We start from the raw sequence: 56881 nt of genomic DNA, 5'->3' as shown, positions 1-56881 counted from the left end.
CCTGCGAGATTGGGCATACGATGGCATTGCGAAGAATCGCTATCGGTTATTCGGCAAACATGACCGATGCGTGCTACCCACGCCCGACCATGAACGTCGGTTTTTGAAATGTTCGCCCTAAGCCCTGTGCTGCGCATTCACTGGGTCGCCCGGGCAAGCCTGGCCTTCATGTTCGGCTTCCACGGGCTGGTGCCCAAGCTGCTATGGCTAAGCCAGGGTGAGCAGGCCATGCTTCGGGCCCATGGCATAGAGCAAATCGCACTGTTCGCCCACCTGGCAGGGGCTGCGGAGATTGCGTTCGCCCTGTGGCTGCTGCTCGCGCGGCGCAGTGGGTTGCCGTTGATCATTGCCGCCACGGCGCTGCTGGGCTTGCTGGTGGATGTAGCGTTCTTCAGCCCATCGATGCTCAAAGAGGCATTCAACCCGGTTACCTTGAACGTAGCGGGTATGGCCCTGTGTGCGGTGGCTTGGTATAGCCGGCCAGAGGCAAACCCATTATCGAAAGCCTCAACCTAACCCAATAACGGAACAGCAAAGATCAACGATGGGCCGAGAAACCGCCCGATGTGACGGGTAGCTTCTCCGCGGGTGGTCGTGCGCCATCGACCTATAGGTGGGCGCCAAGGCCGCCAGCCGCCCAGGGCCATGTTGCTGCGAAGCTGGCTTTACTCATGGGCCATCGCTTGAGAGCCCGGATAGCGCGGCTACTCACCCAGCGCAAATATCAATAAACTGGGCTCTAGACTCTAAAGGCACTCAAAGCAGGCTATGTTCGCCATGCGCCGCCATCCAAACAGGTAATGAGAATGCACACGCCATGCTGAACCGCTTTGTTACTGGCCTATTAGCCCTGCTGTTGCTGTGCACCTTGCCAGCCTTCGCTCAACCCAGCCCTTCTCAAACCGGCGATTCCATCACACTACCGCTGCCAGCGGACGGTGCAACGCTGGAGCAGCTCAACGATCAACTCGATCTGATCCGGCAGAAAGTATCAGTGAGTGCCAATGCTGACCTGCTCTCGGACTTGCGCCAGGCGGCATTGCTGGTACAGAAACAAGCCGACACGCTCATCTCCCAACAAGCCGTCGACATCGAGCACCTGGACGGCCAACTTAACATTCTTGGCCCTGAACAGCCTGGCGAACCGCAGAGCATCGGCAGCCAACGTAAGGCGCTGACGGCTCAGAAGAATGCGCTGGTCGATGACCAGCGCCAGACCAACACCCTGAGCCAATCGGCCCGCGACTTGGCGACGCAAATCTTCAGCTTGCGCCGCAGCCTTTTCGACTCACAAATCACCACCCGCTCGGCGAGCCCGCTCAGCGTTGTGTTCTGGTCCACGATGATCCGCCCGACCGACGACGACCTAGGGCGTTTACGTGGCCTGTTCGATGATATACATAGCGCCGCCAACACCGCGCTGGCACCGGGTAAGCGGACTTTTTTCATCTCCATACTGGTCAGCGCGCTGTTGATCTGGGTGGTTGGCCGCCGCTTGATGGAACACCTGTTGGTTTGGCTGATGATCCGCTGGCTGCCCGAGGGCCGCCTGCGGCGAAGCGCGCTAGCGTTGGCCGTTGGCCTTTCGACCGTTCTGACCATCGGCGCAGCCACGTCCTTGCTGCGCTGGGGTATCGATCGCAATGCAGCGCTGAGCGCCGACGTGCTCAGCTTGCTCAACCAGATGCAGACGCTCATCATTTTCTGCGCTTTCATTGTCGGCCTCGGCCGCGCACTGTTGATGCGGTCTCATCCCTCTTGGCGTTTACCGCAGATACCTGACCAGATCGCCACCGCCATCGGCCATTTCCCAGTGTTATTGGCACTGGCGCTGGTGATCATTGGCACCCAGGAACGGATCAACAGCGTGATAGCCAGCAGCCTGGCGCTGACGGTGGCCGTTAACGGTTTGACGGCACTGGCCGTTTCACTTGTGTTTTTCTTTACGTTGTTGCGCTACCGCCGAACCCGTCGCCGGTATGGGCTGGAGCGTTTGCCCAGTTTCGCCGGCCTTATTCCCTTTGTCGTTGCGGTCTGGGTTGGGTTGAGCCTGCTGGCGTTGTTGATCGGTTATCTCACGCTGGCTTATTTCCTAACGGTGAAGCTGCTTTGGATGAGCGTGGTGGCTGCCACGGCCTACCTGTTGATTGCCTGCTTTGGAGATATCTGCGAAACCCTGCTATCGCCCAAGCAACCAGGCGGAATGGCGCTGGGGGCGGCGCTGGGCTTGTCCGCCCGCCACCAAGCACAGGCAAGTACCCTGTTGGCGGGCATTGGCCGTACGTTGCTGTTGTTTACCGCGATACTGCTTGCCTTCATGCCGTCGGGTTCTAGCCCAGGCGAGCTGCTCGAGGGCTTCACCCAACTGGATTTTGGCAACCAACCACTCGGTGGTTTGAATATCGTACCCAGCGACATTTTGCTGGCCCTCGCCGTGCTCATCGTTGGCATGATGGGCATTCGAATAATGAAAGAGTGGCTGGGCGAACGGCTGCTGCCAGAAACGACGATGGATGCCGGCATGCGTGCGTCGCTGGTAACCCTGGTTGGCTACATCGGGGTTGTGCTGCTCGGCATCGTGGTGATGTCTACGCTGCATGTGAGCCTCACCAACCTGACTTGGGTGGTCAGTGCGCTGTCGGTCGGGATTGGTTTCGGCCTGCAAGCGATCGTGCAGAACTTCATCTCCGGCTTGATTCTGCTCACCGAAAGGCCGGTTAAAGTGGGCGACTGGGTCAGCTTGGCCGGCGTAGAAGGCGATATTCGACGAATCAATGTACGCGCCACTGAAATCCAGATGTCCGACCGCTCCACGGTGATCGTGCCAAACTCCCAATTCATCACCCAGAACGTACGCAACGTGACCATGGGCAATGCGCTGGGGGTGGTCGGTATTACCCTGACCTTGCCGCTGGATACCGATGTGCTGCAAATACGGGAGCTGCTGCTGCAAGCCTTCAGAGAGCACCAAGCCATACTCGACGCGCCGGCACCCTCGGTGTCGTTCAAGGACCTGACAACCAGCGGGCTGATCATCAGCGCCAGCGGCTATGTCAACAGCCCACGTTCGGTGGGCGGCGCGCGCAGCGACCTGTTGTTCACCGTCCTCGGGCGCCTGCGCGAGTTGGGCATCGCCCTGTCGTCACCGCAAAGCATGGTGTTGGTCAGTGAAGGCACGGAAAAAGCCCGGGCTGAGGAGTGACGGGCGCTATGGGGGCGGTATACCCGCGCAAACGCTCGTTCACGGCGCTATATGCAGTTGGTGGCTTCGAATCAGTCGGCGAAAATCCGCAGGCCAAGCTGTCGGCCGTGATCGACTAAACGGCAAACTCGGTGGCCAGAGCCGTGATGAATTACATCACTTTCGGGGCCACCATCCTGGCTCCACGTGGGCTGCTTGATTACCAGAAACCGCTGGGCGTAGGGCGTGTTTGGGACGGGTTCTGATTCAGGCCAGCGGTCGCGCCTTAATGTGTTGCCCGTGCAAACACGTTCCCTAAAAGGCTGGCTCATTGGTATATACATTAGCCCTAATGTATATTGGATTGCACGAGGTGCTAGCTATGGTCCAAAAAATAATGCCCGGCCTAGGTGAGTTGCTCCGCTTTATTTCCGAGAAGGTCGAACGAGGCGCTGAGGTTCACTATGGGCACATGGGCCTGCGTTATCGAGCGCGCTACACCCCTGTGCTGCGAGCGATTCAATCTGGCGCCGATACCGTGACCGCGATCACCGCGAGCGCCCATCTAACCCAGGGTGCCATCAGCCAGACTGTCAGTGCCATGGAGGCAGACGGCCTGATTCGTCGCGTCCGGCTTGTGGACGGCCGAAAAAGCCGTATTGAACTCACGCCTCACGGCCTCCAACTGGTCGAGACACTGACAAGCCATTGGGCCGCGACTTTTGCCGTAATCGAGGAGCTGGAGGCGGAAATAGGCCATCCGCTGCGAAGTGTTTTGGTTGAAACCGCCAGCGCATTGGAACGACTTGATTTTTCGGAGCGGCTTCACCAAGTGAAGGCTCGCCGAGATTAAAGCTGCGGTGCCTACCTAATTGCATCACCGGTTCAATAGCTGATTGTACGGAGCTCCCCATGTCTACTGACAAAGCGTATTCCTTGGCCGACCCTGGGCTCACTATTCGGCGCCATTCAGGTGTTCTGGAAATTCCCGTGCATTACATGCGTGGCGGAACCTCCACGGGTGTGGTGCTGTGGGAGCCGCTTATGCCCCAAGGCGAGTCCCTGCGCGCTGAATTGTTGCGACATTTGATGGGCGTTCCACAAACAGGTCACCAATCGGGCAACCGGCAGATTACAGGGCTCGGTCGCGGGCCTGCGACCAGTAACAAGGTATTCCTGATGCGCGGCGAAATGACAGCTAACGGCCTTCGCCTGATCAGCACTCTCGCCCAGTTGGCCAGTGACCACGCGGATATAGACTGGAGCGTCAACTGCGGAAACATGTCCAGCGCCCTGCCGCTGTGGGCGGTAGATACCGGTTTGTTCCAGTTGCCGGCCAGTCAGAATTGCGAAATCGAGATAAAGAACACCAACACCGGGGTGCTGACAATTGCGCGCATGAAGCGCGATGAGCATGGCCAATTTGCCAATGCGGAGATTCCCGGGGTGAAGGGTGCCTTTCCCAGCGTCGATCTGTTCTTGCAGTCGCCAGTCGGCAACAAGACCGGGGCGCTGCTACCCACCGGTAAGGTGATCGATGTGGTCGCCGGGCATGAGGTCTCCTGCGTCGATGTGGCGGTGCCGATGGTCATTGCGCAAGCTAGCAGCTTCGGCAAAACGGGCCACGAACCCATCGCGGAACTTGAGGCCGATCAGCCCTTCATGCAAGCGCTGCGAGAGGTATGGATAGATGCCGGCTTGAAAATGCGCCTTCGTCGCAGGGACGGCGAATTGATGAGTCGCGCAGAGATCGAACGCAGCGAAACCATTCCGAAAGTATGCATCGTGGGTGCCCCGCGCAATGGCGGAAATATCGCCGTTCGTTACTTCACTCCCCAGACCGGCCACGCTTCAATGGCTGTTTCGGGCGGTTGCTGCCTAGCGGCTGCCTGTTTGATACCGGGCACAACCGCGCACCGAGTAGCCACAGGGATCGCGCCCTTGAGCGAGGAGTTTGCAGATGTAGAGGTCAGTATCGAGAACCCCGCTGGGCGATTGGATACCACAGTGGTTGCGGCGCTACGAGGCCGCGAAATCGATATCAAGAGCGCGGCCTACCGTCGTAGTGCGCAGATACTAATGCGAGGGCATGTACCACTTTACGGCGCCTCTTCCGAATTGGCTAATGCACTGGCTGAGTCCATCAGCACCTTGGATTGATGTACGTACGTTAAACTGGGGCCCACCTTAGCCGCTGGGTGCATGGTCCAGGGCACGCTCAATTGCCTTGGCGACAACGTGAAAATTCGGCAGGGACGATGCATCGACCGGTTGAATCCACAGGGCCATCCAGTCATTCTGGAACTCGATCAATATCAGTGCGCTTTTGTGAGTGTCGTTGACCAACGTCTGAGCCTGCACGGTGAGAGACGCCGCGACCAGGACGGCTGCCAGCAGGCTGCCAATAAGCTTTTTCATTTTGGATTTCCGGTTCAAAAGAGTGAAAGTCAGCCGTTCAGCGTGCGACCGCCGTCCACGATGATCTCGGTGCCCACAGTCCACTTGGACTCGTCCGACGCCAGGTACACCACGGCTTTGGAAACCTCCTCTGGCGTGCCGAAGCGGCCGAATGGCACAGTGGAAATGATTTGCTGGTTGACTTGCTCCCGGTACGCATCAGGGATGCCGAGTTTGTCGTACAGCGGCGTATCCACCGGCCCGGGACTGACCGCATTGATGCGAATACCCGCAGACAGAAGCTCACCAGAAAGCGTTTTGGACATGTTGAGCAGGGCTGCCTTTGTAGCGGCGTACACGGAGGAACTGGCCGCACCCACATGCGCGTTGATCGAGGTGTTCAGCACCACGGAAGCTGGATTAGCGAACACCGGCAATAGCGCCTGAATCAGGAAATAAGGGCCTTTGACATTGATCGCAAAAGACCGGTCGAACTGCTCTTCGGTCCACTGCTCAATCGGTACCCACACCGACACTCCGGCATTGAGAAATGCAACGTCCAGCTCGCCGTATTGATCCTGGGCATAGCGAGCCAACTTGCGTTGCGCCTCAACGTTGCCCGAATCTGCGCTGAATACTGCGACATCGCTACCCAGCTCAGCTTTGGCTCTGGCCATGGACTCGGGATTGACTCCCGTGACAATGACGCGGGCCCCCTCTGCGAGAAACTGCTTGGCCGTCTCAAGGCCGATACCGCTGGTACCGCCGGTAATAAGCGTACGTTTGCCATTCAGACGAGACATAAATGCTCCTGTCGGTGTGTGATGCGTTTCAGGTGTGAAGTCAGCGACAGAGTGCATTCATACGATCTCACTGATAAGACGCCCAATCTGTATATACTTCATGCAGTGACTGCATGAATGTGAGGTGGGAGTGGATCGGTTTCTGTTGATGTCGTGCTTTGCAAGAGCGGTGGAAACAGGGAGCTTTTCCGCAGCGGGCCGCCAGCTCGGGCTAGGGCAGCCCAATGTAAGCAGGTACGTCGCGGCGCTTGAAGAACACCTGCAAACGAGATTGCTGCACAGATCCACGCGCAAACTTGCGCTAACGCCAGAAGGACAACGGTATTACGCCGAGGTACGTCGCATTCTTGATGCTGTTGCAGAATCAGAATCGACCCTGCGCGGCAAGGTCGCTCCATCAGGGCTGTTGCGTGTTGCCTGCCCAACGGCCTTGGCTCATGCTTTTCTGTTACCTCACCTTCCCGCCTTTCTAAACCAATACCCCGACCTTTCCTTGGATTTGCAGATCAGTGATCGCTACGTCAACCTGATGGACGAAGGTGCCGAGCTGGCCATCCGCATTGGTCATCTTGAAGACAGTGCCCTCCGAGTGCGGCGCATCGGGGTGTTCGAGCGGGTATGTGTGGCTAGCAAAACTTACATCTCACGCCACGGTATTCCCAAGGTGCCGTCTGACCTCAAAAATCATGAATGTGTGATCTATACCCTTTTGTCTTCAGGTACGGCATGGCGTTTCAGAGACGAAGTTGTCGCGGTGAACGGACGCTTCAGGGTGAATTCGCCTGAAGCAGTCCAAGTAGTGGTAGAAGCTGGTTTAGGGGTTGGTCATGGACCACGGTGGTTGTTTGAAAAGGGGCTGGCCAGCGGTGATCTTCAAGTCATCCTGGGCCCATACAGCGCGCCGCCTGTCCCGGTTCAGATCCTCTTTGTGGCTAATCGACTGCTCCCGACACGGGCAAGCGTCTTTATGGACTTCATTGCTGAAACCTTCGCACAAATTCCTGCGCTGAATGCTCCACACATGCCTCTTGAAAGTGAGTAGCCCCCCGACGTTCTTGGTTAGAACAGTCGTCTATGGCTCCCAAATCGAACTCGCATGGCTAGCCAGGTATTGTGCTCCGGCCTTGAAATTCAGACGGAGTCATTCCCATCACCTTTATGAAAGCTGCGCTGAATGCCGCAACGCTTGCATACCCTGCGCGATGAGCGATCTGTTTGATCATCATCTTGTCCGCATTAAGCATCTCAAGTGCTGCCAGTATCCGCGCACGCTGCCGCCATTTCTTGAAGGTAATGTCTGTCTCTGCTACGAACAGCCTGGCAATCGTTCTAGCCGAGGAACCTGCTGCGGTAGCCAGCTCGTCGATATCCCTGATGCCCTGAATGTCTTCAAGCGCAAGCTCAGCAACACGGCGCGCGCGTGGATCGGTCGGCATTGGAATGAACGTCGTTGCATCGCCCGCCTCCGGCAATTCCAACAAGGCGATATGTGAGAGCAAGTCGAGTCGCTGAGCCGTGAGATTGGGCTGGAACATTGCCAGGATTGACTCGCGCAAAAGCGGGTTGACCTCGATCACAAACTCATTCTGCAAGGCTGTTTCACCACACTGTTTCACGATTCGGGAGGGCTCAACGAAGAAGGTTCTCATCTCGATGTCAGCCAGGACATCGATCGCATGCTCCCGAAACGCCGGCAACCATACAGCGCGCTGCGGCGGAACCAGCCATCGCCCGGAAAGAGTCGTGACCTGCATCAAGCCCCGGTAGGCATAAAGCAGCTGACCTTGCCGATGCACGTGATAGCCCAGCTGAGTGCCACGTCGATAACTGCGCGAGAGAAGCGATACCTCCATCTCGACCGAAAGAGGAGAATCAAGGTGAAGCGCACTTGGCATTTCCGCGATATTCCTTGGCTGCACATCGATAACAGGTCAGATTACGCTAGCAGCTAACTGTCCCCGATGAAAGCCTTCTGCCATGAACTCTCACGCGTCTGTAGATCCACTGAAACCCTCAAACACTCAGCCCATGCAACTCGCATTCAAGCTTTTTGCAATCGCCTTGTGCGGCTTTTGCCCTTTTCTGGCGGTGTATGTCACGCAACCACTTTTACCTTTATTGGCACAGGCCTTTTCGGCATCCGTTGGTGCGGTCAGTATTACAGTGACAGCCACCACCTTGGCTGTAGCGTTGACGGCGCCAATCATTGGGCTCATTGCCGACGCCCTTGGTCGCAAACGGGTCATTGTCGTGGCCATCTTCGGACTGGCCATCCCCATGGCGCTCGCAGCAACATCCAGCACCTTGAATCAGTTGATTGTGTGGCGATTTCTCCAGGGCTTGTTCATCCCTGGGATTTTCTCCGTGGCACTTGCCTACCTTGGAGAGGAGTGGAAGGGACCAAACTCGGGGCTAGCTACATCCGCCTACATTGCAGGGAACGTTCTTGGAAGCGTGTCCGGACGGGTAGTTGCAGGTTTCGTGGCGACGTGGACTGATTGGCACTACGCCTTTGTAGCCCAGTCAGTGCTTCTGGTTTTGGGTGGAGTTGCGGTATGGGCACTCCTGCCCGCGTCGCAGAATTTTGTCGCGCAACGTCATTTTGGCCAAGGCATCAGGGCGATGCTGGGCCATTTTAAAAATCTCCCGCTCATCGCTGTTTGGGCCATCGGCTTCAACACGCTGTTCGTCTTCGTTGCCGTGTTTACCTTCATCACGTTCCATTTGGCCAGTGCGCCGTTCAATCTCACGACTGTCCAGCTAGGATCGATGTTCTTGCTGAACCTGTTTGGTGCGGTTGCGACGCCTTTTGCTGGCCGTTGGATCGACAAGATCGGCTCCAGGACAGTACTGATCATTGCTCTGACCACTAGCGCCGTAGGTCTGCTGCTGACACTGATGCCCTACCTGCTGTTGACCTTTGTGGGTTTGGCGCTCATCTCGATGGGCGTGTTCGTAGGCAACTCCGCTGCGAGTACTCACCTGGGCAAAGTCGCCGCGAAGGCCAAGTCCTCAGCGGCAGGGCTTTACGTGTGCGCCTACTACTCGGGTGGCAGCGTGGGTGCTTATGTTCCGGGTTTCGCTTATGCCATGGGCGGCTGGCCCGCGTGCGTCATTCTCATTCTCTTCGTAATGGCCATCAGTGCCGTGATCGCCCTGCGCTTCTGGGCGCGTCAGGAGGCCTGAGATGAATAACGCAAAGGTCGAACATCCGGGCCCCCTGACATTTGTGCTTGTTCACGGCGCGTGGCACGGTGGATGGTGTTGGGACAGCGTGGTTCATCAACTGCGCGCACTGGGTCATAAGGCTTATGCACCGACGTTGACCGGATTGGGCGAGCGCTCGCATCTGCTGGACGTGAAGGTGGGGCTGGAAACCCATATTCAGGACGTGATGAACGTCATCGAATACGAGGGCCTGACGGACGTCGTGCTGGTCGGGCACAGCTATGGCGGAGTGCCTGCTATGGGTGCCGCAAGTCGATGCTGCAAAGCCCTTCGATGTCTCGTCATGCTCGATGCGTTGGTATTGGACCATGGAGAGAATGTTTTTTGCCATCTGCCGCCCTCGCGAGTGAGCGCCCATCTGACCAATGCCCTCAGATTCGGACAGGGTCATTCGATACCGGTACCAGCTGCTAAATCATTCGGCGTGGTATCGCAAGATCACAAGGAGTTGATCGAAGCCCGGTGCACACCGCATCCGCTGAAAACCTATGAGGACTTGCTGGTAGCGCCAAACGCTTCTGGGATGAACGTACCCAAGATATACGTGTATTGCGCCACTCCCTCGTATGAACCGCTTGCACGCAGTCGGGCTCGTGTACAAGCGCGTCCAGACTGGGCATGGACCGAGATCGCAACCGGCCACAATGCAATGATGAGTGCCCCAGATCTGCTGGTTCAAAAGCTGCTGGACCTTGCGACTGGGCGTAGAAGAAACCAGCCTGATTTGGAACCACACAGCTGGCTTTAGGCTACTTTCAACTACACACTGCCATGACTGTATTTAGCGGAGAAAGCTGGTCAATGGCCTCGCACACCATCCTATGAGCCGTCATTCGGCCGATTGGCTGATCAAGGGCGACCTTCTACTAGAAGTCATGGCAGTTGTCGGTGCACACACATCGCCTCACGAATCCGCCTTCCTCAGGACTTCAATCACAGGTCTAGCATTCAGATGTTGGTTGACGTGTAAGCGCTCCGGCACTGACCACCAAAAGTTGTGGATTCAACCGGTCGATGCAACGGTCTAAAGGTAACCCCGCAAGAGGAGTGTTTCGGGCCAGCACAGGCGGCTGATTTTACATTCCAGCGAGTGGCTGGGATATCTTGTCGAGCAATCGACCCACTTAGCACATCCAGGACGCCAATGCTCAGATCGCTCGTGTCACAGGGTCAGCCACCCACACCTGAACCATCTGGAACGATGATTCCCTGGTGGAGCTTCACAAAGACAGTCCTTGCTACGACAGCCCTCTCATTGGTGCGTGATGGCCAGGTCGGATTGGACACCGAAGTGCTCGATCAGCCTTTTACGTTACGCCAGCTACTGCGGCATGAGGCTGGCCTGGCCGATTACGGCGAACTTGCGGGGTATCACGCTGCCGTCGCGAATAGTGAGCCAGCGTGGTCGGCAGATGAAATGATGCAACGTCTTGACGGTCTTCGCCTGCGATACAATCCTGGTACGGGCTGGCGCTACTCAAATGTTGGTTACTTGCTTATTGGCAGGCTTATCGAACAGCTTACTGACCTGGCGCTGGAGGAAGCAGTAGATCAGCGAGCAATAATACCCCTAGGCCTTTCTGGTGTTCGGTTCGCGAAAACACGGGCAGATCTACAAACGACTGTGCTTGGAGTCACCTGTAATTATGATCCCGCTTGGGTCTACCACGGTTTGCTGATCGGCCCCGTTTCGCAGGCAGCGCTGTTCCTGTATCGACTCTTTGCCGGGAAACTTCTCTCTCAGGACCTGCTCCAGGAAATGCAGACAGTACGAACGTTGGGCGGCCCGATTCCGGACCGCCCTTGGATCATCCCAGGCTATGGACTTGGAGTGATGAAGGGTTCAATTAACGGCGGATTCTCTCTATGTGGACACACAGGATGCGGCCCCGGTAGTACCATCGCCGTGTACCGTATCTCCGACGGTGATGTATCGGCTTGCTGTGCCGTTTTTGATACAGGTGCCACTGAAGGTTATATCGAGGATCTCGTTGCGGGAACGCTTGTAAAAGCGCTGCGGCGTAATAGCTGAAGAAATCCAGTCATTGTGGTGACAACTTTACAGTCTGCACAACGACCGCCTCGGGTCAATAGCACCCGCTCACCCACTCACTTCAAATGGGCACAGCACCCACTAGCATCCTTTGTAAAAAACCAAGCAAAGAACCGCCTATATCCGGTGATGCTCCACCAAAAAGTCCACGAACACCCGTACCCGTGCCGGCATTGCCGCGCCGCCGACGAACACCGCGTGAATCGGTTCCCTGTCGCCGGGGTTCCAGTCTTCCAGCAGTGGCACCAGATCACCACGCCGGAGATCCTCGGTCACGGTGAACTGGCCGATGCGCGCGATACCGGCACCTAACCGGGCCAGTTGCGCTAGTGCCTCGCCACTGCTGCATTCGATGTTGCCGCTGATCTTCAGGGAAAACTCCTGGCCGGCACGGATGAACGGCCAGTTGGGTTCGGCACGGCGGAAGTTGAAGCGCAGGCAGTTATGCCGCCGCAGGTCTTCCGGTTCTTGAGGCGTGCCGTGGCGCTGCAGGTACTCAGGTGAGGCCACCACGACCTGGCCAGTGTCGCCGATTCGACGTGCGGTCAGGGGGCTGTCGGGCAGGTGGCCAAAGCGCACCGCCACATCGGCCTGGCCGCCGAGGATGTCGACCACTTCGTCGCCCAGGGTGAGGTCGACAACGATGTTCGGGTAGCGGGCGCTGAACGCCGCCACCAAGGGCACGATGGCCAAGCGACCGTGACCGAGAGCAGCGCTAACCCGCAGCCGGCCCTTGGGTACGCCCTGGTCGGCGATCGCGTCTTCGACCTCGGCCATGTCGGCCAGGATGCGCCGGGCGCCCCGCAGGTACGCCTCGCCCTCGGCGGTGAAGGTGATCGCGCGGGTGGTGCGCAGCAGCAGGCGGGTGCCGAGGCGCTGTTCGGTGCGCGCGATGATCCGGCTGACCGCCGAGGGTGTGAGCCCCAATGCCCGCGCGGCGGCCGACAGGCTTCCCTCCTGCGCCACCTTGGCGAATACCGCCATCTCACCCGACCTACCGTTGACATCCATTTGTGCCTCGTACGCAAAGGTGCTTGCCAAAAATACGGCCTACCGCCTGTAAAGGGCAGATCGTAGCATTCGCGGCATAGATGAGGAGTTTTCCATGCGTATCAATCCACCACTTGTCGCGCTCGCCGTCGGCGCCTTTGGCATTGGCGTCACCGAGTTCGCCCCCATGGGAATGTTGCCGGGCATCGCGGCCGACCTTGGCGTTTCCATTCCCGCCGCAGGCCTGTTGGTCAGCGCCTATGCCCTGGGGGTGCTACTCGGCGCGCCATTGATGACCCTGACCACCGGCAAGATTCCCCGGCGCTACCTACTGATCGGGCTGATGGCCATTTTCACCCTGGGTAACCTGATGTCGGCCTTGGCGACCGATTACACCAGCCTGTTGGTCGCCCGTGTGGTCACCTCGCTCAACCATGGCGCGTTCTTTGGTGTCGGTTCCATCGTCGCCGCCAGCGTGGTTGCGCCGGACAAACGTGCTGGGGCGGTCGCTGCAATGTTCACGGGCCTGACGCTGGCGACCATCGGCGGTGTGCCGCTGGCCACTTGGTTTGGCGAACTGCTCGGTTGGCGTACTGCATTCTGGGGCATTGCCGGTCTAGGCGTGGTGACCATGGCCGCGTTGTGGTTCGCCCTGCCCAACCTGCCGCTATCGCAAAGCGACGGTGTGCTGGCCGAAATCCGGGTACTGGGCCGCGGCCCAGTGCTGGCGGCACTGGCGCTGACCGTGGTCGGCTCGGGTGCGATGTTTACCGTCTTCACTTACATCGTGCCGATCCTAAGCAGTGAGGCTCATGCGTCCACGACCTTCATCACCGCCATGCTGGTGCTGTTCGGCGTCGGCCTGACCCTGGGCAACATGTGGGGCGGCAAGGCCGCGGACCACTCGATCGACCGCACCCTGATCGTTTCGCTGAGCGTGTTGGTTCTGGTATTGCTGGCGTTCACCGTCCTGATGCGTTGGCCGCTGCCGGCTGCCGTGAGCATCCTGGTGTGGGGTATCGCCAGCTTTGCCCTGGTACCCCCGCTGCAGATGCGCGTGATGGAAGCCGCCAAGGACGCGCCCAATCTGGCCTCGGCGGTGAACATCGGTGCGTTCAATTTTGGCAACGCGATAGGTGCGGCGCTGGGCGGTGCGGTGATCAACGCCGGGCTGGGCTATCCAGCGATATCCCTGGCTGGAGCCGCGATGGCTGGCCTGGGGCTGCTGATGGTCCTGGCGTTTGCCTGGCGTTCCAGAGCTGTTTCGGCTGCGGCGGTGTAGAAAAGATGGAGGGGGAGGGGGTCGCTTTTCTGCCTGCGGCAGCACGTTTTCGGGCCAATAGCAAACGTTCACCACCGGCAGCTTCATGAGAAGACAAGGAATTAGTTCCTGCGATAGCTCTTCTTTCCGGCAGGCGTCTAACCCAAGGCGAAGCTGCCAAGGAGCGGATCCAACAGGGATAGCATACAGGCCAGGGCGGGTAGCGGTTCAGATACCGAATAACTGCCGGGGGAACCCATTGTTGGACGGCAGGCCAAGCGGTGCGAACGGGCAGCCAGGCAAATCGGGCTTCGTGTCTATCATGTCTGCCACCTGACCGCAGGGGATCTGCCATTGCGCGGCTGGTCAATAGCTGCCTGTCGTGAGGGGCAGCTAACGACCGATTCTGTTGAAAAAGTCGGATTTTCAAATGGCCTGAACTCAGGCACGACCACCACCGAAGAACCTACTCACCACATTGAGTGGTTTTTCGGCCCTTCGGTGACCTTTGCTGCTCTGCTAGTGGGTTAATTTGAAGTTGTTTGCTTGGTGCAGGCGCACCTATCCCGTGACTGGTGGCCCTTGAGATGAAAATTTGGCGAGCCGTCGCAGGTTCTGCACCGCAGCGGCCAGCGTGAACTCATCCGTCGCGCCACTCATGCCACGTAGCCGCAGGCGATCCAATTTCAGGATGCGCTTGAGGTGGGCAAACAACATTTCGACCTTTTTACGTTCGTGGCGAGAGCGCTGATATGCCGGCGTTGCGGCAATGCGCCGAGCCACATCGCGAGCGGCTTCATGGACGCTGCGAGCGATCTTGCGAGTCGAAGTGTTCGGGCAGCACCTGGCTTTCATCGGACATGTCGCGCAGTCGGTCTGTCTGGATCGGAAGATGATGGTGTTGGCTTTGGTGACGTGCGAACGCTCGTTCTTGAAGGCTCGCCATTCGCTGCGCAATGGGTTGCCGGCTGGGCAGCGGTATTCCTCGGCCTCTTCATTCCAGTGGAAATCGTTACTCGAAAAGCTGTCGTTCTTGCGCTCAGTTTTGTCCCACACCGGCACATGCGGCTCGATGTCTTTTTCCTCCACCATCCAGGCCAGCATCGGCGCGGTACCGTAAGCGGTGTCGCCAATGAGGCGTTCCGGCTTGATGTCGAACTGCGCTTCGACCCGATCGATCATCGTCTTGGTGCTCTCGACCTCTGCGGTTCGATGAGCCGGTGTGGGTTCCACATCCATGATCACGCCGTGCTCGGTATCGATCAGATAATTCGTGGAGTAAGCGTAGAAAGCAGGGCCGCCTGGAGCAGCCGTCCAGCGGGCCTGAGGATCCGTCAGCGACAGGCGTTTCGGTAGCGTTTCGGCCAAAGCCTCCTCATCGAGGCCTTCAAGGTACTCACGCACGGCGCGAGTGCTCAGGGCCGGATCGCTCCAGTTGATCTGTTCATCACCCGGTACGCCGCGCTGCCGACTCGCATCCGCCTTGATGATGCTGGCGTCCACGGCAAAGCCTTCACCTTTGACCAAGCCTGCGTCCATGCAACGACGCAGCACTTCATTGAACAACCAGCGAAACAGATCGCTGTCCCGAAAACGGCCGTGTCTATTTTTGGAAGAGGTCGAGTGGTTGGGGACTTCATCTTCAGGGCTTAACCGGCAGAACCAGCGATACGCCAGGTTCAAATGGGCCTCTTCGCACAGCCGCCGCTCTGAGCGAATGCCGTAGCAATAGCCCACGATCAGCATGCGGATCATCAGTTCAGGATCAATCGACGGACGCCCGATAGGGCTATAGAAATCGGCGAGGTAATGGCGCAGGTCACTCAGATCGAGACACTGATCAATGCTGCGCAGAAGATGATTGGCTGGGATGTGATCTTCAAGGTTGAACGAGTAAAACAGTCGCTCCTGCCCACTCGATAACTGTCCCATCATGCTCTGTGATCCCCCGCCGGCCAATGAAGCAATTTTGCCGCAGGTCAAACAGGGGAGCTACTTTTTCACCAGAATCGGTAACTACCGGGAAGCAGACCTGAGCGTCTCGATAGTTTATTGCCGAGCAAAGGCCAGAAGGTCGGTATTAAGATGTTCCTGATGTGTCGCAGCTAGGCCGTGAGGTGCGCCGGCATAGATCTTCAGTGTGGCGTTAGGTAGAACTTTCACCGTCAGCTCTGCTGCATGTTTGATCGGCACGATCTGGTCATCGTCGCCATGGACCACCAGCGTCGGCACGTTGATCTTCTTCAGATCCTCGGTGTAATCGACCTCGGAGAACTCATGCACGCTGGCGTATTGAGCAAGAATGCCGCCGTTCATGCCCTGCTGCCAGAAGCCCTGGCGCAAGCCTTGGTTGATCTCTACGCCTTCACGATTGAACCCGAAGAATGGGATGGCTAAGTCCAGGTAGAAATTGGAGCGGTTGTCGAAGACCTGTTTGCGGATGCCATCGAACACGGAAATGTCCAGGCCGCCGGGCCACTGTTCTGTGGAGACCATGATCGGGGGCACCGCACCGAGTAACACCACCTTGGCCACGCGGCCGGTGCCGTGCCTGCCGATGTAGCGGGCGACTTCGCCGCCGCCGGTTGAGTGCCCGACCAGAATGGCCTCCTTCAGATCAAGCGACTCAATGACCGTGGAAAGATCATCGGCCCACGTGTCCATGTCGTTGCCGACTGCGGGTTGATCCGAACGCCCGTGGCCGCGCCGGTCATGGGCGATCACGCGATAACCCTGCTGCACCAGGAACAGCATCTGCCCGTCCCAGGCATCCGCGCTTAGCGGCCAGCCGTGCGAAAACACGAAGGGCTGGGCATCTTTGCGGCCCCAATCCTTGTAAAAGATGCGGGTGCCGTCTTGGGCGGTAATAAAGCTCATGGTGATTCTTCTCGGTTGAAAAGCAGTGGGATGGAACGTTGATGTCTGGTGGTGCAGAGGCGGTACCGCCTAGCTGATCCGTGTGGCCGGTGGCTGCTTGAAGAGCAGGTAGTCCCCGCTCTGACGCCCTTGGGTTTCCAGGTATTTGCCATAGTGGATCTGCGCCGGTTCCCAGCGCTGCAGCGCGCCTTCCACATCGTTGGGCGTTGCTTGCAAGGCATCGACAAGCGCCAGCGCGTTGGCGGCAGCCTTAGAGGTACTCGCGGCGGTGTGAGGCCTCGGAATCGCCGCGGCATCGCCCAGGATGAGCACTCGCCCGGCCACCATGTGGTCTGAAGCGAGGTCGCGTATGGCCTGGGCGAAGGGCTCTTTTGTCGCTTCAACAATGCTGCGGAACGGAAGCGGCAACAGTGCCTCGGCGTCACGCAGGAGATGCGTCTTCCATCGGTCTGCCAGTTGGCCTTCTGGAATGGAATAGCCGCGCTGGCGTCCTTGCCGATCGGTCGTGATCTCGCCAAGCAACGCAGCGTCGGCGACGCGATACCACACCCAGTTGTACAGGCGGTGGCCTTCGCGCACGTCGTTGTTCTCGCCGGGCACGAGGTAGCCAAGAATGTGCGAGCCAGCATTGTTGGCAAAGCCAAAATCGCCATGCAAGCCTTCGCGCGCCGGCATAGGCATCTCGTTTTCCGGCACCAGTCCGCGCCAGGCCAGGTAGCCGGCATAACGGGGCCGCATCTCGGGCCAGAAGAGCTGGCGCACGGACGAGTTGCCGCCGTCGGCCCCGATCAGGAGGTCACCGACTTCCGCCGAGCCATCGGTGAAGTGGGCTGTGACGGTTCCGGCATCCCGGTCCTGCTCGACTCGCTCCAGCGTTCTGCCCTGGTGATAGTGCGCATCACCGAAGGCCGTGCGCAGCGTGGTGTAGATCAATGACCAGGAGGTCTGGACTTGCGGCGCGTAGTGCTTGGACTGAATCGAGCCGTCCGGTCGAAATACAGTGCGGTAGGTCGACTGGACACCCAAATTCATGGATGCAAGGTCGATACCGCTTCGCCGGAACACCTCGACCACGTCCGGCTGCAGGACGATGCCGCCGCCGCGGCTGTCCAGATCGTGGGCAGAGCGCTCGAAGACATCAACGTCCCAGCCGATCCGACGCAGGAGGTTGGCGGTAAACAGACCGCCGAGCGAGCCGCCAATAACCAGCGCTCGGGAACGACGGGAAGGTGTGGATGTTGGGATGTTCATGGGCAACTCCTTTTCGGTGTTGCCACTTTGCCCGAAGCCATTAAAGATGATAATCAGGTCTTTTTTATCTTCTCCTTTGCGCTACGCGCAAAGATTGACCATGCGAGCTCTAGACCCCACCATCAGCCGCTAAACGGACCGTCTGCGTGTAGCGGTCCCAATACGGCGGACTACCGAAGTGCTTCTCCATAAAATCCAGGAAGCAGGCCAACTTCTTTGATCCCCGCCGGTTGGGCAGATAGGCCGCCCAGATGGCGCCCTCGCTAGCACCGGGCGTAGCAGTCCAGCCCTCCAGCACTCGAATCAATCGACCCGCCGCCAGATCTTCGCCGACCAGCCAAGTTGGCATCAGCAGCAGACCGCCACCGCCAATAGCGACCTCGCGCAGCAATTCCGATCCATTGGCTTTTAGATTACCCGACACCGTCACTTTTTCGCTCTTGCCTTCGCGCGCGAGAATCCAAGTAGGACTGCCATTGAGGTAGTCGAATTGCAGACAATTGTGCTGCGCCAGATCGGCGGGCCTGATCGGTGCTCCATGCTGCCCAAGGTAGTCGGGACTGGCGCAAATGACCCGGCAATGCGGTGCCAGCTTGCGGGCAATCAGCTCCGTGGATGCCATGGGTCCGAGGCGGATGGCCACATCGATGCGCTCCATTGCCAAGTCGGCCACCGTGTCAGACAGACGGATGTCGAGCTGGATGCCAGGGTATGCGCGCAGGAATGCAGGCAGCACGGGACCCACGTGCAAGCGACCGAATGCGACCGGCATGGCGACGCGCAACAAGCCGCTGGGCGGGCCGGATACCTCGCTCACAGTTCGATCGGCACCCTCTAGTTCCTCCAGGATGCGCCGGGCGTCCTCGTAATACTGAGTACCCTCTTCCGTCAGCGTCACGCTGCGGGTCGAGCGGTTCATCAGCCGTGTCCCAAGGTGTTCTTCCAAGGCGTTCAGTTGCCGCGTCAGCGACGAAGGTGCGACGCCCAGCCGGCGCGCCGCCGGAGCGAAGCCCCCTTGTTCAACCACTGCGACAAACGCACTCAATGCTGCAAAACGATCCATGGCAACCTTTGCGCACCACGCAATGAAGAAGGTTTATTTTAGCGGATTATCAACTCGGGGCAACGCGAGCAAGATGACTCCAACACACACCGGAGAACCATCATGACCATTCAAATCACCGTTACGTCCGATTTCATTTGCCCCTGGTGCTTCATCGGCGAACGGCGGTTAGCCAAGGCCATCGAGGCCCTGCCTGCTGACACCGCCATCGAACTGCAATGGCGTCCATTTGAGCTCAATCCAGACATGCGCCCCGAGGGCTTGAACCGCAAGATGTATCGGTCGATGAAGTTTGGCAGTTGGGAACGCAGCAAGCTTCTGGATGCACAAACCGCAGCCGCCGCCTGTGGCGACGACATTGCCTTCAACTACGAAGCAATGGAGAAGACACCCAACACCTTCCTCGCGCACCGGTTGATGCGATTCGCCGCAGATCATGGGCTGGCCACGGAAGTCGCCCGGGCCGTGTTTTCGGCCTACTTCGAACACGGCCGTGACATCGGCGACGCCGCCACGCTGGTCGAGATAGCCACTGAGAACGGTTTGGACCACCAACAGACGGCCGCTTTCCTGGCAGGAGAAGAGGGCGTGGCGGAGGTCCGCGCGGCCGAGCAGGATGGCCAGGGCCGGGGCGTTCGCAGCGTTCCGCTGTTCGACATCGGCGGGGAGATCATCAGTGGTGCGCAATCCGTACAGACCTTCACCACTGCCCTACAGCGCGCCATGGAACAGGATGACGCCTGCACTGGCGGCGCCTGCTCGATCGGCTGAGGAGCACGACGATGCGCCCTTCGACACTCACGCAGCATCCGGGCTTTGCCCGGATGTTTCAGCCTGACCGGCTGACGCTTGGTTTGATGCAACCCATGGCGCCATTGATCAACGGTGTCCCTGACATGGCGGGTCAACTCGCGCTGGCCGCCCGTGCTGACGCGTTGGGCTTCGCGGCTCTATGGGTACGCGACGTCCCGCTGTTCGACCCGGAGTTCAACGATGCCGGGCAAATATACGATCCGTGGGTTTGGCTCGGCCAACTGGCAGCCGTGACCCGACGCATCGCCCTGAGCAGCGCCGGCATCGTGCTCCCGCTTCGGCACCCACTGCACACCGCGAAGGCGGTCGCCTCGGTGGATGCGGTCAGCGGCGGACGGTTTTTGCTCGGGGCGGCATCAGGTGACCGTGCAAGCGAATACCCCGCCTTCGACCGGTCACATGCATCGCGCGGCGAGGCCTATCGCGAATATATCGAGGTCATTCGCCGCAGCACCTCCGAGGATTACCCGGAACTATCAGGCACGTTCGGCAGCCTGCACAACCTGGATCTGCTGCCCAAGGCCACGGGCCGGCACCTGCCGCTGCTGGCGGTCGGCAGCGCGCAGCAGAGCCTGCAATGGATCGCCCGCAATCTAGACGGGTGGGTCACCTACTTTCGTCCACTGGAGCAGCAGCGTCCTCGGATCGATACTTGGAATCGCACAGTGCAGTCCATCGTGAAGGGCGCATTCCTTCCCTTTACCGAGTCGATGTTTATCGACCTTGCCGAAGATCCGGACACCACACCCTCACCGATCTTTCTAGGCTACCGGCTCGGTCGTCATCGCCTGTTAGAGGAGCTCACCGCGATGGCGCAGGCAGGCGTACATCACGTCGCCTTCAACCTACGGCACAGCACTCGGCCTGCCGGTGAGGTCATGCAAGAACTGGCCGAATTCGTTCTGCCGCTCTTTCCCTCGCCGGCGATGCATTTCTCTGGACCTTCTGCGCCCCTCGAACTGTCTGGGCAGAATCATGAAACATCTGTTTGACGGGGATTAATTGCTGCTTGAGGTCTTGCACGCAGCAGCTTTGCAACTGATACGGTACCGCGCCGATGCTGGCCTGGATGGTGGAGGAAAAAGACATCGAGCCGCATGTGCCGGTGTGGGACAAAACTGAGCGCAAGAACGACAGCTTTTCGAGTAACGATTTCCACTGGAATGAAGAGGCCGAGGAATACCGCTGCCCAGCCGGCAGCCCATTGCGCAGCGAATGGCGAGCCTTCAAGAACGAGCGTTCGCACGTCACCAAAGCCAACACCATCATCTTCCGATCCAGACAGACCGACTGCGCGACATGTCCGACGAAAGCCAGGTGCTGCCCGAACACTTCGACTCGCAAGATCGCTCGCAGCGTCCATGAAGCCGCTCGCGATGTGGCTCGGCGCATTGCAGCAACGCCGGCATATCAGCGCTCTCGCCACGAACGTAAAAAGGTCGAAATGTTGTTCGCCCACCTCAAGCGCATCCTGAAATTGGATCGCCTGCGGCTACGTGGCATAAGTGGCGCGACGGATGAGTTCACGCTGGCCGCTGCGGTGCAGAACCTGCGACGGCTGGCCAAATTTTCATCTCAAGGGCCACCAGTCACGGGATAGGTGCGCCTGCACCAAGCAAAAAACCTCAAATTAACCCAATAACAGAGCGGCAAAGTTCATCGAAGGACCGAAAAACCACTCAATGTGGTGAGTAGGTTCTCCGGTGGTGGTCGTGCCTGAGTTCAGGCCATTTGAAAATCCGACTTTTTCAACAGAATCGGCCAATAGCAGACATCCGCAGTAGATCTGCAAAATCTGTGGCCGCGTTGCAATACCCCGTTTTGGAGCGTGTTCAACGTGGGGTCAGCACGGCTGATCTGCATTGATATGAGAATCATTACCACTTATCATCGGCGCTTCTTTCGGGGGGCGTGTAGTGAGTGATGATCCTCTAGGGCTTCTCTATTCGGAGCACAACAGGTGGCTAACAGGTTGGCTTTATCGCCGCTTGGGCTGCAACAGTCAGGCGGCGGATCTCGCTCAGGACACCTTCCTGCGCATCCTCACCTCGCAGCGCAAAACCGGTGAACGTCTGACCCTGGATCGGCCGCGAGCTTATCTGGCGACCGTAGGACAACGGCTGGTTTGCGACCATTTCCGCCGCCAGTCACTGGAGCGGGCGTACCTAGACATGCTCGCGACGGTGCCCGAGGCCTTTGCTCTGTCAGCGCAAGAGCAGTGCCAGATGCGCGAGACGCTGTTCCAGCTCGACGCTTTGCTCGATCGCCTCAAACCAATCGTCCGTACGGTATTTCTGCTGGCACAGCTCGATGGCCTGACCTATGTGCAAATCGCCCGGCAGTTAGGCATCGGCGAGCGCACGGTCAAGCGCCACATGGCCAGCGCATTCGAAGCCTGCATCCTCAGTGACGTGGCGTTGTAATGCCTGCCCAGGCCCCTATCAGTCGCGACGTTGCGCGCCAGGCGGCGCATTGGCTCGTGCTGATGCATGAGCAGCCACTGAGTGCGGCGCAACAGCAAGCGTGTGCACGGTGGCGCGCGACCAACCCCGAGCATGAGCGCGCCTGGCAACGCGTGCAGCATGTGCAACACCAGCTCGGCAGCCTTCCTTCTGCTATGGCCATGGGCACCCTCAATCGTGAACGGCGCCAGGCCTTGAAAACGCTGCTGGTGCTGGCCGCCATGGCACCTGCTGGCTACTTTAGCTACCGCTTCGGCGCCGGGCAGGGCTGGATGGCCGATTACCGTACCGGCGTTGGCGACCGGCAGCAGTTGACACTCACCGACGGCAGTGTCGTCGACCTCAACACCGACAGCGCCGTCGATGTGCGTTTCGATGCCGGGCAACGGTTGATTCGTCTAGTGCGCGGAGAGCTGTTGATCAGCACCGGCATCGACCCTGCTGGGCGTCCGCTACGGGTGGCCAGCGAACAAGGGATCATGGAACCATTGGGCACGCGCTTCAGCGTGCGCCAGTTCAGCGGCATCACTCAGTTGGCGGTATTGCAAGGCCGGGTGCGTGCCACTCCCGCGCAGGCCGCGCCGAAGGTAGTAGAGGCAGGCGAACAAGTGCAGTTCAGCCGCGAGGCATTCGGCCCGTTACGCCCGGCCAGCGAGCTGAGTACTCGCTGGACGCAAGGCCAGTTGGTCGCTGAGAACATGCGTCTGAGCGATTTCCTGCAGGAGTTGAGCCGCTACCGCCCAGGCCGCCTGCACGGTGACGAAAGCGTATCGGATGTGCGAATCAGCGGCGGCTTTCAACTCGACAACAGCGACGCCATTCTCGCCGCGCTGCCGATGACCCTTCCAGTCAAGGTCGAATACCGGACTCGCTATTGGGTGACGGTGAGCAAGGCGTAATTTTTTTGGCCCGTTTTTTTACGGCGCTCGTCCTTGGTAGTGAATCTGTAACCAGCCAAGGACATTTTGCGCCATGACCCATTCCGGTATCCCGCGCCGGGCCGCACGTAGCACCTTCGCCATGGCATTGTTGACCTTTGCCTTGGCCGCCCAGCCGCTGTGCGCCCAGGCAGCCGGGGCGATCCAGCATTACAACGTCCAGGCGGCGAGCCTGACCCAGGCGCTGGCCGGTTTCAGCGCGCAGGCGAAGATCACCGTTCAGTTCGCCCCGGCCTTGACTCAAGGGTTGAGCTCGCCGGGACTGGAGGGTGATTACACGGCAGAGCAAGGCCTCGCCATGCTGCTGGCAGGTTCCGGCCTTGAGGCGATGCAACTGAGTGATCGGATTTACGGACTGGTCAGAGCCAGTGCCGAGGCAGACAGCACGCTGACGCTGCCGGACGTCAATATCAGCGGCAGCCGCGCCAGTGCCGACGGCTCGGAAGCCGCGGGTTATGTGAGCGAAAACATCAGCAGTGTCGGTGCGCTCGGCAGCATGAAGCTGCAAGATACGCCTTTTTCCATGAGCGTAACCTCGCAAGCATTAATCAAGAATCTGCAGGCGACCTCGACCGACGATGTGTTCAAACATAATCCGTTCGCCCAGCTGTATTCACCCAAAAGCGCCGGTTACGCCAGTGCGATCACCCTTCGCGGCTTCGGCGGCTCCTCCAGCTTGAACATCGCCAATGATGGCCTGCGTTTCAGCACCCTTGCCGACGGAGGCAATTTCATTGAGGACACTGAACAACTGGAAGTGGTGACAGGCCTTACCGGTTTTCTGTACGGCCCGGCGTCTCCGGGAGGGTTGGCCAACTACGTGCTCAAGCGCCCGACCTACCAGCGCTACAACAGCGTCACCCTCGGCAATGCCGGCGGCGAGAACTACTACCTGCACGGCGACTTCGGCGGCCCTATCGACAGCGAAGGCAAGTTCGCCTACCGACTCAACGTGCTGACTCAAGACGGCGAAACCGCGATTGACCTGCAGAAACGCCGCCGGCAGATGATCAGCCTGGCCCTGGACTGGAATGTCAGCGACGATCTGCTGGTGCAGTTCGATGCCTCTCACAAGGAAAGCCAGACCCGCGGCTTGACCAGCTATTGGTACTTCGCCGATCAGGCGTACCGCCCCAGCGCCTCCTCGCTGGACACCGACAAGCTGTACAGTCAGAAGTGGGCCTTCTCCGACAACCAGACCGACAAGGCCGGTGTGCGGGCCAAGTGGCGCTTGAATGACACCTTCAGTGTGCGTGCCGCGTTCGCTGCGCAGCAATACACCCAGGAGTACACCTACACCGGTCCACAAGTCGATGCACCTGATCGATACACACAACCACTGTATGCGTTTGCTCCTCTCCAAACGCAAGAGTACTCAGGGTATCTGTTTCTCGACTCGCAATTCGTGACCGGCCCGCTGGGCCACACATTGACGCTGGGCTTTCAGGGCAACAGCTCGCGTAGCCTCATGTACGAGGACCACATCCCGAGCCAGCAATACAGCTCGGTCACCGGCGCTGCCGTGTCACTTGATGAGCAGCCGCAGGTGAGCAAGCCCGATTACTCCATCGGCCACGGTACGCAACACATTTCCAGCACCAGCGACACCGAGAACTTCTTGATCGGGGACATCATCACGTTCAACGAGCAATGGTCCACGATCCTCGGTTTGACCCATACCAGGATCAGCACCTACAACAATGATTTCGTCTATTCGGCCCAACCACTCAAAACCGAATACGACAAGAGCCTGACCTCACCCAGCGTGTCGCTGATCTACAAGCCTATGCCATGGCTCACTACCTACGCCACTTACATCGAAGGCCTGCAGAGTGGCGGCATCGCACCTTCGCGAGCAATCAACGCCGGGACGGGGTTGGCGCCGCAGATCAGCGAGCAATACGAAATCGGCGCCAAGGCCAGCATCGGTGAAACACTGGCGACGCTGGCGCTGTTCAACATTAAAAAGCCTAATGCATACACCAACACGGATCGGGTCTACGTGCAGGACGGGCTTCAGGAGAACAACGGCTTGGAGTTCAGCGTCACAGGCAAGGTCACCCCGCGATTGACGATCGTCAGCGGCTTTACGCTGCTCGACCCAGAGGTGAAGAAGGGGGCGACGCGGGCAAACGACGGCAACTCTCCCGTCAACGTTGCCAAGCAATTGGCCAAGGTTTATGCCGAATATGACGTGGTATCTGCGCCAGGGTTTGCGTTGACTGGCCGTGCGTTCTACACGGGCAAGCAGTATGCCGACGAAGCCAATGACTATCGCCTTCCGGCCTTCACCACGTACGACGCGGGGGCCCGCTACCGCCTACCGTTGGCTGGCAATGACCTGACCCTGCGGGTGAATGTGAGCAACCTGACCGATAAAAAGTACTGGCTGAACAACAGCTATCTCGGTGATCCGCGTACAGTGGCTTTCTCTGCGCAGCTGGAATTCTGATAACGCTTTAACTGGGGTGCTTGCCACCGCCGGTGCCGAGCAGAGGCATAAAACCCCTGACCGACAGCCGTTCGCGCACACCCTGATCTCAACGCCTGAAAACCCGAATGACCGACAACGCCAGCTCGCTAGCCGCCAACGAGGTTTCGGCATGGCGCTGATACAGATTGATCGCAAAGGGGGGCAATTCCGGCAGGCCGCTGTTAGCCGGTAATATCTGCAAATCCTTGGGCACCGTGAACGCCAGCCAGGCCGTAACCGCCAAGTCCGCGCGCACAGTGGCGCAGGTCGCTTCGATGTTGCCGGACTCGTACACCGTGCGCCAAGCCCGGCCCTGGGTTTGCAACGCGGAAACAATCGCCGGGCGAAAGGAACAGGTTTGCGCAACCAGCGAGACCGGCAAGGGCTGTTTGCTGAAAGCGCTGCCACCCGACGCCCCTACCCATACCAAGCGCTCGACGCACAGGCACTGGACATTGAAGCGCCCGCCCTGCGTACTCGTCACCGGCTCCTCGACCAGCGCCAGGTCAATCTCGCCCCGTTCGAGCGCCGTGACCAGATCGGATGAGGCGGCGCACATGAGTGAGACTTCCGCCTGCGGCCACGCCACTTCATAGGCCTTCAACGCCGACGCCAATGCCTGGCCCATCAAATCATAAGGAACCCCAAACCGAACCGGGCCGCTGATGGTTCGCTCCGTCATCTCGGCCCACACCTCATCATTGAGTTCAAGCAGCGCTCGCGCTTTGATCAGCAGCCGATCACCGGCGCGGGTCAGGCCCAGCCTGCGAGGTTGGCGGTCGAACAACGGCGTGCCGAATACGTCTTCCAGGCGCTTGATGTGCTGGCTGATAGCGCCTTGGGTTAGGTGCAGCGAGTGTGCAGCAGCCGTCATGCTGCCGCGCTCATGGACGGCGACGAAGGTACGAAGCAGGCTTATATCGAGGTGGCGCGGCATTCTGGCATTACACTATCTAATAGCTGGGATTAAAAACCATGGTTATGCTAATGCATTACCTTGCTCTAGGCTAAGGCGCTTTCCGAGCATTGAGCAGGTTATGGGTATCGACAGTGTCTGGCCTTTGGCGATGTTTACCGTTGCCGCCACGATTACACCGGGCGGTGCGACCACACTGGCCACTGCCTCCGGTGCGCAATTCGGGTTCCGTGGTTCAATCCCCTTGATGCTGGGCATCGCGACGGGGCTGGCATCCATGGCCGCCGGCGCCGCCTTCGGCCTGGCGAATGTGTTGCATATCAGCCCGTTTTTGCCCTTGGCCTTGAAAGTCGCCGGCACCCTCTATTTGCTTTGGCTGGCTTGGAAGATCGCCCGCGCTCCAGCACCGGGGGCGGGAACGAAGGCGGCACGCCCCATTGGCTATATCGCTGGCCTATGGATGCTTTGGCACAACCCAAAAGGCTGGGCCATGACAGCTGGGGCGGCGGCTGCGTATGCCAACCTCGCCAGTGACCCGGCGCAACTGGCAGTATTGATGGGGTTGAGCTTCGGGCTCGCTGCGGCCGCATCGCTATCGCTCTGGTGCGTCGCGGGGCGCGAATTGGCCCGACGGATAAACGACCCGGCCCATTGGCGGATTGTAAATGGCGCACTGGGCGGGCTGATCGCGGTGTCTACCGTTCCGATGTGGGTCTAGAGGCCTGAGGGTTTTCAAGGCCACGCCGGAACAGTCACTTCACCAGGGTCGCGCTGGGGCGGCGCGGTCGCGTTTACATCGCGCTATTGGGCAGTGGCGGCTGGATCAAGGTGAGGTGCGGCAGGCGACCACCGGTAGAAACGTATTCCGAAGCACTGCAAGGAAACGATCAAACCGGCATTGCCCCGCTCAGCGAAGTTGCAGTGGGAACTCGCATTCCTTACTGGTTGCGCACGGCCATCAGGAGCGTTTCGTTAGCGTCTTATCCAGCCATGAAGTGATCAGGCCCGCAATGTGGTCGCTGTTATTGTCCATCATCAGCAAGTGTGAGTTGCCCTTGACGCCCCGTGCGGGCATGTCGAGGGTCGTCACGCTTCCCCCCGCCGCGCCTAACGCGTCAAACCAGAGGTCACAGCGAGTGCGATAGCCTGACCACAACTCACTTTGCGCGAAATAGTCTCCCCACACCACGCAATGTGGAATATGCGCAATCGCCTTAAGCGCGCCCGAGTGAGGTTCAGGAGCGCCGGCTGGCTCGATCAGTACAATCGCCGCAACATGTTCCGCCGCCTGCGTCGCGACGGTCATGGCATGGCGGGCACCCTCGCTGTGGGCCACAATCACGCTGCGCCCCATCTTTTTTACCAAGGCACAGTAAGCCTCGGTCGTCATGTTGCCGCTTTGCGTCCATCGCGCTACAAATTGTCGGTTCAGTGAGTCAAGGCAGCCGAGTGGAAACCGCTGCCCTGTGTAGCCCATTTGCTGCGCGGGGTCGAGCGAAAAGCCACTGGCTGGGCCGAACCGGAAGATCGACCACGCCTGTTCGATCGTCCTGTGTTCAGGCTGTTCGGCCCGTATCAATGGTGGCGCCCAAGAGGCGCGCCCCCGGTCGACAGCATCGCTTACGCAGGTATCAAAGCCGCTGCGCATGAAGTATTCATGCCAGCCGGGGCGCCCGTCGGGCGTTTGTTCCCATGTACTGCCGGTCATCCCTCCACCGTGCCACAACAGCAACGGCAGCGGATGGCGAGGCTGCGCAAGCGCAAAATGCTGCACATACATTTGCCCCACCATGTAGTGCCCGTTAGGGTTTGAAACGCGGGGTGGCATGTTGGGTACAGAATGAATAACGCCGGGTTCAACCCCCTCAACACATACCGTATGGCCACCGATGTGAAAACCGCGTACGGAGCGCAGGCAGATGGGTAACAGGTTCTCTTGCAAACTCGTCATTGGGGTTCCCTCAGGCCGCGATGTGCCGGATAGCCAACAACGCCAGCGTCACGGTGATGGCCCCACCAATGCGGGTAGATATCTGCGCGAATGGCATCAGCGACATTCTGTTGGCTGCGGTGAGGATGGCGATGTCTCCCGTTCCTCCTTGGCCGCTGTGGCAGGCGTTCACGATTGCCACGTCAATTGGGTACATGCGAATGAAGCGTGCGACGACAAAGCCGCTGGCCATGATGGAAAAAACGGTTGCCACGACCGTCACGACGGTAGGCAAGGTGAATGCGCTGACGAATTTGTCCCACGGGGTCAATGCTATGCCCATCGCGAACAGCAGAGGGTACGTCACAACCTTGGAGAAAAACTCATAGACCTCCCTGGCACCCTGCTCGAGCCGCCGTGTCATCAACCGCCCCAATTTCACGATCACTACCAGAAACAACATGGTGATAGGCGCGGGGAAGCCAAAGAGCTGCTGCCCGACCATACCCATTAGGTACAGGGTCACGATGGTGATCGCTGCCGTGCCTACATTGATAGGGTCAAAACTATAGGCAGCAACCGATGCGTCGCGGCTGCCGGCTCCAGCCTCGATATCGTCGAGCGCCTGGAGCCGCCCTTCGCCGGTGAGGTGAGGGAATTTCTTACCGACCATGTTTAACAGGCCAGCCAACAGCACCGCAGTAAAACTGCCCAGCATCACAACCGGAATCGTTTGTGCGAAAACCGTATCTTGAGGTTGGTTCAATATCAGCGAATAGCCCATAGACAATGGTATAGCGCCTTCGCCTAGACCGCCTGCCATCAAGGGCACTACCACAAAGAATAACGCATGCATCGGGTCGTATCCCATCGCCATTCCCACGAGCGTACCGACGATACCGCCGACCACCGAGCCGACAGCCAAAGGAATGAATATCTTGGCGAACCCGGCCAGCAGAACATGCCGGTCCATGCTCAGGATGCTGCCGACAATAATGGCCGCGATGTAGAGATAGAGAAAATTCGACTCTTTGGTGAACTGCTTGATGGCCAACACCACCGAAGCCGGTAACCACCCATAGTAGGTGAGTGCCGAGGGCACAACGAAAGCCAGGATCGCCGTGGCGCCCATTACGGAAATGAAAGGCAGGTGCTTACCCAGCTCCATGAATGCAAAGCCGCCCAAGGCGAGCAGGCCAATGATCATGGTCAAGTCGGCAGGCACTTTTCCCACATGGATGAGGATACACACCACCACCAGTAGAACCAGGTAAACCGGTAGCGGAAGAATACCGACCCGAAGGGCCATGGCCTTGAACCAATAGCGACGCCACCCGTTATGGCTTGAATTGACCTCCGGCTGCGCGGAAACGTCCGGAAGGCGAGATTCAGGATTCATGCTCAGGACTCTTGTTTTGATTGTGAACTCGCAATCTAAGCGTTTTTGATATATAAAAAAAATATGCTTATTTTATAGGGGTATATTTAGTATTTATGGATAAAGCCAAGGTGCTTGAGACGCGACGTTTACTCGCGTTCATTGCCGTGTTCGAAGAAGGTAGCTTCACCGCAGCGGCAGCCCGAATGGGCATGGCACAACCTGCATTAAGCATCGCCATCAGCAAGCTTGAGGCTCAGTTAGGTACACCGCTGCTGATTCGCGAACCCCGCGGGGTAAAAGCGACTGCGGCGGGTCTACTGTTGTCCCAACGCGCCTATGAAATAATCGGCCTTATCGAATCAACCGTCGAGGAAGTGGCAACGGTTGAGCAACACCCCACCGGGGAGGTTGCCATTGGTCTTCCATCCTCTACTGCCGCGGTGCTGGCAATTCCCCTGGTCGAGCGCCTGGCCAAAACGTACCCGGGTATACGCCTACGGCTGGTGGAAAGCTTCTCGGGCTATTTGTGGGACTGGCTTCTTAACGGCCACATAGATATCGCAGTGGTGTTCAACCAGGCGAGCCGACCGGAAATCATTTCCACGCCGTTTGCATGGGAAAAAATGCACCTTATTGGCAAGGCCCTACCCGGTGAAGCCAACGCACCTATCGAAGCCGGGCAACTGACAGGCTTGCCTATGGTGATGCCGTCTCGAAAGCAAAGCTTTCGCGATACCATCGAGCACCACATACAGAAACAGGGCGGCACGCTAGACGTCCAAATAGAAATCGATGCTGGGCACCAACTGATAAAGCTCATCTGCAGCGGGCGCTTTTATAGCATCTTGTCACCCGGTTCGGTCGCCCATGAAATCAGCACTGGCCAACTGCAAGCCCGCCCCCTGGCGCAGCCGCTCGAGCGCGCGATCTGCCTGGCCCAGCGCCGTCTTCGTCATCAAGCCACCGCCGTGCGTTGCGTGACTGACGAGCTACTCAGTGAAGCGCGCGCGCTGATCGTGGCAGGTGTCTGGGATGCCCGCATAGAGGCCCCTCTCTGCACTTGAAGGGCAGCCCCGCGCGGCTGAATGGCCCGGTAATCGCCGTGGAGGTCGTTGAAAAGACCTCACCCACCGCGGCCCGGCAGCTCGATCACCATCGCCGTGACCCGACCCTCACCAGCGGCATTCGCATCGGTGCTAGGTGCCAGGGCCTTTTCGCTGAGCGACCTCATGCATCGACAGGCTCAGTGCGGTATGGCCGCGCTCGCCGAGGGCGTTTGCGGCGCCGCTGATGTCATTGGCCTCTTTGTTCTGGCTGAGCTTGAATTTTCCAACCAGCCGGGTGATTTGGATCTCGACGCCAACGATAGCTTTGAGCATAGATTCAATATAGTCCCTCGGCCCATCAGTCATCTTCCATGGCTCGGGTTCAGCGGCTTCATGTGTCCGGGTCAAGCGTGCCACCAACCCGCGCACATAGCGCTCGTCGTCTCGGACCAGGATACGGCCATGTGCGTGAACAACCTTGTAATTCCATGTCGGCACCTGCTTATGGTGCTCCCGTTTACTGGGGTACCAGTTGGGAGAGATGTAAGCCTCTTCTGCGCGGAACACGACCAGCACTTCATCGGCATTTTGAACGTTCATCCATAGCGGATTGTTTCGCGCAACGTGGGCGTGAAGGGTGCCCCAGGGGCCTTGGTCCGCCGCGAGTTCAAAAGGTAAGTGGTTTGCGTCGAGACGATCACGACCGTGGGTAAACACAATACCCAGTGGGTGGTGCTTGATAAACGCGTGCATAACATCCGCGGAAGGTTCGTCGAAGTGCGCTGGAACGTACATATCGTCTCCAAAATGGCTCTGTAAAATTAAAGCCTCAATGCCCTGCTGCCTGCCATCGGCAGCGCGCAAGCGGCCAGGCGTGTTCCGGCACTTGAATGCGCAGGTGCTGCTGCCGCCCGTGATACATCGCAGCGCCCGTTTCCGCCACCCGCTACACCGGCTTGATCTCACCATGTGAGAGTATGGCGCGGTTCGTTGTGCCAAGGCTTGCCGCTGTTTTGCACAGGGGGTAAACCTTGGCTAACGACCTTCGCAGGAATGCCCATGTACCCGCACATCTCGCACGTCGACAGCGATCATCCACTGCCTCAACGCGCCGATGTGGTGATTATCGGCGGGGGAATCGTCGGGGTGTGCACAGCCTACTTTCTGGCAGCGCGCGGTGTCTCTGTGGTGTTGGTGGAAAAGAGTGGCATTGCCGACGAACAGTCCTCACGCAACTGGGGGTGGGTGCGCACCATGGGCCGTGACGTCGCCGAGATCCCGTTGGCAATTGCCAGCTTGGCACTCTGGGATGCCTGGGCCGCCCGGCTCGAGCACGGCACCGGCTTTACGCGCGCCGGGATTCTCTACGCCTGTGAGTCCGAGCAGGAAATCGCCGCGAAAGTGGCCTGGCTGGAGCAAGCCAAACCCATGGGCATTGACGCCGAGTGGCTCGACACCGCGCAGATCGATGCCCGCCTGGGCGGCAAGGCCCCGCGGTCCTGGAAGGGCGCGTTGTACACGGCCACTGACGGCCGCGCCGAACCCGACATCGCCACGGCTGCCATTGCCCAAGGCGCCCGTGCGCTTGGCGCCAGAATCTTCACCCGCTGCGCGGCGCGGAGCCTTGAAACCGAGGCTGGCCGGGTAGGTTCAGTGATCACTGAACTGGGCGAGATCAAGTGCGAGGCGGTGGTGCTGGCGGCCGGCGCCTGGTCGAGCTTGTTCTGTCGCAATCTAGGGGTTCGGCTGCCGCAGCTGCGGGTGCTCGGTTCAGTGATGCGTACCGCGCCGCTGCCCGGTGGCCCGGAGTGTGCCGTGGCCACCGAAAAGGTATCGTTCAGGAAACGCGCCGACGGTGGCTACACCGTCGCGCTGCGCAACGCCAATATCGCGCCGTTGGTGCCTGACAGCTTTCGCTACCTCCCGGATTTTCTACCGATGGTCAGGGCCCATCACCGGGAGTACCGGTTGCGGGTCACCGGCCAGACATGGCAGGAAATCAACACGCCGGGCCGCTGGGCCAACGACCAGCCCACACCGTTCGAGACCCAGCGCATTTATGACCCCAAACCCGTTGAGGCCTTTCTCGATCAGGCGCTGAAACAGATCGCCGACCAGTTTCCGGTCTTTGCCCAGGCCAAAATCGACCAGCGCTGGGCGGGCTTGATCGACGTGACGCCAGACATCATCCCGGTGATGGACGAAGTGGCATCGATTCCCGGTTTTTACCTGGCCACCGGGTTTTCCGGCCACGGTTTTGGGATCGGGCCCGGCGCCGGGCACTTGATGGCGGACCTGGTCACCGGCCATCAACCACTGGTCAGCCCAGCGCCGTTCCGTTTTGCCAGGTTCGCCCGATGACCCCCTTGGGCCACGGCGCGTTCGCGCTGCAGGCTCAGCCGCGTGGCAATGCCATCGGCTTCGCGCTGCATGGCCGCGACCAACCGCGATTGATAAGGCTCGGTCAGGCGCGAAGTCAGCAGGGCGCTGCTCAACGCCCCCATGGCTGTGCCCTCGGTACCTCGGATCGGCACGGCGACGCCGGTGTACAGTGGAAGAATCTTGTCGCTCAGGCCACAGGTATACCCCTGGCGACGGACATCGGTGACCGCCTCGCGCAGGCGTGCCACAGCGATCCCGTATTCACGCAGCAGCCGTGGGGCATTGTGGTTGAGGATTTCATTGCGTTTGGCGGCCGGCATATTGCTCAACAATGCCAGCGAGCCTTGGCCGACGCCACTCAGCACCCGGGAACCCACGCAGTGCACAAAGCTTTTGGTGGGGTTGCGGCCCTCCTGAATTTCCAGGCACAGCGCGTAATAGCCGTCTTGCACGAACAGAAAAAAACTGTCTTGGAACGCCTCCGAGAGCCGCATCAGCGCTGGCCGTGCGTGTTCTCGCAAGCCCCCGGTATTGCCGGCTTGGGCACCGAGCGTAAGCAGTTCGTAGCCGAGAAAGTAATGGCCGCGCAGGCGTGGCAGGCGCACGAACCCGTAAGACTTCATGGCTTTGAGCAGGCGGTACAGCGTCGCTCGGCTCAATTGCGTTTCGGCACTCAGGGTTTCGATGCTGGCCCCCAGTTCACCCCGGGCGGCAATGGCCTGGAGGATCTCAAAGGAGCGGTCCAGCATTTGCGTTCCTGGGGTACTGCAACGTTGCGCACTGGGTCGCGACGGTTCGCTTTGGGGCATGTTTCATCTCCCTGAAAACAGACGATGGCTGGCCCATGATCAGGCTGGGCTGAGGGCCAGTACATGAAGTGATGGTCGCCGGGCTCTGGTCGATCATTGCTTTGCAAGTTTTAGGCCTTCGGGATTTTCACGGGATATCGGCCTGGTGTGATTCATCTTTTTGCCGCGTGTGGCGGATTCGACGGAGAACATCCATGCAGCAACAACGTGTCGCTTTGATTTCCGGAGCCAATCGTGGGATTGGCGAGGCGATTGCCAGGCAGTTGGCGGGGAACGGCTGGTGCGTGTCGCTGGGCATGCGCACGCCGGCGTCGGCAGCTTGGCATGCCATCGATACGGTCCAGGTGGTGGCCTATGATGCCACCGACGCCGCTGCCGAAGCCCGTTGGGTGGCCGCGGCGCTCGAGCGTTTCGGGCGTATCGATGCAGTGGTCGCCAACGCGGGCCTGATGATCCGAAAAAGCGTGATCGAAGCCGACGAGGCTGACATGGATGCGTTGCTGGAGGTCAACGTCAAGGCACCGCGCCGGCTGGCCGCCGCTGCCTGGAACGCCTTGAGCGCCAGCGGCAGGGGGCGGCTGATCATCATGGCGTCGCTGTCGGGCAAGCGTGTCAAATCAGCCGGCTCAAGCTTGTACTCGGTCAGTAAATTCGCCGCGCTGGGCCTGGCGCATGGGTTGCGCCATAGCGGTTGGGACCTGGGCATACGTGCCACGGCGATTTGCCCGGGCTTCGTCGCCACCGACATGGCCCGCGCCTTGAGCACCCGGGGAGACTCGCAAATGACAGCCCCCGCCGATTTGGCCTTGCTGATCAATACGCTGCTGGACCTGCCCAACGAAGCGAGCGTCGCGGAGTTGAACATCAATTGCCAACTGGATGACAGCTACTGATGCCTGGACCTCGTGTAGTGCCCGTGCAGGGTGACGAACAGCTTCCTGATCGCGTGGATGTGGTGGTGATCGGCGGCGGAATCATTGGTGCTTCGACGGCATTGGAGTTGGCCGAGCGCGGTTTGAAAGTGGCGCTGTGTGAAAAAGGCGGCATCGGCCATGAGCAATCGAGCCGTAATTGGGGCTGGGTGCGGATTTCCCGCCGCGACCCCCGCGAGTTGCCGCTGATGGCCCAGGCCCTGCCGTTGTGGGCCGGTTTGGCCGAGCGCGTTGGCAAGGATGTTGGCTATACCCGCGCAGGGATTCTGTTCACCTGTGCCGATGACAAGAGCTACGCAGAACACGAACGCTGGAAGCGCTACCTGGAGGATTACCCCGTCAGCGCGCGGATGGTGTCTGGCGCCGAACTGGGGAGCCTGTTGCCAGAGGGCAATCGCCTGCAGCTCAAGGGTGCGCTGTATACGCCGGATGACGGCCGGGCCGAGCCGCAACAGGTAGCACCGGCGATTGCCGAAGCGGCTCGGGCCAAGGGGGCCGTTATTCTGACCGAGTGCGCGGTACGGGGGATCGAACAGGCAGCGGGGCGGGTCTGCGGTGTCATCACCGAGCGTGGGCCGATTGCCTGTTCGTCGGTGGTACTGGCGGGGGGCGCCTGGTCCAGCCTGTTTTGTTCGCCGCTGAGTGTGCATTTGCCGCAGTTGAAGGTGCTGAATTCGGTGATCCGCACCACGCCCCTGGAAGGCGGGCCTCAATCGGCGATCTGGGCCAACCATTTCGCCGTGCGCAAGCGCCAGGATGGCGGCTACACCGTTGCCTCGGGCCATGAAAACATCGCCGACATCGTGCCGGATTCGTTTCGCCACGCGCGGCAGTTTTGGCCGGCGTTCAAGCAGGAGCACGCCTCGTTGTCGCTGCGCCTTGGCCAGCGTTTTTTTCAGGAAGCGGTGCTGCCCCGGCGCTGGGCACTGGATGAAGCGAGCCCGTTCGAATACCGCAGGGTGCTCGATCCGGTGCCGTCTATCCGCCAATCGAACCGGGCACTGGAAAACCTGATCAAGGCTTTTCCGGTATTCAGCGGCGTGCGCATTGCGCAGCGCTGGGGCGGCATGATCGATGTGACGCCCGACGCGGTGCCGGTGATCTCGGCCGTGGACGCGGTACCTGGGTTTTTCATCGCCACCGGCTTCTCCGGCCACGGCTTCGGCATCGGGCCCGCGGCGGGGCGGTTGATGGCCAACCTGGTCACTGGCGAGCCGCCCATCGTTGACATCAAGGCGTTCAGCTTGTCGCGCTTTAGCGATGGTTCGACCCCTAAACCCATTTCCGGATTTTGAGAGGGCCGGCCAGCACGCTCAGCACTTCACGCAGCAGCCTTGAAGCTCGTTTGGACGAGCCAGGTCGATTTCAGGCGTAAGCCACCTGCCTTCATTTCTACGGGAGCTTCAGCATGTCGCAGTGCGATGATTCGGAAAAAGGTAACAGCCTGTTCAACCCTACTCGCCGCCAGGCGCTGGCGATGGCCGTTATTGGCGCGGCCGGCGTAATGTTACCGCTAGGGCGGCCTAGCCAGGCCTTTGCGGCGGCTAAAGCGGCAGCGGCCGGCCAGGTGATCATCGGGCTATCCCAGGAGCCGACGGTCTTCAACCCGCACATGCCCCACATCGAAGTGGATGAAGGCATTCATTGGAACATTTTCGATCCGTTATTCGGGATTTCCCCCAGCGGCGAATTCACCCCAGCGCTGGCCGTGGAAGTCCCGACCGTAGCTAACGGTGGTATCTCGGCCGACGGCTTGCAGTGGAAGGTCAAGCTGCGCGAGGGCGTCAAATGGCACGACGGCACACCCTTCACCGCCGAGGACGTGAAATACACTCTCGAGCTGATCGTTAACCCTGAATTTCGCAGCGGCCGGCGCGCCGGCCACGATCTAGTGCGCGATATCACCGTGGTTTCACCTACCGAAATCCACTGGCGCATGGAAAAATCCTACGCCCCCTATGCGTCGATTCTGTCTTGGACGTTCATGGTGCCCAAGCACGTGCTGTCCGCCGCCGCGGACGTGAACAACGCGCCCTTCAACAATGCGCCGATTGGCACCGGGCCCTTCAAATGGGCCAGCCGCGTGGCGGGCGATCACATCCAGCTCAAAGCCAACCCTGATTACTACGGCACGCTCGCGCAGATCGACAGCGTGATTTTCAAGTACATCCCTGACTTGACGGTGCTCTATACCCAGTTCAAGACCGGCGACATCGACGTCACCGCCATGCAAGGCATCACCCCGGATCACTATGAAGAAGCCAAGGGCCTAGCCGAACGCACAGTGGTGGTTTTGCCCGTGGCGACGGTCGAATCCGTGGCGTTGAACCTGGAGCGCCCGCAGTTCAAAGACCCGGCTGTACGCAAAGCGCTGTACCTGGCCATCGATAAAAAAACCATCATTGATGAGCTGTACTACGGCCTGGTACTGCCCACCGAAACCTACATGCCGCAGCAATCGGCGTACTACAACCCCAACCTGCCCAAGCAGGGTTTCAACATCGATGAGGCGAACAAGATACTCGACCAGGCGGGCTGGAAGCCAGGCGCTGGGGGCATTCGCGAAAAGGACGGGGTGCGGCTGTCATTTACCAACTCGACCACCGCCGGTAACCAGATCCGCGAGCAGGCGCAGCAGTTCATGCAGCAAACCTGGCTGGCCATCGGCGTCGAGATGAAAATCTCGAACCTACCGCCTGCGGTGATGTGGGGTGACTACTGGATGCAGTCGAAATTCGATTCGGCAGTGGTGGGCATCAACTTCCTGACCGGCGCCGACCCGGACACCCGCGATTACTTCGGCTCGACGTCGACCAGCGCCAAGGGGGGCGCCGGGCAAAACACCATGCAGTACAGCAATGCCAAGGTCGATGAACTGCTTGCACAAGGGGCGTCCTTGCAGGACGTGGCCCAGCGCAAGGCCGTGTACCTGCAGGTTCAGGAGATCATCCGCGATGACTTGCCGATGCTACCGCTGTTTCAGTACACCTACCTGCGTGGCTACAAATCGCAGCTCAAGGGCTTTGCCGGCAACATCAACCTGCGTATCGAACCGTGGAACGTGAATACCTGGTCCTGGGCCTGATTACCCGTCAGCGCCCGGCATGTCCGCTGGGCGTAGTTCTGCCGCCAGAAGGAATACGCCATGCCCCAATACATCCTCAACCGCCTGGGCCAGAGCGCAGTCGTCCTGGTGCTGGTGTCACTGATCGGCTTCATCGTGCTTAACCTGGCGCCCGGCGGGCCGATGTCGCAGTTTGCCCTGAACCCCGGCATGAGCCAGGCTGAACTGGACCGCATCGCCGAACAGATGGGCCTCAAGCGCCCCTTGATGGTGCAGTACTTCGAATGGTTCACGCGGCTGTTCATCGGCGACTGGGGCCATTCATTCCGCGATGGCCGGCCGGTGCTGAGTGTCATCGCTGGCCATCTGCCCGCCACGCTGCTGCTGATGGGCACGGCCACGGTGCTATCGGTCATCGTCGGCACCTGGGTGGGGGTACTGGGTGCTGTGCGGCGTTACTCGGTGTTCGACACCCTGGCCACGGTGGGCGCGATGGTGGCGCTGTCGATTCCGACGTTCTGGTTCGGCCTGGTGGCAATCTTTCTGTTTTCACTGCACTTGGGCTGGCTGCCGGCGGGCAACATGTACACCATCGGCGATCGCTCGCTGGGCGATTACGCGACCCACTTGATTCTGCCGGTGGCGGTGCTGGCATTGGTCAACGTGGCGATCTGGAGCCGCTACATGCGTTCGGCGACGCTGGACGTGATCGACCAGGACTTCGTGCGTACCGCGCGCGCCAAAGGCTTGCCGTACCGGCGGGTGTTGACCCATCACGTTATTCGCAACGCGTTGCTGCCGATGATTACCCTGGCGGGGCTGCAAATTCCGACGATTCTCGGCGGTGCACTGGTCACCGAAACGGTGTTCACCTGGCCGGGCATGGGCCGGCTGTTTCTCGACAGCCTGGGTTACAGCGATTACCCGGTGATCATGGGCATCCTGATGTTCTCGGCCATTCTAGTGCTGCTCGGCAATCTGCTTGCCGACCTGCTGGTGGGCGTTGCGGACCCGCGCGTCCGGCTCGGTTAAAGGAGCACTGCACATGAGCACGGTTGCAACGTATCCCTCGTTCTCCGGCCGCCTGGCCTGGTTCAGCAACCCCACCCTTGCGCGTTTCATGCGCCACAAATTGGCGGTGCTTGGGGTGGTGATGATCACGCTGTTGGTACTGGCCTGCGTGTTTGGGCCCTATCTGCTGCACTACACCGACCTGTCCATCGACATTCGCAATCGCTTTTCGCCGCCGCTGACCGGCAACCATTACCTGGGCACCGACGCCCTCGGCCGCGACACCGCGGCACGCTTGCTCAACGCCGGGCGAATATCGTTGACGGTAGGGTTTTTCGCGATGCTGATCAGTACGCTGATCGGCACGCTGATTGGCGTGGTTGCCGGGTACTACCGAGGTTGGATCGGTGCGGCGTTGATGCGCTTCGTCGATGCGTTTCTTTCGTTCCCCAGCGTGTTTCTGGTGTTGGTGTTGGCCGCCTTCATCAAGCCCAGCCCCACGATGATCACCCTGATCATCGCCGTGACCAGTTGGATGGAAATCTCCCGTATCGTCGAGGCCGAGATTCGTTCGTTGCGCGAACGCGATTTCACGCTGGCGGCGCGCATGGTGGGCGCCAGCCATCGCTGGATCATGTTTCGTGAGCTGGTGCCGAACGCCATCGGCCCTATCATCGTGGCCGCTACCCTGACCATCGCCAATGCGATTCTGCTGGAAGCGTACATCAGCTTCCTCGGCTATGGCATCCAGCCGCCCCTGCCGAGCTGGGGCAACATGCTCAATGCGGCGCAGCAATACCTGGGCAACGCGCCGTGGCTGGCAATCATTCCCGGCTTGGCGATCACCTTGGCGGTGACCAGTTTCAACTTTATTGGGGACGGCCTGCGCGATGCGTTGGACGGCAGGAGCGACTTGAAATGAACGCAGATGAAAAGATCAGCGTGGCCCATCTCAGCGTCGCCTTTCGCCGGGGCGCCGGCTATGTGCCGGTGGTGCAGGGGATTAACTTCAACATCCGCGCCGGCGAAACTTTGGCACTGGTGGGCGAAAGTGGTTCGGGCAAAAGTGTGACCAGCCTTGCGGTGATGAAACTGCTGGCGCAAGCACCGAAAACCCGAATCGAAGGCAGCGCGGTGGTGGCCGACAGCAGCGGCAGGGCCATCGATTTGGTGGCGATGAGCGAACAGCAGATGCGCCATGTGCGCGGCAACCGGGTAGCGATGATTTTTCAGGAGCCATTAACCTCGCTGAACCCGGTGCACAGGGTTGGCGATCAGATTGCCGAGGCCATTCGCTTTCACGACCACCTGAGCAAAGCCCAGGCGCGGGCCAGGGCCCTGGCGTTGCTGGAGCAGGTCGGCATCCCTGAACCTGCCCAGCGCATGCAGAGCTTTCCCCACGAATTGTCGGGCGGGATGCGCCAGCGGGTGATGATTGCCATCGCCCTAGCGATGGAGCCGGACGTGCTGATCGCCGATGAGCCCACCACCGCGCTGGACGTCACGGTGCAGGCGCAAATCCTCGACCTGTTGCGCAACCTGCAAAAGAAGAATGGCATGGCGATTTTGTTCATCACCCATAACTTCGGGGTAGTGGCGGAAATTGCCGACCGGGTGATGGTGATGTATGCCGGCCGTATCGTGGAGCAGGGCAGTGTCGCCCAGGTGTTGTCGGCGCCGCGCATGCCTTACACGCAGGGCTTGCTCGCCGCCGTACCGCGCTTCGAACACGCAGGGCTGGGGCAAGGGGATCTTGGCACGATCCCGGGTTTTGTCCCCGACCCGGCGGCACCTCCCGCCGGGTGCGCGTTCCATCCGCGTTGCGCCTTCAGCATTGCTGGGCGCTGCGACAGCCAAGCCCCCGCGCTGGAGGAGGTCGAGCACGGTCACCAGTTGCGTTGCCTGCGCTGGCAGGAGCTGACGGCCAGCGTTGAATGTGCCCAAGGAGGTGCATGATGAAACAGCCGCCCCTGATCGAGGCCATCGGCCTGAAGAAATACTTCCCGCTGCGCAAGAAGTTGTTCGCCAGCAACCGTGGCCGTGATGACAACCTGGTGCGCGCCGTGGATGGTGTCGATCTGTCCATCGCGCGTGGCGAAGTGCTGGGTTTGGTCGGTGAAAGCGGCTCGGGCAAGAGCACCCTGGGCCGTAGCCTGATGATGCTCGACCCCCCTACGGACGGGCATGTCGTTTTCGATAATACGGAAATCACCCCATTCAACGACCGCTTGCTCAAACCCTATCGCAAGCGCATGCAAATGGTGTTTCAAGACCCTTACGGCTCGCTGAACCCGCGCATGACCGTGGGCGAGATCCTGGGCATGCCGCTACGTTTTCACGCCAAACAGCTAAACGCCCAAGCGCGCCGGGAAAGAGCGCAGCAAGCCCTGGAGACCGTGGGCTTGCCGAGCCAGTATCTGGACCGCTATCCCCACGAATTCTCCGGTGGCCAGCGCCAGCGCATCGGCATTGCGCGCGCATTGACCCTGGAGCCGGAGTTCATCATGGCCGATGAACCGGTGTCCGCGCTGGACGTGTCGGTTCAAGCGCAGGTGCTCAACGTGTTCTCGCACATCCGCCAGCACATGAACCTGACGATGCTGTTCGTGACCCATGACCTGGCCGTGGTCGGGCATATCGCTGACCGCGTGGCGGTGATGTACCTGGGGCGGATCGTGGAGGTGGCGCCCACCCGTGAGCTGTTCAGCCAGCCACGCCATCCTTACACCGAAGCACTGATGTCGGCGATCCCGATGCCGGACCCGGGGCAGCGGCGCCAGCGCATCGTTTTGCAGGGCGATATTCCGAGCCCGATTTCACCGCCCAGCGGGTGTACGTTTCGCACCCGTTGCCCTTACGTGGTGCCTGCCTGCAGCCAGGAGCGCCCGCCGCTACGCATGATCGGGCCGGGGCATGGCACGGCCTGTATCCGTGATGATCTGTCGTTGATCTCGCCCCTCAACGAACAGCGCGAGACGCTGTTTGAAGCGGCGCGCCGTGAGAGTGCCGTATGAGGTTCTCGGCCTTCGATACTTCACTGTGGTTTGCCACGGCTGTGGCGCCGGTGGCGACGCCGGCCTTGAATGAGCGCCTTGAGGCCGACGTGTGCGTCGTCGGCGGCGGCTATACCGGGCTGGCCACCGCGCTGGAGTTAGCGTGCCGCGGGCTGAACGTGGTTTTGCTGGAAGCCGAAGAAATCGGTTTCGGCGGCTCCGGGCGCAATGCGGGCCACTGCACGCCGACGTTTCACCACCATTCGATCCCGCAGATTCGCCAAATGCTGGGGCCTGTGTATGGCGAGCGATTGATCGCCCGGCAGACCGGCGCGAATGCCGTGGTGGCGCAGTACATCGCGCGCTACAACATCGACTGCGAATGGCAACAAAATGGCTACTTAATGGCGGCGCACACGCCCAGTGCCATGGCACGCCTGGTGCTGAAAACCGACGAGTACAACGCGGTCGGCCAGCGCATCCGGTTGCTAGACCGTGACGAGGCCTGCGCGTTGACTGGAAGCCAGCGGTTCCATGGCGGTTGGTTCCACCCGGCTGCCGGCCATCTCAACCCGCTCGGTTATGCCCGCGGCCTTGCGCGGGCTGTTGTGCAAGAGGGTGGCCGGGTGTTTTCCAGGTCGGCGGTGTGCAACGTGGCCCGCCAAGGCGGCCGCTGGCAGGTCAATACCAGCAATGGCTCGGTGCTGGCCGACAAAGTGATTTTCGCTACGGGTGCTTACTCCCGCCTAGGGTGGCCGGGGCTGGACCAGACCTTCCGCATCCAGAAGGTTTTTGTCGCGGCCACCGAGCCATTGCCAGTATCGGTGCGCCAGCAAGTATTGCCACTCAACACCACGACCCACGACGGCCGCGGCGATATTTTCGTGTACAAGTACAATGCCGAAGGGCGCATCGTGGCCTCGATGTTTCCCATGGGAAGGCGGGGCCGCGATATGGCCTTTACCCATCAGGTTATGAGCGAGCGGCTGCACTGGTTGCACCCCCAGATCGCCAAAAGCGTACGCTGGGATTACTTCTGGATGGGCGAATTGGACATGCAGCGCAAAACCATTCCGCGCCTGTATGGGCTGGCGCCGGGCGTGGTTGCGTTGACCGGGTTGGCCGGGCGAGGCGTGCCCACCGGTAGCATGCTGGGCGGCATCCTTGCCGACTGGGCAACGGATGTGCCCGCTGCCGAACTGGCGCTGAACATCGAACCCATCCGCGCCGCACCCGCTTATATGAGTGTCGCGCCGTCGTTAGCGCTGCGCTACTACCGTTGGCGCGACAACCGCGCAGCCAGGCACGATGGCGTTGAGTTACCGCCTTATCATTGAGGCCCAACGGGTGAACTGGACTTGGCGTTCTCCCGGCTCCGCCAGCGCAATGGGGTAGGGCTGCTGAGCCATTGGCGCGGGCAACGCTGTGATCCAACGAACCTGCCGTTCGGCTATTCGGCCACCCGTACCACGAGCTTCCCAAAGTGGCTCGCACTGCGCAGATTCTGGAAAGCGGCCTCGGCTTGCTCGAATGCATATACCCGGTCGATTACCGGTTTGAGCGGAACCTTGATCAGCGCTTTCAAGGTCGCAACGGGGCCCACGTAGATACCTTGAAGGGTGATGCGTTTTTCCAATATCGAACCGGTATCTATGTGACCGTTGAAGCCGGAAAGCACGCCCATCAGCGAGATCCGCCCGCCGTGCCGGGTCGCCTTGAGGGTCTTGTTCAGGGTGGCGGGCCCTGCCACATCCACGGCCAGATTTGCCCCTATGCCATCGGTGAGGTGCAGTACGTGCTCTTCCCAGTCAGGCTGCTCGCGGTAGTTGATCAGGTGATCGGCGCCCAGCGCGCGGGCTCGCTTAAGCTTCTCATCGGAGCTGGACGTGATAATGACCCGAGCGCCCGCGGCCTTGGCCAATTGAAGCGCGAAGATCGAAACGCCCCCAGTCCCTAGCAACAGCACGGTTTCGCCTGGTTGCACTGGGCGCCGCTCGAACAGTGCCGACCAGGCGGTAACGCCGGCGCACGGCAACGTTGCAGCTTCCTCGAAGGTCATGGAGTCCGGAATCTGGCACACGCCGGCAGCGGAAACGGCAATGCGCTCAACCAGCACGCCATTCACGTCTGGGCCACCCAGTGAAGTCGCCTGTTTGCCAGCGCTGAATTCGCCTTCAACCCAGCCGGGCATGAAGCCGATGGCGACACGGTCGCCGACCTTGAGGCCGGCGACATTCGTGCCCAGCGCGGACACCACCCCAGCGCCGTCAGAGGTCGGAATGCCGCCGCCTTCGCTGGCGCCGGCAACGATCAGATCCCGGTAGTTCAGCGAAACCGCGTGGATGTCGACAATGACTTCTCCCTCGTGGGGGAAGGGCTCCGGGGCCGTGGAAAGCTGGAGAATCGGAGTTTCTTGGCCGGTCAGTGTGTAGCTACGCATGTGCCTTCTCCTTGGAAAAAGCCATACTAGCAACGCACTTTTAATTGCAGTAGTACGTACAATTTCAGCAGATACTATCACTAATGATAGTAAGGAGCCCACAGGTGCAGCGACGAAAAGCAGGCCGAACCGGCTGCGCCGTCGAGGCGACACTTTCAGTGATTGGCGGCGTGTGGAAGCCGGTTATCCTCTTCCACCTGTTAGCCGGGAAGTTGCGTTTCAACGCGCTGTGTCGGCTCACGCCCTCGGCAACGCCACGCATGATGACGCTGCAACTCCGTGAGCTCGAAGCCGACGGCGTCATCAAGCGGACGGTCTTTCCTGAAGTGCCACCCAAGGTGGAATACGAGCTGACTGAGTTGGGCAAGTCGCTGGAGCCCATATTGATCACGATGCGGGACTGGGGCGATCGGTTTCAGAAAACGCTTTGAGGCTTGCGGGAGGAGGGCGGTCCGCTTCGTGGGGGCGCGGTGACGACTTGCTCTGAAGCAGCTATCGATAGGCCTTGATGGCTCAGTAGATGCACAAGCCGGCCCACTATTTGGCACCAAACTGTGAAGGGCATAAGGGCCCGTACATAACAACATCAAAACGACGAACTGTTCTGTTTCTAAACCACACTCAGATAATCTGTCCCATTTGTGATTTTGTGCCCAGGCCCAATTCGCCGTTGGTGCCTACTTTCTCACGCCTTTGAGGAACGCTCATGAGCTCGACTGACGGCACGATCACCGCGATAAGCAGCGAGATTGTTATCAAAGGCCGCGGTGTGTATACCGCCTATGAAGGGACCCGCGCCAGCGACGACTTGGCTGTCGGTGGCGCAGCCGCCCTCTACTTGGAAGGGGGTGGCGGGGCGGACACCTTAGTGGCAAGCAGCAATGACGACGTACTGATCGGCGGTGCCGGCGTAAACACCCTGACCGGCGGCGCTAGCCGGGACAATTTTGTCTTCACCCACTTCAGCGATAGCTATGGTAACGCCGAGGGGTCGCACTCGGACCTGATCACCGATTGGAATGCCGAGGGCCGGCTAGACCTGACCGCGCTGGGGTTGAGCCTGGATGACCTCACCGTCAGCTATGACGCCGCCGCTGATATCACCTATGTCCGGGCCACCCAGGCCAACAGTGCGGGTAATGACTTCGAAGTCCGGCTGCAAGGTGCATCGAGCCAAGCGCTCACTTCGGAAAATTTCATCGCGCGGGTGGATGGCACGGCCAGTAATGACGTCATTGACCTAAACCCTTCAGAACAATCCTATGTGATCAACTGGCGCGGCAGCTGCAAGAGCTTCCCGGCGCCGGCGATGGCTTGAGCCTGACCCAGCGGCTGGTGCTGCGCATCCTGGTGGCGCATGGCGAGCTGCCTGCCGGTAGGGTATTTGGCCATCTAATGATGCGCTACGAGCCATTGCCCTATCTGGGCAATTTAATGTTTCACGCGCTGCTGCAACCCCTGATCAATGCGCCACACCCACTGCTGTACGAACAGCCGGGAGGTGAATGGCAGCAACGCCTGCTCCGCATAACGGCGTTGGGCGAGACGGTACTGCACGGCCAGGGCCACTGGCTCGACCATCAGCCACCCGATCGTTGGGTGGGGGGCGTGAATATCGTGGCCGATCAGTCACCTTAGGTGGTGAGTGGCGAAGGGCAGGTGTGGCGTCGCTGAAGCCTTTTATGGGAACCATTATCGGCCCCGGTACTGATGCTGACGCCGGCCTTTTATGCAAACTTCTTGTACCCGAGCTGAAACAAATACGCCGGCGTGTGTCCATTAGTGTGCAATGAACCAGCCCTGCACTGCAGTAATGAGGCTCCCTCTGCACCTTGAAGGATCAACCCATGGCAACAACCGATAGCAAATCGGCACCCACCCCTACCGTCAGAACAGGCCCGGGCACCGTGATGGTCGACCTGACCGGGGCGCTTGATTCGAACCAAAGCGTTACGCTGCAGGCCGATGGCAAGATCCTGGTCGGCGGCTACACCTACCACACCGCCTATGGCTACCCGGGCTCACCGGGAGATGAAAGTTACGAAACCCGCGCGGATTATTCCGTCATCCGCCTCAACGCGGATGGCAGCCTGGACACTAGCTTCAGCCAGGGCGGGATCGACCTCGTGCCGGCTGACATAGAGCGCGACACAGACTATGTGATGGCGGTACAGGCCGATGGCAAGGTGCTCTCGGCTCACCCCCGGAGTGGTGGCGTGACGGTCGAACGCTTCAACAGCGACGGCACCTTGGACGACACCTTCGGTAGCCACGGCGCCATCAACATCGGCATTACCTACAGCGCCGATGGCATCGCCATTTCCGCTAACCCGGATGGCACGCTGTACGTCAGCGCACGCGGGGCGGGCCAATCCACCGTGACCAAGCTCAACAGCGATGGCACCCCGGCCGCTGATTTTGGCGACAACGGCCAGGTTACCCTCAAGCCTGCCGGGAACTACGATATCGGGGATATTTCTACTATTGTACTGCCCGATGGCAGCTTCTTGCTGGGTAGCGCTCTCTATATAGAGGGCCAGTCGGTATACAGCCTGGAGCGCCTGACGGCGACAGGCGCCGTGGACACTGGCTTTGGCGACAACGGCGTGCTGCACTTCGACCCGGCCCTGGGCTTGGATTACTTTTCGGCGGTCACGGTGCAGGCCGACGGCAAGATCATCGTGGTGGGCCAAAGCGCCGATTACACCGTAGGCAACGTATTGCGGCTTAACGCCGACGGGTCGTTCGACACAAGCTTCGGTATCGATGGCAAGGCCACGTTCGAAGTGGCGCCGGATGATTCCAACAACCCCCGCTCCGTCACGGTGCAGGCCGATGGAAAAATCCTGATTGCCGGCCAGAGCGTGCTCAACAACAACTCGGATTTCGGCATTATCCGCCTGAACGCCGACGGTAGCCCGGATACCACCTTTGGCAGCCCTGATGGCCAGCTACATGTGGACGGCTCCGGGGGCCAGGACACCCTTCTCGGCGTGGACACTGCCGAGATTATCCATGGCCTCGGCGGTGACGACGTGCTGCAAGGCAACGGTGGCCGCGATGTGCTGCTCGGCGGCACCGGCGCGGACATCTTCCGTTTTGCCGAGGTAAGCGACAGTTACCGCACTGCCACCCAAACCGGCAGCGATCGTATCCTGGACTTCGACCCCACCCAAGACCGTGTCGACCTGATCGCACTGGGCTTCACCGGGATCGGCGATGGCCACAACGGCACCCTGGCGGTGCAGGCCAATGCTGACGGTACCCGCACCTACCTTAAAAGCTTCGACGCCGATGCCGCCGGGCAGCGGTTCGAACTGGCGTTCGATGGGAACCTGGTCGGGCAGTTGAACAGCACCAACGTGGTGTTCACGCCGCCCACGGTCGAAGGCACTTCCGGCGGGGACGTTATCAATGGGAGTGCGCTTTCGGAAATCATCTACGGCCTGGCCGGCAATGATCGAATCAATGGCGGCGCCGGCGCCGATGTGATCCTAGGCGGGGCGGGCGCCGATCAATTGAACGGCGGTGATGGCGAAAACGTGCAGCTTTTTACCGGCGAGCATGATATCGACGACGTATTTGTCTATACCTCCGCCAGCGATAGTTACCGAACCGACACCCAGAGTTTTGACGACTTGATCGTCAACTTCGCTGACTATAGCGATAAGATCGACGTGTCGGCGTTGGGCTATACGGGTTTTGGCGACGGCACCGGCACGACGCTCAAGGTGGCCTACGATAGCGAATTGGATCGCACCTACCTGAAGGATCTAGAAGCAGACGCCCAAGGGCACCGGTTCGAAATTGCCCTGACTGGCAACTGGGTGGGCGAGCTCAATCACGGCGCGATGGTTTTCGCGCCGGCGGCGGAAGTGGCCTTGGTGGGGGTGGATACCTCGCACGACCCGCTGTCTGCGTAAGGCTCACGGCCCAGGGGAGGCTCCTGGGCAGCATCTCGGCGCTTGGGCTTCGTAGGCACCGCTATATCTGCGTTTTCAGGAAGCTGGCCGGGGCCGAGCAATAGCCCCTCAGCCACCGAAAGGGCCGCGCCAGTAACGGCTTACAGGTGCCGTCGCCGTGACTACGCCTTGCTCCAGTACCACGGGCATAGCCTTGAGCGCACCGTTCACGGCGAGGTAGCGGACGTAGCCCACTCCGGCCGGCAGCACACGACCCCGCTCGGCCACCCGTTGGCCATTGAGCACATAACGCAGCGTGCGCTCGGGCTCAGTGCCTTTCGCGCCGCCTTGCAGGTCTAGCGCCACCGGCGTCATGGTTTCGCTCACGCAAGCGTCCGAGGCTGCGTTTACCTGGGCCTGTGCTAACTCGCCACTGTCGACGCAGTCGTTCCCACAGAGACGCAGTGACGGGCTACCCACCTCGATCTGAGCGCTGTACATCGCGCCTCCGGCGATTCCTTCCAGGCGAACTTGGCTGCTGAGCACGAAATGCATACGGTCGGCGCTAAGCATAATATGTGGGCGGATGGCCCAGCGCGCCACCATCGCACCGCTGCCTTCTGGCAGGCCGGCGTGGAGGGCGGCTTGGCGATAACGGCTCGCCAATTGCGTGTCCATGGGCAAACCACCCAGCAGACTGGCCAGCGGCTTGGCGTCCAGGTCAGCGACTGCATGCGCCTTACGCTGTAGCGCCCCCGACTGCGCGCTGGCCGCCGCGGTCACTGCCAGCAAAACGGTCAATCCCGTATTGTGCCTTGAGCGCGCTGACGTCACGGTCCACATAACCTTCATGCCACGAGGTCTGCTTGTATTGGCTCAGGTCGATCACACCGGGGATGCGCTTGACCCTTTATACCTGCCCTGATACAGGATCCGAGGCTACCGAAAGTGATATCAAAATAATATCGTCAATCTTTCAAAGGCGGCGTCGTTCGTCGGATTTGCTGTGTATGTGCCAGTACTGCCGGATGTGAGCAGTGTAGTGCTGCGGTTCATCGAGGAGGTTGCGGCAGTAGGCAACTCTGGGTATGGCATTACCAGCCCAAAAGCGTGGCGCACTGGGCCGGAAATGGCTGCTTCTGGCGGCGGATTCAACAAGTCGATGCACCCTAGCAAAGCCACCGCCCTGCCGGATCGGCGCATTGAGGGGGGCGCATCACGTGTGTAAGAGCGCGGCGGCAGATGAAAGCACCAGCAGTACCGCCAGGGCGCGGTTAAGCCAGCGCATTTGCGTAGGGCTACTGAGCCATCGGGCAGTACCCCGGCCCAGCAGCGCCCAGGTTCCCATGCAGGGGAGAGACACCAAGAAGAACACTAGGCACAGCATGTTAAGGCGTTGACCTTGGGCAGTGAACACGCCGATGACTGCCATGGCCATCAACCACGATTTTGGGTTCACCCATTGCAACAGGGCCGCGCCTACCAGGCCCAACTCCGGTTTCTCCGTCCCCGCCGCGGGGGTTATTTGGGTGACCGGGGCGTTGAAAATCTGCCAGGCGAGCCAAAGCGTCCAGCACAGCCCAGCACCGTTGGCCCACGGGCGTAGGCCGGGAAGCAGCAGGGTACTGGCACCGGTGCCGGCTACCCATACCAAGCAAGCGGCCCCCGCGCAAGCGCCGAGGATAATCGGCATGCACGGCCGCCAGCCGCGCCTGGCACTGGTGCTGAGCACGATCAGGTTGGTGGGGCCTGGGGTGATAGAGGCAACAAAGGCAAAGAGGATGAACGCAAGCATGGCACTGCCCTGAAAGAAATAAGGGCGTACTGTGGGGGTTTTGCGGGGGGGCGGTCTTGAACGTTTGTTCAGCGCCTGGCTGTGCCAACGGCACGCTGCTGGTAAGCACCGGGTGTAATCCCGTAGGCGCGCAGGAACCAACGACCGAGGTGGCTTTGGTCGGCAAAGCCAAGCCTGCCTGCGACGTCCACCGGTTGCACACCGGCGGCGAGCAGTTGGCGGCTACGGTTGAGGCGCAGTTGGATCAACCAGGCATGCGGCGCGAGGCCATAGGCGGCCTTGAACTCACGCGTCAAGCGAAAACGGTCGGTGCCACAGGCCTGGGCCAGGGTGTGCAGGCTGATGTCGTGCTCATGGTAGGCCACCAGGTAATCCCTTGCCTGCCGGGCTATCGAGGGCGCGCGAAGCGTGGCCGGTTGCTGCGGCCGCCGGTGTAAATGGGCCGCCAGCCGTTCCAGCAAGGTGTCCAGGGCTGCCTCTCGCACCATGCGTACGTCTTGCTGATGCAGTGCGTTGAACGCGAACAGGGTCGCACGGGCCAGTGCGGGGTCGTCGTTGAGCACCCGGCCGATGCCCGGCAACCCACCCCAGGCGGTGTCCGTGTGCAGCTCGCCCAGCGCCCGGTCCAGCCAGGCGGGCTGCAGGTACAGCATGCGATAGGTAAAGCCGTCTGGGCTTGGCGCATCGCCGTCATGGATGTCCCCAGGCTCCAGCATGAATACCTTCCCCGGGGTGCTGTCATACCGCGCCCTACGGCTGTTGAAGCGTTGCACGCCTTGCTCGGTAATGCCAATCAGGTAGCTGTCGTGCCAGTGTGGGTCATAGGCATGCGCGTGCCCGGCGAAATGCGCATGCAAGGTTTCGATGTCGGTTTCCGGGTCGCGGGTGAGGTTGATCCAGTTACTCATGGCTTAGAACACAGAGGTGGGCGGGCTCCAGTAACCCACAGTTGGCGGCCTGGGGCTAGAAGGTTTGTGCAGCGCCTGGCGGCAACCCTTCAAGCACGGCTTTCCCCTGTAAGGGACAGGGCGGTTCACGCCGCACGCGGATACCGGCGGTAGGTGGAAACGGGACCGGCGCGGTTCGAAAGTCCGCAGCTCAGTCTTTTTTCATCATCCCGGCCAGCGCGGCGAAGGGGTTATGGGTGGCCTTGGCGACCGACGGCGTGCTCAGCGAGCCCTCGGCGAAGTACTGCTGGTCGGTGTAGCGAGCATGCTCATTGTCGTGGCAATACAGGCATAGCAGTTCCCAGTTGGAACCGTCTTGGGGATTGTTGTCGTGGTTATGGTCGCGGTGGTGCACCGTCAGTTCGCTCAGGCGCTTGCCGGAGAATTCGCGGGCGCAGCGGCCGCACACGTGGGGGTACATCTTGAGGGCTTTATCGCGGTAGCCGCGTTCGCGCTCGCGTTGGTTTTCGGCAAGGATTCGATCCAGCTTCGAAGTGTCGGTGGCCATGCTGCACCCGTGGCGTGTAAAGCTGCCATCTTATAGCGCCGGGCGGGGTTGTGCCACGGCAGCGACGCGCCAACCGAAGGGTGGCCGCTATACGCGGGTTGGCGAACCGGGAATCAAGGAAATCGGCAGACACGTGTGTCGCCTACGCACAGCCGCCATAACACGAATTCGCGGGCATAAAACAAGCGCCTGCCAACGCGATGGGGTGCTGACGCGCCTTGATCTCAGCGGGTAGGGCCGCCGATGCGCGGCGAGGTGGGGAACGGTAAACGCCAATGCCATTTCGCGCAGGGCCGTGGGCTATGGTGCGGTAGCCTGGCTGAGCTTGCTCGCCAAATAGTCGATCAGCGCCCGGCACTTGGGCGGCAGGTAGCGGTTCGGCGGGTACAGGATCCACGCCTTGCCATGATAGGTCGTCTCGTACCGCCAATCGCTCAGCACTTCGACGATCTGCTGGTTGGCCAGGGCCTCGGCGGCGGTGAAAAACGGCAGGCAACCCACGCCCAGGTGGGCGAGCACCGCCTCCAGGCGGACTTCGCTGTGGTTGCTGACCATGCGCCCTTTAACGCTCACCGTGATTTTTTCGCCACTGTGCGCATGCCTGAGTTGCCAGCGGTTATCGCCTGGGGTTTCGCCCAGGTAAATGCAGCTGTGGTGGCTCAAGTCTTCGGGGTGTAATGGCGTGCCCGCCTGCGCCAAGTAATGCTCGCTGGCACACAACACGTGATACACATCCAGCAGCGGCCGGGCGGCCAGCCCCAGCGGTGGGGTGTCGGTGATGCGGATCAACAGGTCCAAGTCATCACTGATCAGGTCGTTCGGCTGGTCGTTCAATATCAGTTGCACGTCGACTTGCGGATACAGGCGCAAGAATTCCGGCACCAGCGGGCTGATGATGCGTTTGCCGAAGGCCTTGGGTACGCTGAGCTTGACCAGGCCCTGGGGGCTGCTGACGAAGCGCTGGGCGATTTCCTGGACGGCGCGTGCCGCTTCGACCATATCCTGGCAGCGGGCGAACACTTCGGCGCCCACTTCGGTCAGGCGCAACTTACGGGTGGTGCGTTCCAACAGTTTGACGCTCAGGGCACTTTCCAAGTTCGCCATTTGCCGGCTGACCGCCGAGGCCGTTAGCCCCAACTGTTCGGCTGCGGCGGAGAAACTGCCTAACTCTACCACCTTCACAAATACCGACATGTACGGCATCAGCCGACTGGTTGATTCGTTCTCGTGGCGCAAAACTGTTGTCCTGAAAGGTGGGCTAATAGCCGATGGCGGGGCCGTCGATAATCCCGGCGCCGGACAGGAACGTCCCGCTCACTCGACTCAGGAGACCGCGCCGCATGACCCGCGAAATGGATGTTCGAAGCCTGGAAGACCTGGCCTTTATCGCCCAACGCACGCCCCATATTCTGACGTTGTTCAGCGGGGGCCTAGACAGCAGTTATCTGCTGTACCAATTGTCGAAGCTCGACTGCAAGGTCACGGCACTGGCGGTAGACCTGGGCGAAGGCGCAGATTACGCGGAACTGGCGCGCATCACAAACTTCTTCGGGGCCACGTTGAAGGTGGTTGATGGCCGCTCGGCCTTCGTCGAAGACGCGGTGTTACCGGCCATCCAGGCTCATGCCCAATACCTCGGGCAGTACCCAATCAGTTCATCCTTGTCGCGGCCGATCATTGCTCGCTTCGCCGTCGCCGCAGCCCATAGGTTGGGTTGCGGCGCGCTGTTGCACACGGCCAACCAATCGCAGAACAGCCTGCGGCGCTTGAACGGCGCGATCAAGCAATTGGGCTATACCGGTTTCACCGGCAGCCCCTATGAATATTCAGCGCTGAGCCGCGAAGAAAAAATCGCCGAACTGAATGAAGCCGGCCTTTGCGGTTTTCAATCCCGTGGCATGAGCGGCGACGCCAACCTCTGGGTGCGGGAATATGAGTCGGGCTGCCTGGATAACCCGGAAAACTTCAGCGTTTCAGAAGACATTTATTCATGGACGCGCGCCCATCAGGCTCGCGATCACGACCAATTGGAGATCGAGTTTCGTGAGGGCCGCCCCTTCGCCTTGAACAGGCAGATTTTGCCGCTGATCGAGCTTATCCATCAGGTTAACCATCTGGCGGGTAGCTTCCAGATCGGCCGCTACAGCGGGCTCGAACACTTGGAAGGCGGCGAAAAAGTGCTGGAAGTGCGCGAGGCGCCGGCGGCTGCAGTGCTGTTATTGGCCTACCGGACCCTGGAAACCGCCGTGCTGGATGCCGAGTTGATCCGCGAGAAAATCGCCATCGAGCAGTTGTGGGTACGCGAGGCTATAGAGGGGCGCTGGTTCGGTGCCTTGCATGGGGCCGCCAGTGCCTTCGTCGCCGCCACGGCCAAGGCGGTGAGCGGCAAGGTCACCTTGCAGTTGAGCCAAGGCTGCGCCCAGTTAGCGGCGATCAAGGCGCCGTCGGCGTTGTACCTCACCGACCGAGACGGGTGGGAAAAAGCCATTGCCAGGGAGCGCGGTAGCCGCACCTTGGCCGAGCAGCACACGCGCCGTTCAGTGCGCAGCGGCGTGTTAGCCGAAGGGGTGAACCCATGACCGTTGCCTGTACCGAGATCGTGCTGGATGCGCATGCGGTAACGTCGATCAGCGACGACATCAGCAAGCAAGGCTGGGCCTACCGTGACGGCCAGGGTATGGCCCAGCGCTTGAATCTCGACCCCGACAGTTGGGAAGATTTCAGCCGCTACTGGGAGAACCTGGCCCTGGATGAATACATGGCCGACCAGGGCACCTACCGCTACCGCCGCTACAGTGAATTCGACTTCAAGGTCGGTGGTGCCCTGCATAAATTGCCCCACGCGGCTTACGAGCAGGCCACCTACATCAACACGTTGAACGGCGGCGTGGCCCGGCACTTTTTGCCGCTGGAGGACGGGATGGTCGAACACCCGTTGTTCATCGCCCTGCTGGCGGGCATCGCGCGGGTTTTCGATCGCGTCGAGGGGGCCACCTGTGACTGGAACATCCGCCTGCACCCTTATCGCATCGTCACCAACGAGTTCGAACAGGGCAAGCCGACCCCCGAAGGGCGGCACCGCGACGGCGTCGATTACATCGTGATGATGCTGGTTCGCCGAACCGGCATTACCGGCGGCACCACACGGGTGTCCACCCTGCTGAACAAGACGCTCTGCGAAGTCACCCTGGCCAACGGGCTGGACGTGATCATGGGCGATGACCGGCAGATCATGCATGAAGTGTCCCCTATCAACTGTCAGGAAATCGGTCGGCAGGGCTACCGTGATGCCTTGGTGATCGCTTTCACCCGTAAGGGCGTATAAACATGCTGCTGTCGAAAACCCGTATCGCCGAGGTGATGTTGCTGCTGGTGGCCTTTATCTGGGGCACCAGTTATGGGGTGGCCAAAGGCGCCCTGGTGTTCTACCCGGTTATGGGTTTTCTGTGCGTGCGCTTCATCATGACCTTTGTGCTGCTGCTGCCGTTTCTGCGTGGCCACCTGAAAACCGCCGTGCCGCCGGGCCTTGCCTTGGGCTGCATCCTGCTGGGTATTTTCCTCGCCGAGACTTACGGGGTAGCGCAAACCAGTGCCAGCAATGCGGCGTTCCTCATCAGCTTGTGCGTTGTGTTAACGCCACTGGTGGAGTGGGCAGTGTTTCGCCAACGGCCGACGGGGGAGGCCATCGCCATCGCCTGCCTGTCGCTGCTGGGCGCGATGCTGTTGACCGGCACCTCGGGGGTGGATATGAACCGCGGTGACTGGCTGATGATCCTGGCGGCGGTGTTGCGGGCGTTCATGGTGTGCTCCACCAAGCGCCTGATGCAGAACGCACAGGTTCCAGCCCTGGCCCTGACGGCGGTGCAGGTGGGCGTGGTCGGCTTCGGCAGCCTGTTCATACTGTTGTTGACCGCAGGCAGCATACCGGCGTTGCCTACAGAGCTGTCGTTCTGGGCGGCCTCGGCGTATCTGGTGCTGTTCTGCACGCTGTTCGCCTTTTTCGCCCAGAACCATGCCCTGAAACACACCAGCCCTACCCGCGCTTCGTTGTTGATGGGCTCCGAGCCGTTGTTCGGCGCGTGCTTTGCGGTGCTCTGGCTCAACGAGCAGCTCACACCCCTGGCTTGGTGTGGCGGCGTGCTGATCGTGGTGGCTTCGCTGCTGGGGGTTCGCCCGCAGGGGAAGGGCAAGGCGGTGGTGACGGGTTGAAAGGGAGGCCGGTTGGCGGGAGCTCATGCCAAACCCTGATCTCAAGCAAATTGATGGGGTTGGGATTTGTAGCAAACGCATCACCGGTAGGCGGCATTGGCCTGCGATCAGCCTACGCAGTTAGATTCCCTTGACTATCCCAATAGCGCCGGAGACGATTTACCCCTATTCCAAGCCAAGGACGAAGGAATGCTACGGATACTGGGCAGGGCGTCGTCAATCAATGTGCGAAAGGTCTTGTGGGCCTGTGCTGAAATCGACGTTCCTTTCGAGCGCGAGGATTGGGGCGCTGGTTTCAAACCAACCGACGTACCCGAATTCCTGGCGCTGAACCCGAACGCTATGGTGCCGGTGATCCAGGATGGCGACTTCACCCTCTGGGAGTCGAACGCTATCATCCGTTACCTCGCGCTATGCTACGGCGAGGCGGCCCTCTACCCGATTGACGCCAGAGCGAGGGCAGGGGTTGATCAATGGATCGATTGGCAAGCCTCAGATCTCAATAGGTCTTGGATTTACCCCTTTATGTCGTTGGCCAGGCATTCACCCTCTCATCAGGACAGCCAAGCGCTCGCCGCAGGGTGCGTAGAGTGGGCCAGGCATATGCAGATATTGAACCGGCAGCTCGAAGCGACCGGTGCTTACGTTGCCGGTAATGAGTTTTCGCTGGCAGACATTCCAATCGGGCTCTCGGTCAATCGTAAGCGCCCGGTGAACACACCTACCGAACTCCAGCATTAAGGGCGATGTTGTCCGTCTATTTTTTAGCGGACGCGATCACCCTTATCGCCAGGATTCCCATGCGCCAACGAAGCTCTTACCCGAA

The 56881-nt window shown here is 60.1% G+C and carries 52 protein-coding genes and 2 pseudogenes (1 of these 54 cut by a window edge); 35 read left to right on the top strand and 19 right to left on the bottom strand.

Annotation, left to right across the window (positions count from 1 at the left end):
* The 5 genes from HAQ05_RS23420 to HAQ05_RS23400 all read left to right on the top strand — a co-directional run.
* On the top strand, window positions 1–121 hold part of the coding region annotated (locus HAQ05_RS23420) for a thiol-disulfide oxidoreductase DCC family protein (protein WP_190425259.1) (this coding region is incomplete at its 5' end). Its footprint begins 319 nt before the window's first position; 121 of 440 annotated nt are visible.
* Window positions 109–516: a DoxX-like family protein gene (locus tag HAQ05_RS23415; protein WP_190425257.1), complete on the top strand. Its 408-nt coding sequence runs from the start codon at window positions 109–111 to the stop codon at window positions 514–516. The genes HAQ05_RS23420 and HAQ05_RS23415, both read left to right, overlap by 13 nt.
* Window positions 517–817: 301 nt before the next feature.
* Window positions 818–3202 (top strand): DUF3772 domain-containing protein, encoded by a 2385-nt coding sequence (locus tag HAQ05_RS23410; RefSeq protein WP_190425255.1) that lies wholly within the window; start codon window positions 818–820, stop codon window positions 3200–3202.
* Window positions 3203–3563: 361 nt separating this feature from the next.
* A complete protein-coding gene (locus tag HAQ05_RS23405; RefSeq protein WP_190425252.1) occupies window positions 3564–4034 on the top strand; it encodes a MarR family winged helix-turn-helix transcriptional regulator in 471 nt (156 codons plus the stop codon).
* Between the two features lie 59 nt (window positions 4035–4093).
* The gene (locus HAQ05_RS23400) at window positions 4094–5341 is read left to right on the top strand and encodes a PrpF domain-containing protein (RefSeq protein ID WP_190425248.1); all 1248 of its coding nucleotides are present in this window, start codon (window positions 4094–4096) and stop codon (window positions 5339–5341) included.
* 27 nt (window positions 5342–5368) lie between these two features.
* Here the strand turns inward: HAQ05_RS23400 and HAQ05_RS23395 are convergent, their stop codons facing one another.
* Complete coding sequence (locus HAQ05_RS23395; RefSeq protein ID WP_190425245.1) at window positions 5369–5599, bottom strand: hypothetical protein; 231 nt, start codon at window positions 5597–5599, stop codon at window positions 5369–5371.
* A 29-nt stretch (window positions 5600–5628) separates the two neighbouring features.
* Window positions 5629–6381, bottom strand: coding sequence for an SDR family oxidoreductase (locus HAQ05_RS23390; RefSeq protein WP_190425241.1), 753 nt, complete (start codon window positions 6379–6381; stop codon window positions 5629–5631).
* A gap of 130 nt (window positions 6382–6511) precedes the next feature.
* Here HAQ05_RS23390 and HAQ05_RS23385 point away from each other — a divergent pair, with 130 nt between their 5' ends.
* Window positions 6512–7423: a LysR substrate-binding domain-containing protein gene (locus HAQ05_RS23385; protein ID WP_190425238.1), complete on the top strand. Its 912-nt coding sequence runs from the start codon at window positions 6512–6514 to the stop codon at window positions 7421–7423.
* Window positions 7424–7481: 58 nt separating this feature from the next.
* On the opposite strand, the gene HAQ05_RS23380 is transcribed toward HAQ05_RS23385, so the two are convergent.
* Window positions 7482–8276, bottom strand: coding sequence for an AraC family transcriptional regulator (locus HAQ05_RS23380; RefSeq protein ID WP_190425236.1), 795 nt, complete (start codon window positions 8274–8276; stop codon window positions 7482–7484).
* Between the two features lie 133 nt (window positions 8277–8409).
* On the opposite strand from HAQ05_RS23380, the gene HAQ05_RS23375 reads away from it, so the two are divergent.
* The 3 genes from HAQ05_RS23375 to HAQ05_RS23365 all read left to right on the top strand — a co-directional run bounded on the left by HAQ05_RS23375 (window position 8410) and on the right by HAQ05_RS23365 (window position 11641).
* Window positions 8410–9567: an MFS transporter gene (locus HAQ05_RS23375; RefSeq protein WP_190425233.1), complete on the top strand. Its 1158-nt coding sequence runs from the start codon at window positions 8410–8412 to the stop codon at window positions 9565–9567.
* 1 nt (window position 9568) lies between these two features.
* On the top strand, window positions 9569–10357 hold the full coding sequence (locus tag HAQ05_RS23370) for an alpha/beta fold hydrolase (RefSeq protein WP_190425230.1): 789 nt from the start codon (window positions 9569–9571) through the stop codon (window positions 10355–10357).
* A gap of 396 nt (window positions 10358–10753) precedes the next feature.
* On the top strand, window positions 10754–11641 hold the full coding sequence (locus tag HAQ05_RS23365; protein WP_190425227.1) for a serine hydrolase domain-containing protein: 888 nt from the start codon (window positions 10754–10756) through the stop codon (window positions 11639–11641).
* A gap of 138 nt (window positions 11642–11779) precedes the next feature.
* On the opposite strand, the gene HAQ05_RS23360 is transcribed toward HAQ05_RS23365, so the two are convergent.
* Window positions 11780–12673 carry a LysR family transcriptional regulator gene (locus HAQ05_RS23360; RefSeq protein ID WP_190425224.1) on the bottom strand — a complete coding sequence of 298 codons (894 nt, stop codon included), beginning with the start codon at window positions 12671–12673 and terminating at the stop codon, window positions 11780–11782.
* Between the two features lie 94 nt (window positions 12674–12767).
* On the opposite strand from HAQ05_RS23360, the gene HAQ05_RS23355 reads away from it, so the two are divergent.
* The gene (locus tag HAQ05_RS23355; protein ID WP_190425221.1) at window positions 12768–13934 is read left to right on the top strand and encodes an MFS transporter; all 1167 of its coding nucleotides are present in this window, start codon (window positions 12768–12770) and stop codon (window positions 13932–13934) included.
* Between the two features lie 540 nt (window positions 13935–14474).
* On the opposite strand, the gene HAQ05_RS23350 is transcribed toward HAQ05_RS23355, so the two are convergent.
* From HAQ05_RS23350 to HAQ05_RS23335, 4 genes are all read right to left on the bottom strand, one after another.
* A complete protein-coding gene (locus HAQ05_RS23350; RefSeq protein ID WP_190425218.1) occupies window positions 14475–15848 on the bottom strand; it encodes a transposase in 1374 nt (457 codons plus the stop codon).
* A 114-nt stretch (window positions 15849–15962) separates the two neighbouring features.
* Entirely contained in the window at window positions 15963–16790 is an 828-nt protein-coding gene (locus HAQ05_RS23345) for an alpha/beta fold hydrolase (protein WP_190425215.1), read from the bottom strand.
* Between the two features lie 69 nt (window positions 16791–16859).
* Window positions 16860–18041 (bottom strand): FAD binding domain-containing protein, encoded by a 1182-nt coding sequence (locus HAQ05_RS23340; RefSeq protein ID WP_190425213.1) that lies wholly within the window; start codon window positions 18039–18041, stop codon window positions 16860–16862.
* A 109-nt stretch (window positions 18042–18150) separates the two neighbouring features.
* Window positions 18151–19104 carry a LysR family transcriptional regulator gene (locus HAQ05_RS23335; protein ID WP_190425210.1) on the bottom strand — a complete coding sequence of 318 codons (954 nt, stop codon included), beginning with the start codon at window positions 19102–19104 and terminating at the stop codon, window positions 18151–18153.
* A 102-nt stretch (window positions 19105–19206) separates the two neighbouring features.
* Between HAQ05_RS23335 and HAQ05_RS23330 the strand changes: the two genes are divergently transcribed.
* The 6 genes and pseudogenes from HAQ05_RS23330 (at window position 19207) to HAQ05_RS23305 (ending at window position 25769) form a co-directional block, all read left to right on the top strand.
* Window positions 19207–19875 (top strand): DsbA family oxidoreductase, encoded by a 669-nt coding sequence (locus HAQ05_RS23330; RefSeq protein WP_190425207.1) that lies wholly within the window; start codon window positions 19207–19209, stop codon window positions 19873–19875.
* A gap of 11 nt (window positions 19876–19886) precedes the next feature.
* Window positions 19887–20909, top strand: coding sequence for an LLM class oxidoreductase (locus HAQ05_RS23325; protein WP_202988110.1), 1023 nt, complete (start codon window positions 19887–19889; stop codon window positions 20907–20909).
* Window positions 20910–20959: 50 nt separating this feature from the next.
* Window positions 20960–21517, top strand: a pseudogene (locus tag HAQ05_RS23320) (transposase); the annotation flags it as partial.
* Between the two features lie 316 nt (window positions 21518–21833).
* A complete protein-coding gene (locus HAQ05_RS23315; protein ID WP_190425204.1) occupies window positions 21834–22340 on the top strand; it encodes a sigma-70 family RNA polymerase sigma factor in 507 nt (168 codons plus the stop codon).
* Window positions 22340–23278, top strand: a complete 939-nt coding sequence (locus HAQ05_RS23310) for a FecR domain-containing protein (RefSeq protein ID WP_190425201.1) — start codon at window positions 22340–22342, stop codon at window positions 23276–23278. The genes HAQ05_RS23315 and HAQ05_RS23310 overlap by 1 nt, the downstream gene beginning before the upstream one ends.
* A 73-nt stretch (window positions 23279–23351) precedes the next feature.
* Window positions 23352–25769, top strand: a complete 2418-nt coding sequence (locus HAQ05_RS23305) for a TonB-dependent receptor (protein WP_190425198.1) — start codon at window positions 23352–23354, stop codon at window positions 25767–25769.
* An 88-nt stretch (window positions 25770–25857) separates the two neighbouring features.
* On the opposite strand, the gene HAQ05_RS23300 is transcribed toward HAQ05_RS23305, so the two are convergent.
* The gene (locus HAQ05_RS23300; RefSeq protein WP_190425196.1) at window positions 25858–26727 is read right to left on the bottom strand and encodes a LysR family transcriptional regulator; all 870 of its coding nucleotides are present in this window, start codon (window positions 26725–26727) and stop codon (window positions 25858–25860) included.
* Window positions 26728–26827: 100 nt separating this feature from the next.
* Here HAQ05_RS23300 and HAQ05_RS23295 point away from each other — a divergent pair, with 100 nt between their 5' ends.
* Window positions 26828–27424 (top strand): LysE family translocator, encoded by a 597-nt coding sequence (locus HAQ05_RS23295; RefSeq protein WP_190425193.1) that lies wholly within the window; start codon window positions 26828–26830, stop codon window positions 27422–27424.
* A 240-nt stretch (window positions 27425–27664) separates the two neighbouring features.
* On the opposite strand, the gene HAQ05_RS23290 is transcribed toward HAQ05_RS23295, so the two are convergent.
* Both HAQ05_RS23290 and HAQ05_RS23285 read right to left on the bottom strand, forming a co-directional pair.
* Window positions 27665–28657, bottom strand: a complete 993-nt coding sequence (locus HAQ05_RS23290; protein WP_190425190.1) for an alpha/beta hydrolase family protein — start codon at window positions 28655–28657, stop codon at window positions 27665–27667.
* 10 nt (window positions 28658–28667) lie between these two features.
* Window positions 28668–30035: a 2-hydroxycarboxylate transporter family protein gene (locus HAQ05_RS23285; RefSeq protein ID WP_190425187.1), complete on the bottom strand. Its 1368-nt coding sequence runs from the start codon at window positions 30033–30035 to the stop codon at window positions 28668–28670.
* Between the two features lie 95 nt (window positions 30036–30130).
* On the opposite strand from HAQ05_RS23285, the gene HAQ05_RS23280 reads away from it, so the two are divergent.
* A complete protein-coding gene (locus HAQ05_RS23280) occupies window positions 30131–31081 on the top strand; it encodes a LysR family transcriptional regulator (protein WP_190425184.1) in 951 nt (316 codons plus the stop codon).
* Window positions 31082–31213: 132 nt separating this feature from the next.
* Here HAQ05_RS23280 and HAQ05_RS23275 read toward each other — a convergent pair whose 3' ends face one another.
* On the bottom strand, window positions 31214–31858 hold the full coding sequence (locus HAQ05_RS23275) for an FMN-binding negative transcriptional regulator (RefSeq protein ID WP_190425179.1): 645 nt from the start codon (window positions 31856–31858) through the stop codon (window positions 31214–31216).
* A 264-nt stretch (window positions 31859–32122) separates the two neighbouring features.
* Here HAQ05_RS23275 and HAQ05_RS23270 point away from each other — a divergent pair, with 264 nt between their 5' ends.
* Window positions 32123–33424 carry an NAD(P)/FAD-dependent oxidoreductase gene (locus HAQ05_RS23270; RefSeq protein ID WP_202988109.1) on the top strand — a complete coding sequence of 434 codons (1302 nt, stop codon included), beginning with the start codon at window positions 32123–32125 and terminating at the stop codon, window positions 33422–33424.
* Here the strand turns inward: HAQ05_RS23270 and HAQ05_RS23265 are convergent.
* The gene (locus tag HAQ05_RS23265) at window positions 33373–34194 is read right to left on the bottom strand and encodes an IclR family transcriptional regulator (protein WP_190425174.1); all 822 of its coding nucleotides are present in this window, start codon (window positions 34192–34194) and stop codon (window positions 33373–33375) included. The genes HAQ05_RS23270 and HAQ05_RS23265 overlap by 52 nt on opposite strands.
* A gap of 254 nt (window positions 34195–34448) precedes the next feature.
* Here HAQ05_RS23265 and HAQ05_RS23260 point away from each other — a divergent pair, with 254 nt between their 5' ends.
* From HAQ05_RS23260 to HAQ05_RS23225, 8 genes are all read left to right on the top strand, one after another.
* Window positions 34449–35147, top strand: a complete 699-nt coding sequence (locus HAQ05_RS23260; RefSeq protein ID WP_190425172.1) for an SDR family NAD(P)-dependent oxidoreductase — start codon at window positions 34449–34451, stop codon at window positions 35145–35147.
* On the top strand, window positions 35147–36481 hold the full coding sequence (locus HAQ05_RS23255) for an NAD(P)/FAD-dependent oxidoreductase (protein ID WP_190425167.1): 1335 nt from the start codon (window positions 35147–35149) through the stop codon (window positions 36479–36481). Before HAQ05_RS23260 ends, HAQ05_RS23255 begins: the two co-directional genes overlap by 1 nt.
* Window positions 36482–36594: 113 nt before the next feature.
* Window positions 36595–38271, top strand: coding sequence for a peptide ABC transporter substrate-binding protein (locus tag HAQ05_RS23250; protein ID WP_190425164.1), 1677 nt, complete (start codon window positions 36595–36597; stop codon window positions 38269–38271).
* A gap of 60 nt (window positions 38272–38331) precedes the next feature.
* A complete protein-coding gene (locus HAQ05_RS23245) occupies window positions 38332–39282 on the top strand; it encodes an ABC transporter permease (protein ID WP_190425161.1) in 951 nt (316 codons plus the stop codon).
* Window positions 39283–39295: 13 nt separating this feature from the next.
* A complete protein-coding gene (locus HAQ05_RS23240; protein WP_190425158.1) occupies window positions 39296–40183 on the top strand; it encodes an ABC transporter permease in 888 nt (295 codons plus the stop codon).
* On the top strand, window positions 40180–41217 hold the full coding sequence (locus HAQ05_RS23235) for an ABC transporter ATP-binding protein (protein ID WP_190425154.1): 1038 nt from the start codon (window positions 40180–40182) through the stop codon (window positions 41215–41217). The genes HAQ05_RS23240 and HAQ05_RS23235 overlap by 4 nt, the downstream gene beginning before the upstream one ends.
* A complete protein-coding gene (locus HAQ05_RS23230; RefSeq protein ID WP_190425150.1) occupies window positions 41217–42275 on the top strand; it encodes an ABC transporter ATP-binding protein in 1059 nt (352 codons plus the stop codon). Before HAQ05_RS23235 ends, HAQ05_RS23230 begins: the two co-directional genes overlap by 1 nt.
* Entirely contained in the window at window positions 42272–43591 is a 1320-nt protein-coding gene (locus HAQ05_RS23225) for an NAD(P)/FAD-dependent oxidoreductase (protein ID WP_190425137.1), read from the top strand. The genes HAQ05_RS23230 and HAQ05_RS23225 overlap by 4 nt, the downstream gene beginning before the upstream one ends.
* Before the next feature lie 113 nt (window positions 43592–43704).
* Here HAQ05_RS23225 and HAQ05_RS23220 read toward each other — a convergent pair whose 3' ends face one another.
* A complete protein-coding gene (locus HAQ05_RS23220) occupies window positions 43705–44694 on the bottom strand; it encodes a zinc-dependent alcohol dehydrogenase family protein (protein ID WP_190425135.1) in 990 nt (329 codons plus the stop codon).
* A 104-nt stretch (window positions 44695–44798) separates the two neighbouring features.
* Here HAQ05_RS23220 and HAQ05_RS23215 point away from each other — a divergent pair, with 104 nt between their 5' ends.
* The 4 genes from HAQ05_RS23215 to HAQ05_RS23200 all read left to right on the top strand — a co-directional run bounded on the left by HAQ05_RS23215 (window position 44799) and on the right by HAQ05_RS23200 (window position 48617).
* Window positions 44799–45125 (top strand): winged helix-turn-helix transcriptional regulator, encoded by a 327-nt coding sequence (locus HAQ05_RS23215; protein WP_338050278.1) that lies wholly within the window; start codon window positions 44799–44801, stop codon window positions 45123–45125.
* Window positions 45126–45400: 275 nt separating this feature from the next.
* Window positions 45401–46012 carry a calcium-binding protein gene (locus tag HAQ05_RS23210; protein WP_190425130.1) on the top strand — a complete coding sequence of 204 codons (612 nt, stop codon included), beginning with the start codon at window positions 45401–45403 and terminating at the stop codon, window positions 46010–46012.
* A complete protein-coding gene (locus HAQ05_RS23205; RefSeq protein ID WP_238936574.1) occupies window positions 46009–46332 on the top strand; it encodes a hypothetical protein in 324 nt (107 codons plus the stop codon). The genes HAQ05_RS23210 and HAQ05_RS23205 overlap by 4 nt, the downstream gene beginning before the upstream one ends.
* A gap of 209 nt (window positions 46333–46541) precedes the next feature.
* On the top strand, window positions 46542–48617 hold the full coding sequence (locus HAQ05_RS23200; RefSeq protein ID WP_190425127.1) for a M10 family metallopeptidase C-terminal domain-containing protein: 2076 nt from the start codon (window positions 46542–46544) through the stop codon (window positions 48615–48617).
* A gap of 108 nt (window positions 48618–48725) precedes the next feature.
* On the opposite strand, the gene HAQ05_RS23195 is transcribed toward HAQ05_RS23200, so the two are convergent.
* From HAQ05_RS23195 to HAQ05_RS23175, 5 genes are all read right to left on the bottom strand, one after another.
* On the bottom strand, window positions 48726–49397 hold the full coding sequence (locus HAQ05_RS23195) for a hypothetical protein (protein WP_190425124.1): 672 nt from the start codon (window positions 49395–49397) through the stop codon (window positions 48726–48728).
* Between the two features lie 415 nt (window positions 49398–49812).
* The gene (locus tag HAQ05_RS23190; protein WP_190425121.1) at window positions 49813–50391 is read right to left on the bottom strand and encodes a LysE family translocator; all 579 of its coding nucleotides are present in this window, start codon (window positions 50389–50391) and stop codon (window positions 49813–49815) included.
* Window positions 50392–50459: 68 nt separating this feature from the next.
* Entirely contained in the window at window positions 50460–51299 is an 840-nt protein-coding gene (locus HAQ05_RS23185; RefSeq protein WP_190425118.1) for an AraC family transcriptional regulator, read from the bottom strand.
* 190 nt (window positions 51300–51489) lie between these two features.
* Window positions 51490–51846: a YajD family HNH nuclease gene (locus HAQ05_RS23180; RefSeq protein ID WP_190425115.1), complete on the bottom strand. Its 357-nt coding sequence runs from the start codon at window positions 51844–51846 to the stop codon at window positions 51490–51492.
* Window positions 51847–52146: 300 nt separating this feature from the next.
* Window positions 52147–53040 carry a LysR family transcriptional regulator gene (locus tag HAQ05_RS23175; protein WP_238935213.1) on the bottom strand — a complete coding sequence of 298 codons (894 nt, stop codon included), beginning with the start codon at window positions 53038–53040 and terminating at the stop codon, window positions 52147–52149.
* 146 nt (window positions 53041–53186) lie between these two features.
* On the opposite strand from HAQ05_RS23175, the gene HAQ05_RS23170 reads away from it, so the two are divergent.
* From HAQ05_RS23170 to HAQ05_RS23155, 4 genes and pseudogenes are all read left to right on the top strand, one after another.
* A complete protein-coding gene (locus HAQ05_RS23170; RefSeq protein WP_190425112.1) occupies window positions 53187–54425 on the top strand; it encodes an argininosuccinate synthase-related protein in 1239 nt (412 codons plus the stop codon).
* On the top strand, window positions 54422–55171 hold the full coding sequence (locus HAQ05_RS23165; RefSeq protein ID WP_190425109.1) for a 2OG-Fe dioxygenase family protein: 750 nt from the start codon (window positions 54422–54424) through the stop codon (window positions 55169–55171). The genes HAQ05_RS23170 and HAQ05_RS23165 overlap by 4 nt, the downstream gene beginning before the upstream one ends.
* A 2-nt stretch (window positions 55172–55173) precedes the next feature.
* The gene (locus HAQ05_RS23160) at window positions 55174–56055 is read left to right on the top strand and encodes a DMT family transporter (RefSeq protein ID WP_190425106.1); all 882 of its coding nucleotides are present in this window, start codon (window positions 55174–55176) and stop codon (window positions 56053–56055) included.
* Window positions 56056–56244: 189 nt separating this feature from the next.
* Window positions 56245–56793: pseudogene (locus HAQ05_RS23155) on the top strand (glutathione S-transferase family protein); the annotation flags it as partial.
* Window positions 56794–56881: the final 88 nt, after the last annotated feature.

The sequence above is a fragment of the Pseudomonas typographi genome, assembly GCF_014694385.1.
Lineage (GTDB): Bacteria > Pseudomonadota > Gammaproteobacteria > Pseudomonadales > Pseudomonadaceae > Aquipseudomonas > Aquipseudomonas typographi.
The sequence above is the reverse complement of the archived record's forward strand: the minus strand, read 5'-3'. Positions and strand labels throughout refer to the sequence as shown.

Bases quoted from the DNA above. Each gene is read 5' to 3' on its own strand.
- HAQ05_RS23325 (WP_202988110.1), top strand. From the start codon at position 19,887: ATGCGCCCTTCGACACTCACGCAGCATCCGGGCTTTGCCCGGATGTTT.
- HAQ05_RS23190 (WP_190425121.1), bottom strand. From the start codon at position 50,391: ATGCTTGCGTTCATCCTCTTTGCCTTTGTTGCCTCTATCACCCCAGGC.
- HAQ05_RS23250 (WP_190425164.1), top strand. From the start codon at position 36,595: ATGTCGCAGTGCGATGATTCGGAAAAAGGTAACAGCCTGTTCAACCCT.
- HAQ05_RS23360 (WP_190425224.1), bottom strand. From the start codon at position 12,673: ATGGATGTCAACGGTAGGTCGGGTGAGATGGCGGTATTCGCCAAGGTG.
- HAQ05_RS23270 (WP_202988109.1), top strand. From the start codon at position 32,123: ATGTACCCGCACATCTCGCACGTCGACAGCGATCATCCACTGCCTCAA.
- HAQ05_RS23230 (WP_190425150.1), top strand. From the start codon at position 41,217: ATGAAACAGCCGCCCCTGATCGAGGCCATCGGCCTGAAGAAATACTTC.
- HAQ05_RS23210 (WP_190425130.1), top strand. From the start codon at position 45,401: ATGAGCTCGACTGACGGCACGATCACCGCGATAAGCAGCGAGATTGTT.
- HAQ05_RS23165 (WP_190425109.1), top strand. From the start codon at position 54,422: ATGACCGTTGCCTGTACCGAGATCGTGCTGGATGCGCATGCGGTAACG.
- HAQ05_RS23275 (WP_190425179.1), bottom strand. From the start codon at position 31,858: ATGTACGTTCCAGCGCACTTCGACGAACCTTCCGCGGATGTTATGCAC.
- HAQ05_RS23295 (WP_190425193.1), top strand. From the start codon at position 26,828: ATGGGTATCGACAGTGTCTGGCCTTTGGCGATGTTTACCGTTGCCGCC.
- HAQ05_RS23375 (WP_190425233.1), top strand. From the start codon at position 8,410: ATGCAACTCGCATTCAAGCTTTTTGCAATCGCCTTGTGCGGCTTTTGC.
- HAQ05_RS23235 (WP_190425154.1), top strand. From the start codon at position 40,180: ATGAACGCAGATGAAAAGATCAGCGTGGCCCATCTCAGCGTCGCCTTT.
- HAQ05_RS23370 (WP_190425230.1), top strand. From the start codon at position 9,569: ATGAATAACGCAAAGGTCGAACATCCGGGCCCCCTGACATTTGTGCTT.
- HAQ05_RS23280 (WP_190425184.1), top strand. From the start codon at position 30,131: ATGGATAAAGCCAAGGTGCTTGAGACGCGACGTTTACTCGCGTTCATT.
- HAQ05_RS23260 (WP_190425172.1), top strand. From the start codon at position 34,449: ATGCAGCAACAACGTGTCGCTTTGATTTCCGGAGCCAATCGTGGGATT.
- HAQ05_RS23300 (WP_190425196.1), bottom strand. From the start codon at position 26,727: ATGCCGCGCCACCTCGATATAAGCCTGCTTCGTACCTTCGTCGCCGTC.
- HAQ05_RS23175 (WP_238935213.1), bottom strand. From the start codon at position 53,040: ATGTCGGTATTTGTGAAGGTGGTAGAGTTAGGCAGTTTCTCCGCCGCA.
- HAQ05_RS23240 (WP_190425158.1), top strand. From the start codon at position 39,296: ATGAGCACGGTTGCAACGTATCCCTCGTTCTCCGGCCGCCTGGCCTGG.
- HAQ05_RS23330 (WP_190425207.1), top strand. From the start codon at position 19,207: ATGACCATTCAAATCACCGTTACGTCCGATTTCATTTGCCCCTGGTGC.
- HAQ05_RS23185 (WP_190425118.1), bottom strand. From the start codon at position 51,299: ATGAGTAACTGGATCAACCTCACCCGCGACCCGGAAACCGACATCGAA.
- HAQ05_RS23335 (WP_190425210.1), bottom strand. From the start codon at position 19,104: ATGGATCGTTTTGCAGCATTGAGTGCGTTTGTCGCAGTGGTTGAACAA.
- HAQ05_RS23410 (WP_190425255.1), top strand. From the start codon at position 818: ATGCTGAACCGCTTTGTTACTGGCCTATTAGCCCTGCTGTTGCTGTGC.
- HAQ05_RS23200 (WP_190425127.1), top strand. From the start codon at position 46,542: ATGGCAACAACCGATAGCAAATCGGCACCCACCCCTACCGTCAGAACA.
- HAQ05_RS23400 (WP_190425248.1), top strand. From the start codon at position 4,094: ATGTCTACTGACAAAGCGTATTCCTTGGCCGACCCTGGGCTCACTATT.
- HAQ05_RS23225 (WP_190425137.1), top strand. From the start codon at position 42,272: ATGAGGTTCTCGGCCTTCGATACTTCACTGTGGTTTGCCACGGCTGTG.
- HAQ05_RS23305 (WP_190425198.1), top strand. From the start codon at position 23,352: ATGACCCATTCCGGTATCCCGCGCCGGGCCGCACGTAGCACCTTCGCC.
- HAQ05_RS23350 (WP_190425218.1), bottom strand. From the start codon at position 15,848: ATGATGGGACAGTTATCGAGTGGGCAGGAGCGACTGTTTTACTCGTTC.
- HAQ05_RS23380 (WP_190425236.1), bottom strand. From the start codon at position 8,276: ATGCCAAGTGCGCTTCACCTTGATTCTCCTCTTTCGGTCGAGATGGAG.
- HAQ05_RS23245 (WP_190425161.1), top strand. From the start codon at position 38,332: ATGCCCCAATACATCCTCAACCGCCTGGGCCAGAGCGCAGTCGTCCTG.
- HAQ05_RS23220 (WP_190425135.1), bottom strand. From the start codon at position 44,694: ATGCGTAGCTACACACTGACCGGCCAAGAAACTCCGATTCTCCAGCTT.
- HAQ05_RS23355 (WP_190425221.1), top strand. From the start codon at position 12,768: ATGCGTATCAATCCACCACTTGTCGCGCTCGCCGTCGGCGCCTTTGGC.
- HAQ05_RS23390 (WP_190425241.1), bottom strand. From the start codon at position 6,381: ATGTCTCGTCTGAATGGCAAACGTACGCTTATTACCGGCGGTACCAGC.
- HAQ05_RS23310 (WP_190425201.1), top strand. From the start codon at position 22,340: ATGCCTGCCCAGGCCCCTATCAGTCGCGACGTTGCGCGCCAGGCGGCG.
- HAQ05_RS23405 (WP_190425252.1), top strand. From the start codon at position 3,564: ATGGTCCAAAAAATAATGCCCGGCCTAGGTGAGTTGCTCCGCTTTATT.
- HAQ05_RS23285 (WP_190425187.1), bottom strand. From the start codon at position 30,035: ATGAATCCTGAATCTCGCCTTCCGGACGTTTCCGCGCAGCCGGAGGTC.
- HAQ05_RS23265 (WP_190425174.1), bottom strand. From the start codon at position 34,194: ATGCTGGACCGCTCCTTTGAGATCCTCCAGGCCATTGCCGCCCGGGGT.
- HAQ05_RS23180 (WP_190425115.1), bottom strand. From the start codon at position 51,846: ATGGCCACCGACACTTCGAAGCTGGATCGAATCCTTGCCGAAAACCAA.
- HAQ05_RS23160 (WP_190425106.1), top strand. From the start codon at position 55,174: ATGCTGCTGTCGAAAACCCGTATCGCCGAGGTGATGTTGCTGCTGGTG.
- HAQ05_RS23290 (WP_190425190.1), bottom strand. From the start codon at position 28,657: ATGACGAGTTTGCAAGAGAACCTGTTACCCATCTGCCTGCGCTCCGTA.
- HAQ05_RS23255 (WP_190425167.1), top strand. From the start codon at position 35,147: ATGCCTGGACCTCGTGTAGTGCCCGTGCAGGGTGACGAACAGCTTCCT.
- HAQ05_RS23170 (WP_190425112.1), top strand. From the start codon at position 53,187: ATGACCCGCGAAATGGATGTTCGAAGCCTGGAAGACCTGGCCTTTATC.
- HAQ05_RS23345 (WP_190425215.1), bottom strand. From the start codon at position 16,790: ATGAGCTTTATTACCGCCCAAGACGGCACCCGCATCTTTTACAAGGAT.
- HAQ05_RS23415 (WP_190425257.1), top strand. From the start codon at position 109: ATGTTCGCCCTAAGCCCTGTGCTGCGCATTCACTGGGTCGCCCGGGCA.
- HAQ05_RS23340 (WP_190425213.1), bottom strand. From the start codon at position 18,041: ATGAACATCCCAACATCCACACCTTCCCGTCGTTCCCGAGCGCTGGTT.
- HAQ05_RS23395 (WP_190425245.1), bottom strand. From the start codon at position 5,599: ATGAAAAAGCTTATTGGCAGCCTGCTGGCAGCCGTCCTGGTCGCGGCG.
- HAQ05_RS23365 (WP_190425227.1), top strand. From the start codon at position 10,754: ATGCTCAGATCGCTCGTGTCACAGGGTCAGCCACCCACACCTGAACCA.